The organism is Pedobacter terrae, from assembly GCF_036946585.1.
Classification (GTDB): Bacteria; Bacteroidota; Bacteroidia; order Sphingobacteriales; family Sphingobacteriaceae; genus Pedobacter; species Pedobacter terrae_C.
The window spans coordinates 1-57671 of sequence record NZ_JAQIIV010000013.1 but is presented as its reverse complement, the minus strand read 5'-3'; the positions used below and the strand labels follow the sequence as shown (position 1 = coordinate 57671).

Sequence of the window (57671 nt, the reverse complement as noted above, 5' to 3'; positions counted from 1 at the left end):
ATATGAAAAGTTTTAACAACTTCAATATTTTCTAATGTTTGCAAGCTATTGCGAAAAGCCATTTTCTGCTCGCTGGTAGTATCGGCTTTTAGCCAGAATAAAACGTGGTGTGCTATCATTTTTCAATTTTTGCCAAATATAATGAAAGCATCAAAGATACCGGGGCTTATCCGAAAACACTTTTGGCTTTATCTACTGCTTTTATCAAATCTATTCCTTTGCCCAAAACACCTTTAAAAAGATCGCCTTCAATTTTTAGACGATCAATGGCATTAAAGATATTAAAGTCTTTCATTTTTAAACCTGGTTTTACTTCATCCCAATGTAAGGGCATTGATACCGTTGCACCAATTTTTGGACGTAAAGAATAAGGACCTGCTATGGTTGCTCCCGGCCTGTTCTGCAGAAAATCGAGATACATTTTACCCTTTCTGGCGCTGATTATCCGCTCCAAAGAGGTGTATTTTGGTATTTGTTTATGCACCAGGTTAACCACCATTTTGGCGAATAGCTGGCTTTGATCATAACTGTATTTAGCATTTAATGGGATATAAATATGCATTCCGGTTGAACCTGATGTTTTACAGTAACTGGGTACGCCAATAGCATCCAATACTTTTTTGGTTTCCAACGCCGTTTCCACCACCTGATCGAAAGATTGTTTATCGGGGTCCAGATCAATTACGCAATAATCAGGATGATCCGGACTTTGAATCCTGCTAAACCAGGGATTCATTTCTATACAGCCTAAACTGGCCATCCAGAGCAAGGATGCTTCATCTGTTCCAACCAGGTATTCCTTTTTTTCACCCTCGCCATTTTCATAAGGGAAAGTCTCTGCCCAATCTGGTGCTTTCCCCTTAACATCTTTCTGGTAAAAACTTTTGCCATGTATGCCGCCAGGAAAACGGTTAAGTGACTGTGGGCGATCTTTCAGATAAGGTAAAATATATTCAGCAACCTGATAATAGTAATTAAACATATCTCTTTTCGTCACCTTATCTTCAGGCCAATATATTTTGCTTAGGTTGGTAAATTTAAGTTCATGTCCTTTAACTTTCCTTACCTGAGTTTCATCTTTCGGATTTAACAATGTTTTTGGAACTTTACCTTCTGGTGCTTTAATTGCTTTTGCATGTGGATTTTTGGTCTCAGTATCTGCCACAGCTTTCTCTGTAGATACTTCCACTTCCCTAACCACATCCTTTGCTTTTTTATCTTCACGCATGCCCTGAAAAGATGGATGACGGAAAACGCCATCATCAGTTACTTCAGTAAATGAAACCTCGCATACCAATTCGGGTTTTAACCAGGTGGCTTTTGCCTTTGGCGGATTGGGCCTGAAGCGTGAAGGCTTATTTACATCGGGTATACTTTCGAAAGGGCTCTGATCTGCAATAATTGGCTTAAACTGTTCCATCATCGATTTTTGGAGCTTATCTGAAAATCCGGTACCTACCTTGCCTACATACTGCAGTTTTCCGTTTTCATAAACGCCCAAAAGTAAAGAACTGAAAGATTTGGTGGTATCAGCATTTTTAGTAAATCCTGCAATAACCACTTCCTGCCGTTTATGTACTTTAATTTTAAGCCATTCTTTAGATCTGTAGTTTGTACTATAAGTGCTATTTGTTTTTTTGGCGATAATCCCTTCCAAACCCATCCTTTCTGCTGCGTCAAAAAAGTCAACGCCACTCGCTTTAAAAACTTTCCCTAAACGTACCCGATCATCTTTGGTAGGTAAAACCTCATTCAATATGGCTTGGCGCTGATAAAGAGGTAGCTCCATTAGGTTTTTACCTTCATACCATAGGATATCGAACACATAAAAAACGAGTTCTCCATCGGCTTCGCTTCTCCAATTCTGAAGTGAACCAAAATTAGATATCCCTTTATCATTTAACACCAAAATTTCGCCATCAAAAACGGCATTTATCTTCCAGTCCGAAAGCAGATCGTAAATGGGATAAAATTTTTCATTAAAGGATTTATTATTTCGTGATAGCAGATCAACCTTTCCCTTATTTAGAAATGCGAGGGCACGGTAGCCATCCCATTTTACCTCATACTGCCAATCAGGATCATCAAAAGGTTCGTTAACCAGTGTGGCTAACATGGGTTTTATGCCCGTGGGAATACCCGTTTTCGGCGCTTTCTTTAGTATACTTTTAACATCTACCGTTGCTTCATCACCCACGGGTTTGGTTTCTTTCTTTGCTTTTTGCTTCGGGCTTTTTTTTTCGGTTTTTAAATCTTGTTCTTTTCCAGCTTTCCAAACCTTATCAGATGTTGTTTCCATCTTTTCAATCGTTTTACCGGAAAGCACAGATTTATCTTCTTTGGTAATGTCTTTCGTAGAAGCGTAATCGTCTTTGTGTTTGATCAACAGCCAGCCGTTCTCGCCCATTCCATGTGTTTTAACCAGTGCAAACTCGCCTTGAAGCTTTTCTCCGTTCAGCCTGATTTTTAAAGAGCCATCTTTCAACTGGCTTAACAAATGTTTTTCTTGTGCTTTTTTGCCTTTAATGGCTTCTATTGGCTCATAAGTACCTTCATCCCATACAATAACGGTTCCGCCACCATATTCGCCCTTTGGTATAATCCCTTCAAAATCCTTATAATCGTATGGATGATCTTCTACCATCATGGCCAGCCGCTTAATTTTAGGATCGGTTGATGGACCCTTTGGCACTGCCCAGCTTTTTAGCACACCTTCCATTTCGAGTCTGAAATCGTAATGCAACCTCGAGGCATCGTGTTTTTGGATCACAAAATGTAACTTATTCTGATCGATGCTTTTGCCCGATTTTGGTTCGTTAGTTTTCGAGAAATCACGTTTGGAAACATACTTTTTCAGACTCATAAAATTAATATCTTATTTTTTTAAATAATCTTCAACCGCGCTGGAAGAGGTTCCAACGGTTTCAACCGCAGCCTTTAGTTTATCTTTGCTCACACCGAATTTGTCAGACCAATAATCCAGCTCATAAGCTTCGTTAACATTAATCCTTGCCCGATCAGGGTTACCTGTTTTTTGTTTATCATCCATAACTATTTTTGATTAGATAGTTATAAAACAGCCCCATAACAAAAAAGGTTTTGACATCCATTTTTTCAAACAGATATTAAAACCTAAAAAAAATAAACATTAAAAATTTAATCTACCAGCACAGCAATCCTTTCTGGTTCTGTGTCTTCTATATAGGAAAGCCTATTATTGGTTGCATTATAAATAATCCTCATCCACACCAGAAAATAGGGAAAACTGATAATGGCTAAAGATAGCGGGTGTGACTTTGCAAACACCGGAAATAGCAATAAGGGGAAATTACAGGTAATTATCAATAAAATGGGTAACAATACCTTTTTCATCAAATCGTTCTTTTCTTTTACATACCATACCCCTACTCCAATAACAGCTATAATAAAAGTACAGTCTTCTGCTCCTGTGCTAAATAATATGGGAAAAATCATCACGGACGACAGCATCATTAACTGGAATCGGCTTTTTTTGAAACGAGATATATTTATGAAAGGCAAAATAAACAATAAGGAACCCAGGCTAAGGAATAGAAAATTAGATATTCTTTTCTCATTTAAGATTTCCCTGAAAAAACCCATGATGGAAATATCAATTCCCCCTCCTAATACATTGACCATATTCTTACTTGTTAAAGAGTTTTTCCAATCTTGATAACTGTGGATCACATAATCAGGGGAAGCGAAAAGCATAGGAATTAAAAATATGACCGCCGACCATACAACCAACCATAATATAAAAGATGATTTGTTTTTGGAAAAAAAGAAAAAAACCAAGCCTACAATGCCATATAATTTAATGAAGGTACCCAGTATGATGCAAAGTGCAGACCATACTCCCTTATCTTTATTTAATAAGGTATAACTTAATATCATCAATGCGCCTGCACCAGCATTAAACTGTTGGTTAAGCATTGATTCTATTAAACAGGGAATAGCAATATAACCAATTGCTATTTTTTGATCTTCGTTTAAGGGCAAGGTTTGTATAGCCTTAAAGAGAAAGAAGCAATTAAACAGGTTCCATAACAGTAGCCCTACCCAGTTATGAAAAATTGCAAAAGGGGCTATCAGCACACTAAAAATAGGACCATAATGATTGGAATCATCATGATAAGCCGGATAATTTGCATATAGCGAACGCTCATTAAGCAAGTTTCTAAATGTATTTTCAAAAATCAGGTAATTGTTGTAACGATTGGTTATCCAGGAATCGATTACAAATATGAGGGTGATTAAAACCCAAAGCAATAACACAAAGCGGTTGTTTTGATAAAACTTACGATCTGAAGAAATGACCTGATCGTTGGCTGGAAAATCATTTAACATTGTAAAAAATATATTACAATACAATTATATAAATGTAAATCGATAAAACCTAATGATTTATATATGAAAAATATTCTCTGGAGTGATCAGGTGAGTTCCGAAATGAGTTATCCATGTTTAAACCCAATTTATAGCTAATTTTTCTTATACCGGACCTTAACAAATCGAGATTTTCGACCATTTCTGCTAACGAAAATTATATTTTTTGAGATTTTACTGACAAATCATCAAAACCAAAATCGAAGATCGTCTGTTTAGTCTATTACTAACCAAAATTTATAAAAATGGAATATCAACTAAATTCGATGAATGCCAGAAAAGAATTTATCGAAATCGCAGACGAACAAGATCGCAATTATTGGGCCGCAAGATTGGGCATTAGCACTGAAAAACTTAAATCAGCTGTAAAAGCTTTGCAAAGTATGGAATTCTCAAAACTGAAAGAACACTTCATGATGGAGAAAATTAAATCCGGAAATACCTATCAACGTTTTATAAACCAATAATCAATAAAGGTATGGAATGTAAAAGTGAAAGCGAAAATGCAGTAATGGTTGTTCAAACAATTACTGACTACACCCATTTAATTGATCTTCCCCCTGTTAAAAGTGTTTTAGATCAGAAAGTAAAAGCTAACAATTTGAGCCATCCAAAAGCTGGCATCAGAACTTTATCAGCGTTCTTCCATAAGAATGGTTTAGCTGGTTTACTTTAAGTTGTTAAAGAAAGACTGGTATAAACTGTTTATTGCGGCACGACTAAAGTCGGGCAAACCGTCTGTATAAGTTGCGTTTATTCCATTGGTAATAATTACGAAGCCGAATTTTTCTTTAGGATTAAAAAACATGGTACTGTGTAAGCCGTATGCTGAACCAGTATGGCCCTTCAGTTTAACTCCTGGTATAAGCCGATCTGCAGTACTGATCGCTAAGCCATATCCTTCATCGGTGGTGATGGCCGTTTGCATGATCTTTGCACTTTTCCTGGTTATTATTTTCACACCATTTGATGTTCCATAATTCATATGCATCATCATGTATTTGGCTAAATCATAAGCAGAAATTTTCATTCCGCCTGTTGGCGAAAAAATTGGCGTAGAATAACCCATCACATAATTCGCAATTTCTGTTCGCCTTGGTGCATAAGCATTTGACGAAATTGTATAAGTCTTAGTATCTGGATGGTATTCGTACAGGCGTACAAAACGTGTACTATCTAAAGAATCGATGCAATAACCTCCATAAAGACCTAATGGTTTTAATACATGGTTTTTAATGTAGTTATCAAAACGCTCACCCGATATCTTTTCAATAATGGCACCAATCAGATTAAAATTAAGGTTACAATAATCGAATTTGCTTCCTGGCGCATAATCATTATAACATTTGGCCCAGTTTGGATTTTTATCAGGATTAATCACATCGAAACTTAAATATCCTTGTGAATCGTTTAAACTGGAAGTATGGGATAATGCCATTTTTAAGGTAATTTTCTGATCGGGAAATTTCGGATTTCTGATTTTGAACCCCACCAGGTCGCCAAAATCATCATCAAGCGAAATTTTACCAGCCTCTACCATCTGCATGATGGCTGTTGCCGAAAAAGATTTGGAAATAGAAGCGATCCTGAAAATATCCTGGTTGGTTAAAGGCAGTTGATGCTCTAAATCCTTTAAACCGAATGAATGGTTATAAATGATCCGGCCATCTTTTACTACGGCTACTGAAGCGCCAACAGCATTGTATTTTTCCATTACAGATTTAAAATCTGCTTCAGCTTTTTCTTGCTGAGCTTTAGATGGTGTAACTAAGCCAAAGATTAAAAAAAATGCGTAAAAGTATTTCAGTTTCATAGTCTTATCAGATAAGAATGCGCGTAGATTATAGTATGGAGAAATCCTATACATTCCAAAAAATTATTTATCGTCGTTTACTTCCAGCCAGTGTCCGTCTGGATCTTTAAAATAGACCTGTTTTACGCCATCAACACGAAGCGTAATGCCTTTTTCTTTCCCCGCCCAATCTTCAAAGCTGATGTTATTGGCGTTTAGTTTTTTTACAAAATCATCAATTGATGGGACACTGAAACACAAGTGGCCATTTTTATCAAAAGTTTCAGTTCCCCTGGCACCCTGGATGAGGTGAAGCTGTCCGGCAGGTCCTAAAGTAAACCAGGTATGCCGATTATCTTTAAAAGGTTCGGGAATCATTTTAAGGTTGAATACACTTTCATAAAAAGTAGTTGATTTTCTCAGATCTGACACATAAACAGCAATATGATTTAAAATAGCAGGTTTGTTCTCTGTTATATTTTGTGCCATGGTTTTTTGAAAAATAATAGAAAATAGAATAGCAAAGGTGAAGATGACTTGTTTCATGTTTAAATATCAAACTTAAATGCGAATATTGGTAATTAAAGTACTTCCGTCATGGCTTATTTACAAATGAAAAGGTTTTATCAGTGTCAGTTGGTAACAGCAGACACCACGGATAGTGGTAATTAAAGTACTTCCGTCATGGCTTATTTACAAATGAGATCTCTCCCCACCTGTATGGATGGGCACTGCGTTCGAAAGAACGATACTTCCATACCATTCAACTTCTTTAATAGCTGTCTATCAATATTGATTTTTATACCATAAATTATCCTCAGCACGACACGCTTTAATGCAAAAGGTCTTAGCGAGACGCTAAGACCAGTAAAAGTAAAAAGATTCTACGCTGTGCTCAGAATGACCATATTAATTCGCTAAGCTGTCAAATTCTTCTTGACTCAATTCAATTTTTTCTGCTTCTAAGTTTTCTTTTAAATGTTCTACAGATTTTGTTCCGGGGATTAAAAGGATATTTGATGATCTTTTTAATAACCAGGCCAATGCAATCTGAGCAGTTGTTGCTTTATGTTTTTCAGCAATCGCTTTGATCTTATCTGCTAATTTATGCGGACCAGAAGCCAATGGAAACCATGGAATAAAGGCCAGCCCCTGGTCTGCTGTAAAGTCTAAAACACTTTCCCACTGTCTATTGCCAAGGTTATATAAATTTTGAACAGAAACTACCGGAAGAATGTCCTGTACTTGTTTAATCTGATCGATAGTTACTTCTGATAAACCTACATTTTTTATTTTACCTTCTTTTACGGCTTCTGCCACAGGCGCCAGGGTTTTTACGACATCAACATTAGGATCAATGCGGTGCAGCTGCCATAAATCAATTGAATCGACTTTTAAACGCTGTAAACTGCCTTCAATATCCAACCTGATTTTTTTAGGATTTCCATTAGGTACCCATTTGTTTGGACCTGGACGATCAAATCCGCCTTTGGTAGCAATAAAAACATCTTTTTGAAAAGGCGATAAAGCATCAGCAATAAGTGATTCGTTAAACTCTGGCCCGTAAGCCTCTGCAGTATCAATAAAATTAACGCCATTTGCTACTGCTTCGCGCAAAACGGTTATTGCATTCTCCCGATCTTCTACTTCGCCAAAAACGCCGTCGCCAGTTAACTGCATGGCGCCGTAACCTAAACGATTAACTTCTAATTCGCCAAATTTGAATGTTGTTTTTCCCATTTTATTTTAGATATGATGATAAATTCTATGATTAAATAACCACAGGGGGATCGCATTGTTTGCCAAGCCAATTTTATGATAAATAAATGAGGAACTCATTTATTCGGCTAGAAATGTAGGTGTCAGATGGTAATATCCACCCCCACAACGATGTCTTAGCGGGATGTTAAGACTAGAAGGGTATAGCTATGTGCATAACTGTCCGCACAGGCGGGCACTTCGGTCGAAACGATACTTCGATACCATTCAACTTCTTCACCATCTGTTCATTAATATTGATTTTTATACCAAAAATTATCCTCAGCATGACACGCTTTAATGAAAAAGGTCTTAGCGAGACGCTAAGACCAGTAAAGATTATAAGGATAATTTAACTTACAGTATTTATGACTATTTATAGTATTGCCTATTTCCAGCCACCACCAAGTGCCTGGTAAATATCTACTACCGCATTTAATTGTTGTTTTTTGGTTTCAATCAATTCCAATTTTGATTGCAAAGCATCACGCTGTGTCATCAATACCTCAAAATAATCAGCCCGGGCAGCTTTGAACAAATCGTTCGAAATATCAATAGATTGTGTAAGCGCGGTAACCTGTTTAGATTTGAGATCATAGCTTTTTTGCAGGTTGCTGATTTTCGATAGCTGGTTGGCCACTTCTATATAACCATTTAAAATAGCTTTTTCATAATCAAAAACAGCCTGTAATTGTTTTGCATTTGCAGAAGAATACTCAGCCTTAATGGCATTTCTATTAATCAGTGGTCCGGCCAAATCTCCTGCCAAAGAGTAGATCAGGGACTCTGGTGTCCTTAACAAATAAGATGGATTAAAAGCCTGATAACCTATTGCTGCCGAAATTCCCAATGACGGATAAAACTGTGCCTTAGCAACTTTAACATCCAATTTAGCCGCCTCAAGCTCGTACTCAGCCTGTTTAATATCAGGACGATTGGCCAACAATTGTGCTGGTAAACCCGTATGTACGGTTACCGGTACCAGATCGGTAAAGCTGGATTTATCCCTGATAATAGGTTGAGGGAAACGGCCCAACAGAAAATTAATCTTATTCTCGTTTTCAATAATATCTTGTTGAATATCAAATTCCAGACTCTTAGAGCTTAATACTTCTGCTTCAAATTTGCGTACGGCAAGTTCGTTAACCCTTGTAGCCTGCTTTTGAATTTTCATCAACTCTAACGCATTGCTTTGGAGTTCGATGTTTTTTCTTACCGTTTCCAATTGATTATCTGAGGCCAATAACTCATAATATGAATTTGCAACTTCAGCAATTAAATTCGTGATCACAAAATTCTTACCTTCAACTGTTGACAGGTAATGATTAATGGCTGCTTTTTTTGAATTGCGCAACTTATGCCAGATATCTGCTTCCCAATTGGCTTGTAAACCGAAACGATAATCAGGCAACACTTCAGGCACACCTTTACCTGGAGTAATGTCAGTAGAAGCATCACCTGCGCCGGAGCTGGTATAACGACCAACTTTATCCAATCCTGCCCCTACTCCATAGGTTACGTTTGGTAAAAGTTCCCCTTTTCTGGCCTTTATTTCATTTTTGGCTATTTCAATATCCTGAAGGGTAATGTTCAGCTCCTGGTTATTTTTAAGCGCAGTATCAATCAGGCTGATCAGATTAGGATCAGTAAAAAAGTTACGCCACTGTATACTGGCAGAACTTACCGTATCCTGCGGGCCATTAAAGCTCACAGGTGTATTTTTATTTTCGGCACGTTGGGCTACTTCTGGCAGCTTACAGGCGGTATATGCGGCGCATATTAATACCAGTCCAAGGCCTTTATATAAATTATTCTTAAACATTATTCTCAATTTCTTCAGTTAATGGATGTTCTTCCTCAATTTTGATCAGCTTGTATTTTGCTGCAATTGATCCGAATATATAATATAAGCCAGGGATTACAATTACCCCGAAAATGGTACCGAAAAGCATACCGCCAGCCGCAGCCGAACCAATAGTACGGTTACCGATTTTACCTGGGCCGGTTGCGATCATTAAAGGAATCAAACCGGCAATAAAGGCAAAAGAGGTCATTAAAATCGGACGGAAACGCACGCTTGCTCCCTCCATTGCCGCCTTAAGTACTGATAATCCCTGACTTTGGCGCTGCGTGGCAAATTCTACAATTAATACCGCATTTTTACCGAGTAAACCAATGAGCATAACCATGGCCACCTGCGAATAGATATTGTTCTCTAATCCTAATAATTTCAGGAAAAGGAATGCACCAAAAATACCTGCAGGTAAGGATAGAATTACTGATAAAGGCAAAATGAAACTTTCATATTGTGCAGCCAATACCAGGTATACGAAACCCAAACAGATCAGGAAGATATAAATGGCACCATTGCCCCTTGATACCTGATCTTTTGAGATACCTGCCCAGTCGATACCGAAACCTCTTGGCAATGTTTTCTGTGCCACTTCATTAATGGCTTGAATGGCTTGACCTGAACTATAACCTGGCGCCGCCTGTCCGCTGATTTCAGAAGCATTGTACATATTGTGACGTGTGATCTCCGAAAGACCATAAACCCTTCTCATTTTTATAAATGCCGAGAAAGGCACCATTTCGTCACGACTGTTTTTGACTGAAAGTTTCAAAATATCTTCTGGTAAAGCACGATATTGAGGTAGGGCCTGTACGATTACCCGATACTGGCGATCGTATTTGATAAAGCTGGTTTCATAATCGCTACCCACAAAAGTAGACAAGGTATTCATTGCATTATCAATGCTTACGCCCTTTTGTTGAGCAATATCATTATCAACATCTAACATATACTGCGGAAAACTGGCACTGTAGAAAGTAAATACAGATGATAACTCTTTACGTTTATTTAACTCGCGCACAAAATCATTACCAACGGTTTCCATTTTTTTGTAATCGCCACTACCGGCTTTATCCAATAAACGGAGTTCGAAACCACCCGCTGCACCATAACCGGGCACCGCTGGTGGCTGAAAAAATTCGATCGTTGCACCTGGTATCGATTTTGATTTTTCTTCCAATTCTTCAATGATTTCCTGTGCCGAGTGTTTACGTTCGTTCCAATCTTTAAGGTTAATTAAACAGGTACCCGAGTTGGATCCTGTACCTTCACTAAGAATTTCATATCCGGCTAAAGATGAAACCGATTTAACGCCATCAATATCTTCGCACATTTTCTGCAATTTCTCTGCAATCTGATCTGTACGCTCTAATGTAGATCCCGGAGGGGTTTGAATGATGGCATACACCATTCCCTGGTCTTCGTTAGGGATAAAACCTGAAGGCACACTCGCACTTAATGCCCAAATACCTAAACAAAAAACCACCAACACGCCAAAGGTTAATAATCTACGGCTTACCACCCGGCTCAGTACCAATTCGTATTTGCCTGATAATTTACCGAAACTGCGATTAAAACCATCCAGAAAACGATCGATTAATGTTTTCTTTTTAGGCGCACCATGATTGTTTTTAAGCATAATGGCACACAAGGCAGGTGTAAGTGTTAAAGCCACAATACCTGAAAGGATAATTGCCGTTGCCATGGTGATGGAGAATTGACGGTAAAAAATACCCACCGGACCAGACATAAATGCTACCGGAATAAATACCGACGCCATCAAGAAGGTAATGGCAATAATGGCACCGCCGATCTCTTTCATGGCTTGCTGTGTAGCTTTTAATACTGATAGATTCCTATCCAGCTCCATCTTCGCATGCACCGCCTCAATTACCACAATCGCATCATCCACAACTACACCAATGGCCAACACCAATGCAAATAGGGTAATTAAGTTGAGCGTGATGCCAAAAAACTGCATAAACACGAACGTTCCGATTAAGGATACGGGTACAGCGATGGCTGGAATAAGCGTTGAACGCCAATCGCCCAGAAACAGGAATACCACTAAACCCACCAAAATAAAGGCCTCTACCAGGGTATGGATTACCTTTTCAATAGAGGCATCAAGGAATTTGGAAACGTCGTAACTAATCTCATAATCTAAACCTTTTGGAAAAGATGCGGCCTTAATTTCAGCCATTTTGGCCTTAACATCTTTAATCACCTGGCTGGCGTTACTGCCGTAAGATTGCTTTAAAACGATAGCAGCAGATGCTTTTCCGTTTAAAGTGGAATATAAATTGTAAGCTGAAGCACTAAAATCCACATCTGCTACATCTTTTAAGTGGAGCAACTGACCATCAGGTGTGGCCCTCACCACAATGTTTTCATAACCCTCTTTGGTATTGAAGCGCCCAGAATATTTTAGCACATATTCGAAAGCCTGCGAGCGTTTACCAGAACTCTCCCCTGTTTTACCGGGCGAGGCTTCTAAACTTTGCTCTTCAAGGCCTTTCATTACTTCATCAACCGAAATTTTATAAGCCTGCATACGGTCAGGTTTTAACCAGATCCGCATGGCATAATCCCTGTCGCCCAAAATATCAGCAAAACCTACTCCATCAACCCTTTTTAGCTCTGAAAGCAGGTTGATATCGGCATAGTTGTACAGGAAGTTCTGGTTCATTTTAGGGTCTTTGCTATACAGGTTGATATACATCAACATGTTAGGCTCTTCACGGGTGATTTTTACCCCTTCGCGGATAACCAAGGGCGGAAGTTTATTGGTCACAGCAGCTACACGGTTCTGTACGTTAAGTGAAGCCTGGTTGGGATCGGTACCCAGGTTAAACACCACCTGTACAGATGCTTCACCATCATTACCGGCATTAGACGCAATGTATTTCATGCCGGGTACACCATTAAGTGCACGTTCAAGCGGAATCACTACAGATTTAATCAGCAGCTCGTTATTTGCTCCGGGATAATCAGCAGTGATATTTACCTTGGGAGGAGATATGGTTGGAAATTGTGTAACAGGCAGATAGCTTATGGCCAACACCCCCAAAAACACAATAACCAGTGATATTACGATAGAAAGGACTGGCCTTTGTATGAATTTACTAAACATAAATGAAGTATAGAGGGGTTTAGATTATTCTGTTTTCAATCTCAATTGTTTCAACACTTCCTGAGGTTGCTGGAATTTAAAGGCAATTTTATCATCATCTTTAACTTTCTGTACACCTTCAAGCAAAATCTTATCATCAACGCTAATACCATCGCCTACGATGTATAAGTCAGGAAGATCTCCGGCAATGGTAATGGCCCTGGAGTGTACCTTGTTGTTTTTATCAACTACAAAAACATAGGTTTTGTCCTGTATATCATAAGTGGCCTTTTGGGGGATAATAATCGCATTTTTTAGGGGCACAACCATATGTACCTTACCCGTTTCACCATTCCTAAGGAGGTTATCGCTATTATTGAACCTTGCCCTGAAAGCAATATTTCCGGTTTCGTTATCAAATTCGCTTTCAATAACTTCTACCTTCCCTTTCGATTTAAGAAATTCGCCGTTTGCCAGTAACAAGCTTACTTCTTGCTGGCTTTTTGCTTTGGCAGCACTCTGATAGTTTAAATATTCAGGTTCTGATACGTTGAAATAGGCAAAAACCTGACTGTTATCTGAAAGGCTGGTTAATAACGCACCTTCATCAACCAAACTTCCCAATTTTAAAGGAATACGATCGATGGTACCATCAAACGGTGCTCTGATTTCGGTGTTGGATAGGTGGAATTTAGCCAAAGAGGTTTCGGCATTTGCCGATTGCAGTTTAGCTTTAGCCATGGCCAGTTCATTTTTAGAAACGATATTTTTATCTGAAAGTAATTTGGTGTTTTCCAATTCAATTTGAGCCGATTTAGTTTCAGCTTGTGCCTTTAACAATTCAGATTGTGCCGCTTTAGGCATAATTTTAAACAACAACTGGCCTGCTTTTACATGCTGACCTTCATCTACATAAATATTTTGGAGATAACCCTTTTCCTGGGCCCTAACTTCGATGTTGCGAACAGATTTGATCTGCGAAACATATTCTTTGGTAAAGGAAGTATCCATTCTTAAAGGCGTGGTTACCGCATAAGTTTCTACTTCTTGCTTTTCTTCTTTCTTCGAGGTGCAACTTGTTGCGTAAAGCAAAGTAAACAAGCCTAAGCACATGAGAACTCTTTTCATTTTTTGGAGTGGTTTTTAATCTGATTTATTTTCTCTAATTAGTTTCCCTCGTTAACCATTTAATTATGAAAAGTTCTCTACAACCGGTTTATAGATACTTTTTGATTTCAATAAATTATGGTTACGCAACGATTTAATTCGAAAGCGAAATAAATACAGTTTTATGAAGTTATAATGAAGTTAAACTTCAGGTTTGGGCAAAAAAATGGCATTTGGGAATAAAAAGACAGGATTTTAAACTGTATATTAAATCAGTTTATTGACCGTAAATACCTTGTTTTCAATCATCAAGATTTCTTCAGATAAATTTTTTAATGATAGATGCCCTTGTATATTATAGCATTGAGCAGAAAAGTTAGCTAGTTAAGGCCTAACTACGTGATGCTTAACCCGATAAACTATTGCCGGGGATGACAATATATACTTAACATTTACACAACAATGTACTTATATTAAAGCACTATTTTAGCCAACACAAAATCAGCCATTTTTTGTTTAGTAATCAGATTAAAGTGGTAAAATATGGAAAACGAAATACAATCTGAAAGAGACATACAATGCGAATTCCTCAATATTTTCAAGTTTATATGGGCAGCTTGTGGTATAGCCCCATTAGGTGAAACAACTGGCGATCCGGAACCAGAAAGTATAAATTCTTTATCAAATTAAGATGAATAAAGGTTTCGGCTACTATTATTTGCCAAAGAACTTAATTGATATTTTTTTTCGGCCGGGCACTTACCTCAATTAATACCTTTATTTCTTTTTCTTGGGTTTGGCAGCGGGCAGTTCGGCTACCGTAATATCCACCAGTTTTTTTAACCAATCTCGGTCTTCCAACTGCTCTTCAATTACAAACTGATTTTTTGCTCCCGGATATGGAGGTGCTTCTACCACATCCCTGATATATGCCCTTCCAGATGATGTTGGTTTAACAAACAATTTGTTGTCGCATACAAGAGCAAATAACTTATCATCAAAATACAAGCCGTATTCACCAAACATCTTTTTATAGGTCACCTGACCGGAATAATTAAACTGATCGATTATAAAATCTACAAATTTCTGATCTGATGCCATTTTGAATTGATTGAAATTAAACTCCATTGTAAAATTAGAATATTCTTTTCATTCTGATTTGCTTTGCTTCCCTTAATCGCTAAATTTGCCGCCAAACAAACAGTTGCTATTTATTGCAAGCTAATGTGCTAATTTAAAAAGAATAAAATGGAAGAAAACGATTTTGTTTCGATCTGGCTGGAAGAAACCGGAAATCCTGCAATTGAGAAACTAACACAGTTAAACCTTGATGTTGCCCATAAAACCACAGCAATACTTAATCTAAATGGTTCGACGGAAAACGACCTGGCTTCCATATTGGATATTAATCCGGATGAAATCAAAAGATGGTTAATCGGCGGGCATGTTTTCAGTGTCAAAACCATTAACGAAATCAATACTGCCTTAACTGGAATTGCTATGAGCAACCAGCAATAATTAAATCCATACTTTAAGTATAGTGTTTTCCGGTTTGATATAGGGCAACCAATTATTTAAAATTTTCTTATTTTTCTACTGTGGTTTCACTAAAGTTAATTTCCCTAAGCTTACTTACATTTTTTTTCTCCAATGCCCTACTGGCATAGGCAGGTTTATTTTTACCCCAAACAACATTGCTGTTCTGCAGGCTGATGTATCCGGTATTTTCAAAATAAAATCCCGCAACCGCACTTTTAACCAGCCCTTCAACATTGCTGGGCCTGCGATCATATACTCCACCTGCTTCATTTGTTGTTTTATCGAGATGAACACTCACCTGATCAAAATAGATGTCAGAAATTTTATCCGGACTTTCGCCGCTGACGTAAACACCGCTTTCTCCGGTACACCTGATATTACTAAAATAAATATTTTTAACCGCACCCACCTTGCCTTTGGTCTCCCCCTTTGGTAAACGCCAGCCAGCGTCTTTATTATTACTCGTGGCTCTTGGATAAGCAGTTATATAAATCGGCTCTGCCTTGCCCCACCACACATCCGAGAAAAGTTTCGATTCGATAAATAGGTTAGAGAAAATAACATGCTCAACAGTACCCTCATCGCGATTTTGAATCCCAATACCGCGGTTGCTCTTTCTGATATTGCAATTATTGATGAGTACATTACTGATCCGGTCCATATTTTCAGAACCAATTTTAATGGCACACGAGCTAGAGGTCATGGTACAGTTACTGACCACGATATTTTCACAGGCTCCATATTCTTCGAACTCACGTCTGTTTTTTAAGCAGATACAATCATCACCCGATTCAATAAAACAATTGGTAATTCGCACATTTTTACTGTGATCCAGGTCAATACCATCACTATTGCGGATTTTTATACTGTTCAGCAAGGTGATATTGGATATGGAAACATCATTACAGCCCACCAAATGAACTGTCCAGTACGCGGAATTTTGAAGCGTTACCCCGTCTATGTTCAATTTATTACAGCCAATTAGCGTAAGCAAATGCGGCCTAGGATCTATAATATTAAACGGTTTTAAAACATACGAATCGCTCAACTCCTCTCCCATAAAAGAAATCCCATTTCCATCAATTATTCCTGTTCCGGTAATACTCACCTGCTCAAGCTTTTCTCCACCTATCCAAATGGTTCCCTCACCCTTATTTTCCCTAAAAGCACTTCGCGTATATAGTTTTTCATCAGGACTGGCTAATAGTTTAGCCCCACCTTCTACCTTTAAATCAACAAACGATTTCAAATTAAAAGGACCTGCTAAAAACACATTTCCAGCCGGCACAATAACCTGTCCACCACCCGCCGCCGAACAGGCATTGATGGCCTTTTGAATGGCAGCAGCATCGTTGGTTTTACCGTCGCCCACTGCGCCGTAGTTTTTAATATTAAACAATTTATTTTGGGCCATCCCGCTGAAAGAAATCAGCAGTACAAAAAAGAGTAAAGGTCTAATTTTCATTTTTAAATCGCTATCAGTTTGGTTTATTTAACTTATCCCAATGGTCAAAAAACGGTTTAAAAATCATAAAAAATCCCAATGTTGATGGTCTAATTCAATTATTTAATTACGTAAACGTTTTCGGGAAACAGCAAATAAAAAATGTATTTTTTTAGCTTCCGCAACCGGTAGATTCCCGTTTGGTAAGTACCGATTTCAGAATAATATTCTGTTCATCGTCCAGTTGTTTTTTGTTGAGAATTTTGAAGAGGCATTTAGCTGCTTCGCGGCCAATTTCAAATGCAGGTTGTGATATTGTTGTAAGTGATGGACTCAAAAGTTTTGCTGTACTGAGGTTAGAAAAACTAAGTATTTTAACATCATCCGGAATCTTTAAACCCATTTCCCTACAGGCGCAATATGTTGGAATAATAAATTCTTCGATAGAGGAAAAAAGTGCATCTGGTTTATACTTTTTAAGTAATTCTGTTATCTGCCGCCGGTTAAGTTCTTCATCGTCAATATAGTTAATAACAAGTTGATCTGAAACGGCAATCCCATGCACTTTCAATGCATCAAGATAACCAGCAAACCTTGCCTTACCTGCCGGAAGGTTTTCGAGTCCAAATAAATATGCGATTTTAGTGCAGCCACACTCAATTAAATGTTCAGTAGCCTGAAAAGCAACTTCGTAATCATCAGTAGTTACTTTAACCGCATCCAGGTTTTCGTATACCCGATCGAAAAAGACCAAGGGAATTTTTTTGACCAGATTGGCATAATATTCACTATTGTATTCACTACTTGATACGGAAGTGAGAATACCATCTACCCGCCCGTTTAACAAGCTGTTGGTAAATGCTTTCTCTGCCTCTATGTCTTCGTGGGTTTGATAAATCAGTACATGGTAACCATATTGCCGGGCAATTTCTTCGATTCCCATGATAGACAAAGAGAAAAAATTATTCGCCACGCGGGGTATAACTACTGCTATTGTTTTGGTTTTGTTGCTGCGCAGGTTACTTGCAGCGGGATTTGGGGTATAGTTCAGTTCTTTCGCCAAGGACCATACCCTGTTTTTGGTTTTTAAACTGATTTCATAGCTATCGTTGAGTGCCTTAGAAACGGTTGCGATTGAAATATTTAACTCTTGAGCCAACCGCTTAATATTAACTGCTTCCCCCATGTTCTTCATTTTGTTTTGTTAGTTTTTAAGGTCTGCGTAGCCTTTGCCAATGAAAATTGACAGGACAGCATCTACCTTTTTTCACCAGCAGCACTTTGCAAAACAGCAGCCTCAACAGTTATACGATATAAGCATTGAATTGGATGTTCTAAATAAGTTAGCCGATTGCTGCCCAATATCATTTCTTGTTGAAACAAATAGCTAACAGCGAACGAAAATATAAAAATATCATAACATCACCTTTCATTTTTTTCTTTGGCCTTTTTTTAATGCCCGCACAATCACAACAATATTATCAAAAAGAACAAAATATATAACTAATTAAATTTAAGCATTTTAACTCATATTTTTCACTAAGTAATAAAATTTTACGTAATCGTTTAAGTAAATAAAGTTGGCCAATCATAAAATTTTAAGCTTTCAAAAACTCAACTTTAACCCAACAACCAACAAATTTTCATAGAAATCAATTTCTAGCCTTATGAGAAACCAAAGTCATTCTTCAAAGGATAACCAAAATCCTTTGCAAAATCTTGATCAATGGGAAGAGGATATATTAACCCGATATCCAAATCCCAAAAGTATCAATGCTGACAAAAAAGAAGAGCAGTTCAGAAATTATGAAGAAACAGAAAAGGATAGTGTAAAGGAATTTTACAGGCTTAACCACACTTATCAAACCTACGATTTTGTGAAGCAGAAAAAAGCCGATTACCTTAGGTTCAATAAACAAGAGATGCCCATCTGGAGTGCGTTCGATTTTTTAAATAAGTTGGTGGATGACTCTGATCCTGATACTGATTTAGACCAAATGCAGCACCTATTGCAAACATCTGAAGCCATTAGAAACGACGGTCACCCTGATTGGATGGTTTTGGTTGGCTTAATCCACGATATGGGTAAGGTGCTTTGTTTATTCGGTGAACCGCAATGGGCTGTTGTTGGTGATACTTTCCCGGTTGGTTGTGCTTATTCTGATAAAATTGTTTATCCGGAATTTTTCAGTCAGAATCCTGATTACAAAAATGATGTTTACCAAACTAAACTGGGGGTTTATACCCAAAATTGTGGTTTGGATCATGTAGATATGTCATGGGGCCATGATGAATATGTGTACCACATGATGAAACCCTACCTACCAGAACCAGGTTTATACATGCTCCGTTACCACTCTTTTTATTCGCAACATAGGGAACATGCATACGATCACCTGATGAATGAAAAAGACCATGAAATGTTTAAGTGGGTTGACCTTTTTAACCCATATGATTTATATTCTAAAAACCCCAATCAAAAAAGCTGGGCAGAACTGGAACCCTATTACAAAGCACTGGTGACTAAGTATTTACCTGACACCATTAAGTTTTAAATTCTATCTCCAAACATTGATAACCAAATAACAATTTATGAATCTAATTTTACAAAAATCATGAGATTTAAAAGTACACGCTTAAAGTATAGCGGCCTGTTTATGCTGCTTTTACTCATCAGCCAGGTGTTCAATAATGCCTACGCGCAAACTGAACGAAAAATTACCGGAACCTTGTTAGATAATACCAACCAACCCATTATAGGGGCTTCGGTTTCAGTAAAGGGAACAACAAAGGTTACCTCCAACGGGTGCCGGTGGGTCGTTTAGCATCTCTGCTAAAACAGGAGATAAAATATTATTCAGTTTTTTAGGTTATCAAACCAAAGAGCTTACTGTAGGCGCCTCATCTACTTATTCTGTTACGATCGTTGAATCTACAGCTTCATTAACTGACGTTGTGGTAGTAGGTTACGGCAAAAGCTCAAGAAAGGCGTTAACCAGTTCCATCTCTACAGTTAAAGGCGATGATTTGAATAAAGGAGCCATTAGTGATGTTGGCCAGATGTTACAAGGTAAAGTACCAGGTTTAAATATTACCAGAAGTGGTGACCCAAACCGTAACGCAGCTATTATTATGCGTGGTGCATCTACCCTACGTGATGGTGCACAATCGCCACTTTTTGTAATTGATGGTGTGGTAGGTGCCGATATTTCGATTCTGGCACCAGATGACATTGCTTCAATTGATGTTTTAAAAGATGCAGCAGCATCAGCAATTTATGGTAACAGGGCGGCGAATGGGGTAATTATGGTTACTACCAAAAAAGGTGTTGCGGGCCAGGCCCAAATTAGTTATAATGGCTACTTCGGCGTAGAAAATGTATCTAACCGTTATGATATGATGGATGCTGAGGAGTTGAAAGCGTTCCTTGCAAAAAACAATTATGCCCTTACCCCAGCAAATGATAAAGGTGCCAATACTAACTGGCAAGATGAGGTTCAGCGCAGCAATGCCTTATCATACAACCACAATGTATCGCTCAGCGGTGGAACTGAAAAAACGACTTATAACGCCAGTTTAAATTATTTTAAGCAGGATGGTATCATCAAAACGAGTGATTTGAATAGATTTATCGGTCGTATTGGTATTGAACAAAAAGCTTTAAATGATAAGTTAAAGATTGGATTAAACATCAGCAACTCGATCAGTAACGCTAATCTGGTTCCTTATCGTAATACTGTGCTATCACAAATGCTTACTTACTTACCAACCTCACCAGTTAAAAATCCGGACGGATCATATTTTGATAACTTAATTCAAAGTAATTACTATAATCCGGTTTCGATGCTAGAGAATGGTAAGGAGAACTTGAAGAGTAAAAATATTTTAGGAAATTTGACTGTAAACCTAAAATTACCGTTTGGTTTCTCTTATGATGTTTCAGCATCATATCAAAATACTCAAGATAACTATGCTGCGTTTTACAACAGTGTTTACACTTCCAGATATAATAATGTTAGGAATACACCAGAGCCACCTGCAACGCCTGGTTTTGTAAGCTTAGTAGGTAAGGATGGTTTAGCGGTAAGAAATGCTTACCAAAACACCAATAAAATTATCGAGACCTACTTAACGTGGAATAAAAAATTTGGCGATCATGATATCAACGCCGTAGTGGGTTACTCTTACCAACAATCGTTAAATAACGACGGTTTCCAAACCAGTTCTACCAACTTCCCAATCAATCAGGTAAGTTATAACAACTTAAGTTTAGGAAATCCGTATGCAGTAACTGATTTCAGGGTAGATTATAATCCTGGCAGAACATATCAGGAAATTTTAATGATTTCCGACTTTGCAAGGGTAAATTACAACTACAAAAACAAATACCTTGTACAAGGATCAATCAGAAGAGATGGATCAAACGTATTTGGTATAAATGAAACATGGGGTTATTACCCATCTGTTGGCGCAGCATGGAACATTGATCAGGAAAATTTCTTCAAAAATTTAGGTGTAATCAAAACCCTAAAGTTAAGAGCCAGTTATGGCATTGCTGGTAACTCTCTTGGATTTGCTCCGTTAACTACCAAATTAATCTATGGTCAGGTTGGACAATTTTATTACAATGGTTCGCCAAGAGAAGGTGCCTATGGTGCCATTCAAAATGAAAATCCTGATTTAAGATGGGAGAAAACAGCTACAACCAATGTGGGTGTCGACTTTGGATTGCTTAATGGCAGATTAACAGGATCTGTGGATCTATATGATAAAAAAACAACCGATTTGATTTTATCATTCGACGTTAATAATAATTTATACCCGGCAGGCAGCTATACGGCAAATGTAGGTGAATTAAGCAATAAGGGTATTGAATTAGTTTTAAATGGTACACCAGTAATTACTGATAATTTTAGCTGGACTACAGGTTTTAACCTGGCGCATAATAAAAATAAAATCATCACCCTTTCTAACGATAGCAGATTTAACATTGAAGACCGGTTGACTATTTCTCCTGATGGAGCCGGACAAAGTGGTGCTACCTTGCAAATTCTCAGACCGGGCCAGGCAATCGGAACTTTCTACACGTTTAAATATGCCGGAAAAAATGCGAATGGGGTTTCACAGTATTATGATGCCGCTGGTAATCTTACAACCACCCCAGCTAACAAAACAGACTATTACATTCTTGGAGATGCACAGCCAAAAGCATTGATAGGTTGGTCAAATAATATTCGCTATAAAAATTTTGATTTAAGCGTGTTCATGAGAGCTACTTTAGGTCTTAAAATTATGAATGTTACCCGTGCAGACTTATTCCGCCCTAGCACGGCACAATTTACCAATATACCGGTAGAGGTTGAAAATGAATCAACGGCTGATTTTAACGCGCCTAAATACTCAAGCAGGTTTTTAGAAAATGGTAGTTATTTACGTTTAGATAATGCTACACTTGGCTATACTTTCAAAAAAGGACTTATTCCCGGTGTAAATTCTCTTCGATTATATACTACAGCAAACAACCTGTTTGTAATTACCGGTTACAAAGGAATAGACCCAGAGATTAACCAGGGCGGTACTGCTCCAGGTGTAGATACCAATAACTTTTATCCTAAAACCAGAACATTTTTATTCGGGTTAAACGTGTCATTTAATTAAAAATTAAGAAGATGAAAAATCTGATCAAATATATTGCAGGAACAGCTTTGTCGCTAGGCGTATTAACTTCCTGCCATAAACTGGATTTGAAAGTGGAAACACAATTGACTCCGGAAACATTTCCACAAACCGAGCAGCATTATATTCAACTTACCGGCCAGGTTTATGTTCAGTTGCGTCAAAACTGGAGTACGGATTATTTTTTCATGCAATCGTTAAGTACTGATGAAGCCATTATGCCTGCGCGTGGTGGGAACTGGTATGATGGTGGCGTATTTGAAAACCATCATAAGCACTCCTGGACTAAAGATAACGGACACGTGGGAAGTGGATGGAACTGGCTTTCAGCAACGATAAGTAAAGCCAACCAAAGTTTGTATTTACTTAAAGATGCTGCAGAAACGCCTGCAAAAACAACTGCAGTTGCCGAACTAAGGGCTACAAGAGCATTGGCATTTTTTATGATGATGGACTTATGGGGAAATATTCCTGTGGTAACTACTTTTGGCCAAACCACTCCACCAGAAACCAAAACCAGAGCAGAAGTATTTAATTTTATTGAAGCTGAACTTAAAGAGGTATTGCCCAGCTTAAGCAGCGCTACCGGAACCGCAACATATGGCCGTCCAAATAAATATACCGCCTATGCTATTCTGGCTAAAATGTACCTTAATGCAGAAGTTTATACTGGCACTCAACGTTATAATGATGCCGTAGCCATGTGCGATGCCATTATTGGGGCCTCGGGTTCTCCTTATAGTTTAGAAAGCGATTACAAAAAAATGTTCTTCATTGATAACGGACCTCAAATCAAAGAATTCATTTTCGCTATTCCTTTCGATCCAGGTTTCAGCAGTGGTTCTATGATTTATGCCCGTTATTCGTTACCTCGTTCTTTACAACAAAAATATAGCTTAAAGTTTACGCCAAGTGCACCAATGAGCACCTTACCTGAGTACTATGCTAATTTTAACGATCCTAATGACAAAAGAAATGCACAATGGATTAAAGGATTGCAAACTTATTACGATGGCAGGCCAGTTACGGTGTCCACCACAAAAAAAGGTTATGATCAGTTTTACACCGGGTCGGATGGTTCAGCTGCAATTACTTATCAGGTTGATATCACGCCAACAGTTACGCTTAGAGATGCTGCAAGACCTTTCGACGTAGGAAACGATGAAATTGCCTGGAACATGGGATACAGGAACAATAAATTTTATTGTGACAGTACCTCATCCAGCAGAAATCAAAACAATGATGTACCTGTTTTCAGATATTCTGATATCCTGTTAATGAAAGCTGAAGCGATCCTGCGTGGTGCTACGCCTACCCAAGGCCAAACGGCATTATCATTAGTGAATCAATTAAGAGCGGTGCGTACAACTTCACCAGCGTGGACATCTGTTACGCTAGAAGATTTATATAAAGAGCGTTGCAGAGAGTTCTCATGGGAATGCTGGCACCGTAATGATATGATCCGCTTTGGCAAGTATGAAGGCACATGGGGCTTTAAAACGGATGCACAGACATTTCACAGACTTATGCCGATTCCGGCTTCGGCGCTGATTCTTAATCCAAAATTGAAACAAAACCCTGGCTATAATTAATTTTAGCTTTATTTGAATTTCTCCAGACTGGTGGTCTGGAGAAATTTTTATTTCAACGCTTCATTGTCTTTATTTGCAACTATATTCAAAATGATGATCAAACGACTACTTTTCCCTATTCTGATTCTATCTATCAATACGCTTTATGCCCAAATCATTACTAAAAACCAAACTGAAGCTGTCGCAGCCAGTAAAACTCTAGTCAAAGATCCTGGAGCATTGCAGTTTTTAGCGTTAGGTGATTGGGGCCGAAATGGCGCTGATCACCAGAAACCAGTTGCCAAGCAAATGGGCATTACGGCGGCTGATGTTAAAGCACAGTTTATCATATCTACCGGCGATAACTTCTACCCAAGCGGCGTAATCAGCCCACAAGATCCATCATTTAAGTACTCTTTTGAGGATATCTACACCGACTTTTCTTTACAGTGGGATTGGTATGTGGTTTTAGGGAACCATGATTACAAATCCAATCCTGATGCACAGGTAGCCTATTCGAAAATTAGCAGAAGATGGAAAATGCCTGCCCGTTATTATTCAAAAAAGTTTACCATTAACGGCGATGTAAATCATCAGGTATTGATCGCATTTATTGATACCAATCCGCTGATCCCTGAATTTTATAAAAACGCGGAATACGGACCAAACGTTAAGGGACAAGATACTACCGGACAGAAAAAGTGGTTGGTAAAAACCCTTGCTGATCAAGATCCTTCGATTAAGTGGAAAATTGTAGTGGGTCACCATCCTATGTTTACTGGCGGTAGCCGTACCGATGGTTATGATACCAAAGCAATCAGAAGCACATTAAAACCGATACTTGATAAATATGGTGTTGATGTTTATTTAACTGGCCATGAACACAGTTTACAATACCTTAAGCCAGAAGGTAAAACGCATCATTTCATTTCCGGAGGTGCATCAGAAAAAACACCTGTTAAGCTAATACCAGAAGCACAGATGGTGGCATCAGAGTATGGCTTCATGCTATTTTCGGTAAACAAAGACCAGTTACGCGTACAGGTAATTAACGAGGAAGGTTATGTTATTTATCATACTTTAATCAAGAAGTAATCCTGTAATGACGGCTATCGAAACAAAAAATATTGACGAAAAGGTAGAAAAGCCCAAAAGATTAATTTCGCTGGATGCTTTGCGCGGTTTCGACATGTTCTGGATTGTAAGTGGCGAAGGAATCTTCCATGGCCTTGCCACTGGGATCATGAATAAGCATGCTTTGAAAAGGAACCCCATTGACTGGACCATCTCCACAAATGATAGCTTATCTTTCTTTGAGAAATTTTTTATTGGAATTAGCAATCAACTGCATCATTCCCCATGGAATGGTTTTACTTTTTATGACCTGATTTTTCCTTTGTTCATATTTATCTCTGGAGTATCCATGCCTTACTCCTACCAGAAATACTTTGCGGAAAGAAAAAAAAACTGGCATTCATCACTAAAAATATATTTTCCGCTAATCAAGCGAACCATCATACTGATCATTTTAGGCTTCGTCGTAAACGGACTATTAAAATGGAACGGATATGAAAATACCCGTTTTGCCAGCGTACTGGGTCGAATCGCTTTAGCCACTTTTTTCGCGGCCATCATTTATTTAAATTGTTCATTTCGAGGAATGATTTTTTGGTTCGCGACTATCCTTATTGGATATTATCTGTTGATGGCGTTTGTGCCTGTCCCTCATTTCGGACCCGGAGTTTTTAGCCCAGAAGGAAATCTCTCGGCTTATTTCGACAGAATGTTTTTGCCCGGCAAACTTCATCGAACCATTTACGATCCTGAAGGACTATTAAGCACAATCCCCGCGATTTGCTCAGCAATGCTCGGCATTTTTACGGGAGCTTTTGTTAAATCGACCAGGTTTAACTTCACATCAAATCAGAAAGTTACGGCTTTGCTCAGCAGCGGATTGCTGTGCATTGGACTTGGTTTGTTGTGGAGCATCATCTTCCCGATCAATAAAACCATGTGGACCAGCTCATTCGTTTTATTTGCCGGAGGCTGGAGTATCATATTATTCTCCCTATTCTATTACGTTATTGATATACGCTCCTATTCCGGATGGAGTATTCCATTTGTATGGTTTGGTACAAACAGTATTTTGATTTACGTTTGCGCACACGGACTTTTCAACTTCGAATCATCATCTAATTTTTTATTTGGTGGTTTCATAAACTTTGTCCCTCCCCTATGGCATGAAGCTGCTTTGTGGACGGGGGTATTATTGATTCAACTGTTTTTATTAAAGTTCTTCTACGATAAAAAGTGGTTCTTAAAAATTTGATATGAAATTAAAATTATACTTTTCAGTTGCACTTTTTTCCCTGTTTGTTAACAAGGCACTTGCTCAGGATTTTTTAAATACTTCAAACCAACTCATAGAAAGGGTATTACCAAAACATGCAGCATTGTTCTCAACAGAAAGCCTACCTGCTGTTAATGGAAAAGATGTGTTCGAGATCGAATCAAAGAACAACAAAATCATTCTTCGAGGAAACAATGGTGTTGCTTTGGCTTCGGCTTTTTATCACTACCTAACGGAATATGCGCATTGCCAAATTACCTGGAACGGCACTAACTTAAATTTACCTGCTACGCTTCCGGTGGTAAAAACAAAAATAAGAAAGGAAACACCGTATGAATATCGATATTATCTTAATTACTGTACGTTTAATTATAGCATGAGCTGGTGGGATTGGGCGCGTTGGGAAAAAGAAATAGATTGGATGGCTTTACATGGCATTAATATGCCACTTGCCATTACCGGCGAAGAATATACCTGGTACCTTCTGTACAAAGAAATGGGCTTTTCGGATGATGAACTAAAAGGTTTTTTCACCGGACCGGCTTATTTCTCCTGGTTTTGGATGGGTAATATTGATGGCTGGGGTGGTCCGCTTCCGGTAAGCTGGATGAAAAGCCATTTTGAATTACAAAAGAAAATTTTGAACCGTGAACGGGCATTGGGCATGAAACCAGTACTCCCGGCGTTTACGGGACATGTACCTGCGGCATTTAAAAATAAATTTCCGAATGCTAAACTGAAAGCCACCAACTGGACCAACGGCTTTGCCGATACCTATATACTTGATTCGGAGGATCCCATGTTCGCAGAGATTGGAAAGAAGTTTTTACAAAAGCAGACTGAAATGCTGGGTACGGATCACCTGTATTCTGCTGACACATTCAATGAAAACGAACCGCCATCTTCGGCCCCTGAATTTTTAAGTAAATTAAGTGCCAGGATTTATGATGGCATGTCGCAAGCTGATCCTAAAGCGGTTTGGGTGATGCAAGGCTGGTTGTTTTACAGCGATAGAAAATTTTGGAAAGAGGCACAAACAGAAGCTTTGTTAAAGGCTGTTCCAAATGATAAAATGATTTTGTTGGATTTAGCTACAGAAATTGAACCGGTTTGGAAACGCACCGAAGGTTTTTATGGAAAGCCATGGATTTGGAATATGCTGAACAACTTTGGCGGAAATACCAATTTATTTGGAAGAATGGATGTGGTCGCCACAGCTCCTGCACAAGCATTAAAAGACCCTAAAAGTGGCAAAATGAACGGTATCGGTTTGACTATGGAAGGCATAGAACAAAATCCGGTCATGTACGAGTTGATGATGGAAAATGTTTGGCGTTCTACACCAATTGACCTGGAAACATGGTTACCCCAATATGTTTTTAACCGCTATGGCAAAAAAAATGAAAATGCATTAGAAGCCTGGAAAATACTTAGAAAAACCGTTTATAGTGTACCCGCAGATAAATATGTGCGAGATGGGGCCGAATCTATTATACAGGGCCGGCCGACACTCGATTCGATGACCCGCTGGGCACGAACCACCCTAAATTATAACGAACGCGATTTATTGCCCGCCTGGGATGAACTGATTAATGCAGCAGCAGATTGCAAGCAAAGTGATGGTTACCAATATGACCTTGTTGATGTGACCCGACAGGTACTAGCCAATTACGCACTTCCTCTACAAAGAAAAGTGGTGGACGCCTATCGAAGTAAAAACCTGAAAGGTTTCCAAACAGAGCGTAAAAAGTTTATCACTTTGATTGAAGACATGGACAGATTGTTGGCTACGCGAAAAGATTTCATGCTCGGTCCCTGGATAAATGATGCCCGTACACAAGGAACCAACGAACAGGAAAAAGCTTTGTACGAAATGAATGCAAAGGATTTGATCACTTTGTGGGGTGATGCAAAAAACCCTTTAAACGAGTATGCATGCAGACAATGGAGCGGATTGATGAATGATTTTTATAAACCACGATGGGAAATGTTTTTTAGCCGATTGGAAAAGTCTATTTCGGATAAAACTGAACTCAACATCACTAAGTTTAACGATGAAGTAAGCAAATGGGAGTGGAAATGGGTAAATCAAAGAAAAGATTATGCCTTAAATCCCGTTGGAAGCCCTGTTAAAACAGCATTGGAACTGTATAAAAAATATCGCAAAACAACGGGGATTGCGCATCAATAGTCACCTTTTTAAGAGCCTAATAGCAGCAATTTCAAAACAATACTTGCTTGATGTTAGGCTCTAAATAAGATCAAGATCATCAGCAGCGCGCTGAGTACAAGGATAAAAATGATCATGCTCACTGGAAAGGTACTTTTATCCGGCTCATCAACGGTTTTATCTGATGCATCTGCTTTTTTCTTCCCAAGATTCATTGTTAGTGCCATATTAGTTAGATTTGACTGTATTTGTATCAAAAAGATTAATACCGACAAATTTATTTTTTGGCTCCCTAAGGAATGAACATAAAATTACCCCTAATTAGGGAGTAATCTAACCATATTTATGGTTCAGCTCAACAAACATTTAACAAATAAACAATAACGCGCTAACTTTAAGGAAACATAACTTGCCTAACTTACCTAAACACTTGTTTACCAGCAATAAAACCGGTAAATAACTATGTTTAATAAAGCGTTACGTTATGAAACAGCAGGTTCGAACGATCCCAGGAAAGCTGGTAGATTTTGATTACAGTAGATACCGGTTACCCACATTTGTGATGCAGTTTAAACCTTCGGTGTACCAGGATGGTGATTGTTTTTACGCTGTACTATCTTTTGAGGAGGAACAGGATGTTTCGGGCCTTGGTACTTCGCCCGAAGATGCATTGATTGATTGGAATGATAAAGTATGCGAAATGCTTGCCTTGTCAGGCCAATTACGTACATCATTAAGTGTCAAAAATAAATAAACCTCAGCAAAAACTGATCTTTTCATCATCTCCCAAAATTTATCTGATGAAGTTCACTACTGACCTGGTATTTTATCAGGACCATCATAATCGACCCAAGTTATTGAACAATTGCTATTTCGAAATTAAAAGGCCATGCGATTGTTCGATGCTCCAGCTCCATCACTTCTATTTACTATTAAAAAGAGGAAATAAAGTTTCGATAATCGACCTTCCTGCAAAGATTTTTAATGCAGTGTTTCTCGCATTTTGCTATCATAACAAAAAACTGGTTGGCATTTCGGCCATCAAAAGACCTACTTTATCTTACCTGCAAGAGGTGCATAAAAAAGCGGGGATTACGAGCGAAACAGAAAAACCCTTTTTAGAAATCGGTTATTCGTTTACGCTTGAGTCGGTTCGTAAAAAAGGAATTAGCAGCGCCTTAAAAGGGATGTTGCTAAAAAAAATCAGTGATCATCATGGTATCCTATTTTCGACCACTGCTACAGCTAGCAGTCAGCGATTTCTTATCGCCAATGGCTTCCAGGCAAAAGGGTATCCTTATCAAGGTATCTTTGATAATCATATCATTTACTTTGAACGCATTCAGTAATGTTGGTTATTGCAAGGCCATTCAGGATTTGATATAGGGTTATCAATTTTCCCAATCTGATTAAGGTTACAAATGTTTACTCTTTTATGATCATGACATAACAGCTAAATTGGGTATGGCAGCAATCAAGCTTGCGGCCAAAACCATTGCTTTACTCATCTTGTTTTATTGGATATCAACCCAAAGAATTGGATACAGCGAGTTAAATTCTTTGCAGATGAATTAAAGTTTTGCTAACCATTTTTTGCTTTTCTGATCATGGTATCTATCAAAGGATCGGACTGGCAAATTGAAAATCATTAACCTTAAATCTATGAAAGGACTATCTCCTTGGGCCATTAATGCAATGGACCGGTTCAGAGACCAATATACTGAACATCATCAAATAAACATTCAAAACTTAAGCTTTAAGATCATAGATACAGGCGATTCATTATGGGTAAAGCTTGAAAAGAAAAATTGTAAACCTATATTTTTCCGTACCTGCTTTTCTCCGGGAGGAAATTTTGAAAATCTAAAAATCAGGCAGTCAGCAGATCAGATTCATTTTACAGCATCATCAGCGGTAGGCGATTTTAAAATTGACATTGCTATTGAGGATGCAGGGTTGCCCATCTTAAAATACAACAGTTCATTAAAGCTTCGCGAAGCGATAACAATTCCTTTCTGGCCAAGGGACATCCTCACCATTGGCCATCTTTCAAGCCCACAAAAAGATATGGGTGATATCAGGCATAGTCAGGTGGGAAACCGCTCCGGACTTCTATATATGGACTTTCCTGAACGTTCTTTGAGGATGTTATATTTCCAGAACCTTACCAGTTTATCTCCCTACGCAGAGCAGACGGGCACCTCTCTTAGAGAAGTAGTCGGCGGTGAAGTGCCAGAAGTAGGACTTGCGCTTCCCCCCACCCCAATACAGGAACTCGCCAAAGGAATTGAAATTAAGCTTAGCGATGCATTGGTATGCTTTAAAGAATACAAAAAAAGTACAGACAATATCAGCAGAGATTATCTGGATATGCTTGCCGCCATTTATACCAGAATTGAAAAACCTGAAACAAGCTATAAAAACTGGCCTGAAATACTGGAGAAAGGCATGAAAGACCTGATTGAAAGCCCGGGCTGCTGGTCGCAGCTTGACGGCCACCGCTATTTCAACGCCTATGTTAGCGATTACGAAACACCGCCTGAAATTATGGTTCAACTTGCGGTCCTCTTACCACTTCAGGATTACGTAGACTGGAGTGGCAAAAGCCTTGAAGTGATAAAAATTATAAAGGAAGGCCTGCCATCATTTTATGATCAAAAATTAAAGACCCTGGTCCGTTGGCATCCTGCTGCTGAGTCGAAGTTAAAAGGAGAGGAAGAACAAAAAATGCCCATGGTGATGGACTCCTGGTACCTTCATCATCCCATGCTCAACCTATCCAGATTGGCCCTAAAAGGTGACAAGGTAGCCGAAAGCTTATTTCTTGATTCGCTGGGTTTCGTGATTAAGGTTGCAAAAAGATTCCATTACGATTGGCCCGTTTTTTATAAAATGGATACGCTTGAAATTATCAAAGCGGAGACCAAGCCCGGCGAGGGCGGAGAAAAAGATGTTCCGGGACTCTATGCGCACGTCATGTTACAGGCATATGAACTAACCGAAAACAACAAATACCTTTTAGAAGCAGAGCGGGCTGCCAATAAACTGGCCAAAATCGGATTTAAACTGATGTATCAGGCCAATAATACCGCATTCTCAGCAGGAGCGCTATTAAGGCTGTACAAAATAACAGGCAAACAAAAATACCTCGAACTCAGTTACACCTGCCTGGCTTCAATCTTTCAAAATGTGCAGCTATGGGACTGCAATTATGGATTTGGAAAACACTTCCCGACCTTTTTTTCACTCTTTCCACTCACCGATGCACCTTACACCGCTGTTTACGAAGAGCAGGAAGTCTTTTGTGCATTTCATGATTACCTTAGCCATGCCCAAGGTATTGACATACCTGATAGTGTTAGATTGTTGTGTGCCGAATATATCCGTTTTTTGATTAACCGGGCCCCATATTATTATCCACCAATGCTTCCTGCCGAAATGCTTTCTGATGAAGTAAAGATGGGCGAAGTAGACCGGAATCTTTGGATTGCATTAGAAGACCTGCACGACGGAACAGAACCTAGCGGCACTGTTGGACAGGAAGTATACGGAGCTGGTAATGCCTTTGGTATATTGCCCCGTCAATATATCAGGCTAGAAAATGAATCCTTTTTAATATTCTGTGATGTGCCTATGCATGGCATCAGAAAAAGCAGTGGTAAAATTACATTTGCACTACAGGGCCACCATAGCACTCAGGCGAGAGTAAGGATTACCACCGAGGGAACACAGAAAATAGACACAAAGCTAAAATTTACGATCTCTCCCGGAAAAATGGAAACGGCAAAAAATGGATTGGGAGATTTAGAATGTTTTGTAGCAGCAGATGAGCGCATCACCATTTCGTGGAAAAAGAGCAACTAGGCATGGTTTAGCCACTATGCTAGCCAGCATTTGATTAAGGTATTACACTTCAGCAGTTTAAATACAATGCTAAAACTGAAAAAATTTCAGGAATTGCACTGAAAGATTTTCATAAAAAATGAAATTTTTTCAGAAAAAATATCCCCGGAACATCCTGATTGGCCTTGGCACAGCGCTTGATATACAGTAAGCGAAGCCTTTGGAAAAAGGTCAAAGTGATAAATTAATTGATTTATAGTCCATTTATTATTAAAACATTAAAAGGAGAAAAAGCTATGACATTGGTTAAATTCAATCCAGAAAAAAAGAACAGTTCATTATTGCCAGGCTTTAATGATATCTTCGAATCCGTATTAGGCGATACTTTTTTTAACGATCGTCGCTTAAGCAGCGTACCAGCAGTCAACATTTCTGAAACGAATGAAGAGTACCACATTGAGTTGGCTGCACCCGGATTAAAGAAAGATGATTTTAAGGTATCCATCGAAAAGGATATGCTGACCATTTCTACTGCGCAGCATACTGAAAATAATAATGAAGGTAAAACCTATAACAGAAGGGAATATAGTTACTCGGCATTTACCAGAGCCTTTACCCTTCCAGAGAGTGCTGATGTTGAAAGGATCCAGGCCGCTTATACAGATGGTATACTCCATCTTAACATTCCAAAAAAGGAGGAAGCAAAAGCAGTCTCTAGACAGATCGAAATACAATAGTTTCTCAAGTGCCGCTCCATGCGGCACTTTTCATTTGAGCAAGTACCAATATCCATTTGAAGAAATAACAGTTTAACTATGGAAACCCTTTTCACGATTAATATCAGCCTTCAAGGCCCGGCTGGAAAAATTACCTATGGCAGATTTTCTATCGGCAGAGATAAAAAAGAAGCTACCGAGATTTTCTCTCAATTAAAAGGGAGCACGGAAGAGGCGACGGGATGTTCATTAAAAGTAGAATTTTTGGAAGAAATCATGGAACTGCCTATTCCTATTGGCACGCTAAATTGTAACCTGGATGAGTTAAAAGAAAACATTGCGATTATTTCGAAAGAAATATTCCGTATTGCCCATTTGGAGAATGGAAATATTGATGCTGAATAATTTATATTTTTGGAAAAAGGGGATCGTGTCCTATCCCCCCTTTTAATACATATTCAAAGCTTGATTTAAACAATCACTTTACCTGATCCTAAATCTTGCCCTCAAATTTCTTAATTGCATCAGTGTTAACAGGAGTAAAAAAATTAACCAGATTGCCATCAGGATCACGGAATAGTAGAGAGCGGTTTCCCCATGGCATTGTTTCCGGCTTTTGTACTGAAAAACTGGCTAAAAATTCCGATTGTTCCCGGTAAATTTGATCAACATCATTTGTAATAAATTCAATTATTGCGGTACGGTTTTGAGCTGCTGTGGCTATTGCTGCGCCTCCAAAAAACTCTAATGTTCGTGTACTGCCAATAGCAAGTGTTGCATTCGCCATTTGTAGTTCTGCGAAGTCTTCTGTATAACGAACACCCTTTAATTTTGTGATTTGCTCATAAAATTCTAGTAATTTACTTACATCATCGGTAATGATTCTGATTGAAACGAGATTCATAATTTGTCTTTTAATTTATTTTAGACAAATTTCAGGAGGCCTAATGACAGCTATTTGTCAGGGGTATAATTTTTTTGCTTTTGCTCAAGGTAAGAAGCAAGTGTAATGTTATGCGGAGAAAATGTTTCTTCAATCATCGCCAATGATTGGATGCGATCTAGCCTGAACATCCTAAAATCATTCCTTAACCGGCAAAAAGCAATCACCAACCAACTTTCTTCCAAACTGTAATAAAAGGCAAATGGTTCTATTTCTCTTTCGGTCAAATTTTGAACATTGGCACTTTCATACCTAATTTTTAAAACTTTAAAACCGGTTAGCGCTGCCTGAATTTGCGTAAGTGAGTCGCTGAAATTTTTTGCCACAAATGCCGGACTTATTGCAATACGCGTTGACAGGAGTGTTGCTTTTTCTTTTGTATCTGCACGTAGAACCGCTTTGATCTTATCAAGGGCTGTATTGTATTCTTTGATTAAAGAGGTATCTCTTGTTTTATGAATAAGATGCTCAATGGTGATGAAGGTATTTGCTTCACGCTCGGTAAACATCACCGGCGGTAGCCTGTAACCATCCATTAGCCTGTATCCCTTTCCTTCTTCCGTGTAAACAGGGATGCCTGCAAGCTCCAATGTTTTCAAATCCCTGTAAATGGTGCGTACACTTACTGAAAATTTAGTGGCTAGTTCACTCGCTATTACCAGTTTTTTTCCTTGTAAGCTCGTCAAAATTGCGGTTAACCTCGCTATTCGGGTAGCATCATAAAATTTCATCTTTAAAGCCTGATTCGCTAATTTAATAAAATTGCAGAATTATACTTTCTTTAACGCTACAAATAGATTAATCTTTTCATAATACGGAAATCATGAACTTCCGCCCGGCCGGTCGGACGAGTGTTTCAGGGTCTTCCATGTAGGATAGCTCGCTACGGGAAACTACTTCGGTAGAGATGATAACAATTAAGATGTCAAGGCTACACTCTTAGCAGCAGAACGTTTTTCTATTTTACCTTTATTTCTTTTCCCCCACCAGATCAAAAACCCGGATATAGGTAGCGAGGCGCTGATCAGTGAAGCAAAAAAAGCCAGAAGTTGCGACCAAAGGCCATACAACCTTCCAGTATGGAGCTCAAGATTAGAATTTCTCCATTTCATTCCAAGTGTTTTTTTATCATGCGGCAGCTCATTAATAAAATCCCCGGTCCTGCCATCGTAAAAGTAATAGCTAACTCCTCTCCAGGCATCGTGGTTACTTGCTATCTGCACAAAAGACATCGAAACTTTAGTTTTTTTAGTCGGAATACCCATTCCTATGCTCGTCCAATCGTTTCCAAGTTTTTTAAGCTGGTGGTGATGAATGAGGTCGATTTTGTTCAAGGTGGTATCCCTTGCATCTATTTTCGGAAGCGTTTTGGCAAATGCGGCTTTCCCATGATCGCCAAGAATCCTGAAAATTCCCGTTTCCCACCATTTGAAAGACCATACCAATCCGGTCACAGCAATCAGCATCGCTATAGGAAGTACATAAAAGCCCAAACTATTATGGAGGTCGTAATTTACCCTTTTCCATTTGGCATTCCATTTAACAGTGATACTCTTTTTAAATTGCTTGTAATTTTTTGGTAGCCATAAAATAAATCCGGTAATAAGCATCAGTAGATAAGCAAGTATGCAAACGCCAACCAGTGGGCTGCCAATGGGTTTTACCAGAAGAAGTTGCCTGTGTAACTGTTCTACCACGTTGAAAAACTCATAACGCATATCCAGTACGCCTAAAACCTTACCGGTATACTGGTTTACGTAAACTTCATCAAGGTATTCGAACTGGCTAAAATACCAAAGGTTTATTTTCTTCCGCTCGTTCACCTTAAAACCGGAGAAAACATAACTTTTATGATCTGCGCTAATCTTAACATTATTAAGTTCCTTATCTTTTCCTAATGCATTTTGGGCATAAGTGAGCAATTCAGAAACCGGCCTTGCCGGCCCGGTTTTTTGGACATAAACGATATCTTTATGAATGTTATTGAAAATTTCCTCATCAAACACATAAATGCATCCGGTAACCGAAACAATAACCACTACAAGCCCTGTAACCAGCCCTATCCATAAACGGAGCCAGCCCGCTATCTTTTTGAACCTGTGCTTCGTCATTAAAACGAATAACCAACAGTGAACATGTAATTTTCAGGTTGACCGGGGAACAGGCGCAAATAATCATAACCGCCCACCCAATATTTTTTATTACCGATGTTATTGGCATTGAGCTGCAGCTGTAGTTTACCGATATTATAAAATAAAGCAGCATTAAAAAGTGTGAAAGATGGAATGGTAATCTGATTCTCTGGCGAGAATTTTGGATCGTAGATCAGGTTACGCCTGTCGGTATAGTTGATACCCAGGCCGATACCCAATCCTTTAGCTAAGCCTTCAATGAATGTATATTTGCTCCATAAGTTGGCTGTATTCTTTGGTGCATTGGGTTTCTGGATACCTGTTTCTCCAACTGTTCCACTCTCCAGTATTTTGGCCCTGTTGTAAGAATAAGAAGCAATCACGTTCCAATTGGGCATAATTTTGCCAATCACATCCAGTTCAAAACCCCTCGATTGCTCATCTCCAATCTGCCTTAAGACATCGACTACACCAGGTGTGGCATATAATGCACCGGTTTGTTTAATCTGGTAAACTGCGGCACTTACACTCAACTGATCCCTGAACCAGCTGGTTTTGGCACCAAATTCTACCATATTGCTTTTCAGCGGATCAAATGGGCCGCCGGCATTAGGATTTGCGATGTTTGCAGAAGTTTGCGGGTTATAACCTTCTACATAACTTCCATACAGATTGATATTGGAATTGATGCTGTAAACAGCTCCTAGGCGTGGCAACCATGCACGTGAATTGGCTTTAGCTTCAGCCTGGGTTTTATACCCTGCAAAATCTGTGTAATACTCATAACGGATTCCGGCTAATACCTGTAAACCACCGATTTTGAACTGATCTTGTACATAACCCGAATTCAGGTAATAATAAGTGGGAGCGACTATAGATTGGGCAAAGAAAAGTTTGCTATCATCCTGCATTCTTTGTGAAGAAAGCGGATCGTTTAAATTAAAATGCGGAACATTTGGTACCGGATTCCCTGCTGCATCCAACAGGTATTTTGACTTGTTAGCAGGTAAATAATTAGCAATCGCGCCATTATTTGCAGCATTACGATAACCACCAGCGGTTAACTGCGAACCACCAACAGGTGTTTTTTCACTACCAAAATCATAACCTGCTACGATTTTATGCTCCACTATTCCTGTTTTCGGTGTATAATTAATGTATCCTGAAAAATTATCGATAAACCGTTTCCGCTTTCTGATCTGCACGATCATCCCGGCAAGGTGATTTATAGCTGCACCGTTGGCATCTACGCCATAAGCATTCGAGGTACGGTGTTCATTTAAATCCTCTGAATAGCCTGTTTTTAAATAAGAAGCATTCAGGCTAAGGTTATCGGTAACCTTATGTGTAACGGAGATCGTCGCATTATAGGTTAACTCATTTAGATAATCATTGGTGGTATTTAATGAAAGCGACTGTGGAGTAGAATTTAAGTCGAAACTACCGAAAATGGGCTGCCCCCTATCCAGTCTGCTTTTAGAATCAATATAAACCAGGTCAAAGTTAATTCTTGTTTTTTCGGATGGGACGAAGGTAAGCGATGGCGCAATGACAAAGTTACGATCAAACATCAGGTCTCTGAAAGTTTCTGCATTTTCGTAGCCAAGGTTCAGCCGGTACAGTAAAGTACTGTCTTTCGTTGCAGGTCCGGTGAAATCTGCAAGGCCTCTGAAAGTATTAAAACTGCCCATGGTCAGGCTCACCGATCTACGGGTTTCATCAAGCGGTTTTTTGGTTACGCGGTTTACTACTCCACCCGGACTTGCATTGCCAAAGAGTGCAGATGATGGGCCTTTTAAGACTTCAACCCTTTCCAGATAATTGGCCAGCGACTGTTTCCAAAAACCCGTACTGGTTCTTAAACCGTTTAACAGTTGGGTATTGGTTTGTCCATTTACGCGAAATCCCCTTATGGTTAAATCATCGTAAAAGCTAAACTGGTTTACACCGCTAAAGTTCTTCACCACTTCGCCTACGCGCATCAAGCCCTGATCTGCAATAAGCTCTTTGCTCGCGTAAGAAACCGACTGTGGGATATCTTTAAGTTCATTTTCTATTTTGGCAATAAAGGTTGCCTTTGTTTTATAGGTTTTCTCTTTACGTCCGGTAATTTCCACCTGCTGAAGATCATCGGTAGATTCCTGCATAACAATGTTTTCCTCAACAACCGTCCCATTTAGATCCAGGTTTTTTACCACTTCTTTAAAGCCAATAAAATTAAAATGCACAACAGCTTTGGTCTGAATCAATTGTAATTTGTAGATCCCGCGGTTATTAGTAGTGGTGGTAGTATTTGTGCCATGAATACTTACAGTTACTCCAGAAATGGCAATACCGTGATTATTTTTTACGGTGCCCTGTAATGTTTTTTGTTGCGCAAAGCCGTTAAGACATATTAATCCTATCAGACTGATCAACATTAATGATTTGGTAAAGTTTATTTTCATTTGAAGGACTATAAATTATTTAGACTTAATAAATATAAGCGCAAAAATAATCTATTAATTCGGATATGAACATTATTTAGATTAATTCTAAACAAAAAAAGTAATGAACTTGTTAGATAATAGTTAGTGCGGATTTAGTTGCGTGGTGCATGGTACAAAGATCTCTCCCCGTCTGTACGGGCGGGCACTTCGCGTTGCTCCGGTCGAAACGATTTTACATTGTGTCTTCCAATTGTATAAGTTAGTAGCTAGAAATCTACCCAGAAACCGTCACCCCTGAACTTCCGCCCGGCCGGTCGGACGGGTGTTTCATGATCTTTCTTGCAGGATGGATTTATCTACTACGCGCTGCTTCGCAAAGATGATAAATTAAGCCTGAACAATTACAGCATAATTGTACATTTATCATTTTTAAACCTCTTTTTATCAACCACTTTTTTTAGCGGGCATATTGGTGAATGATAAAATCTTTTTCTAGCTTTATATCATCTGATGAACTGCCCACCATTAAATGATAAGTTCCGGCTTCGACTTCCCATTGCATCTTTTGGTTATAAATTTCAAGATCTGATTGCTTTATACTGAAACTGATGGTTTTTTGTTCCCCGCCCTGCAAAGCCACCCTTTTAAACTTAATGAGCTGTTTAATCGGCATCACCACCGACGAATTTTTATGTTGCAGATAAAGTTGCACCACTTCCTCGCCATCTCTTGCCCCTGTATTTTTTAAATCAAATTTAACGTTCACCAATTTTTGCGCTGGATGATGCTCAATATGAAGATTGTGATAGGCAAAGGAAGTATAGCTTAACCCATATCCAAAAGCATATAAAGGTTTAGCATCCATTTCTATATAATCATGTTTCTCGGGATAGCGTGCATTGTAATAAACCGGTAACTGGCCAACAGATTTGGGAACCGAAATCGTTAATCTTCCTGCAGGATTATAATCGCCAAAGAGTACATCGGCAATCGCATTACCACCTTCCTGTCCCGGGTACCAGGCATCCAGAATGGCCGGAACATTTTCAGCAGCCCAGTTTAAGTTTAAAGGTCTTCCTTTTATCAATACCAGTACAACTGGTTTCCCTGTTTTCATTACTGCCTTCAGTAACTTCATCTGATCGCCCATTAAATCAAGCGTTGCGCGGTCATAGCCTTCACCACTTTCCATATCGCTAACTGCATTTGCGTTAACTTTGGCAGCACCAGTTTCAATGTACTCTGTTTTAAAATCCCTGGCGCTTGAGCCGCCTAATACCATCACAACAGCTTCAGATTTTTTGGCTGCCGCTACCGCATCATCAATCTCACTCGAGAGCGTATCGCGGATGGCACAACCTTTTGCATAATTGATTTTAGTTGTTTCACCCAGTTTATTTTTAATCCCCTGTAAAACCGTAATCACATTACCCGGCGCCTGTGGTGCAGTATAATCACCCAACTGGTTGTAAACATTATCGGCATTTGGACCTATAACTGCAATACTGGATAGTTTTTTACTCAAAGGAAGCAGCTGGTTCTGATTTTTCAATAAGATCACTGATTCACGGGCGACCTCACGTGCAAGACTAATTTTTTCGGCATTTCTCACTTTTTGCCTCGCTAAATGTGGATCGACATATGGATTTTCGAATAAACCCATTTGAAATTTTATACGAAGCACTTTACTCACAGCGGTGTCCAATACCTTTACATTAACTTTGCCTTGCTTGATGGCGTCAAGTAAAGCTTTTCCATAACCTACTCCACTCAAATCGGCGTCCAAACCAGCATTAATGGCCAATGCAGCTGCGTCGGCTGCTGTTTCGGCAACATGGTGGTTTGATTTTAATCCCGAAATGCTGTTCAAATCAGAAACGACAAAGCCTTTAAAACCCCAATTTTTAACCAATACATCCTTTAGCAACATTTCATTTGATGAGCAGGGAATGCCATCAATAGAATTGTATGAAGTCATTACTGATAAAACGCCTGCCTTAACCGCAGCCTTAAACTGTGGGAGGTAAAACTGATGTAAAGTGCGAAGTCCGATGTTAATACTGCTCCCGTTATGGCCACCCTCTGGTGCACCATAGGCAGCAAGGTGTTTTAATGTGGCTACAACGTTTACGCCGCTATTAATTTGTTTTCCCTGCATTCCCCTCACCATGGCTTCACCCATTCTGCTGATCAGTACATGGTCTTCACCATAGGTTTCTTCTACCCTCGACCACCTGGGTTCGCGTGCCAGGTCTAACACTGGTCCATAGCCAACATGTCCGCCCTGCACTCGGGTTTCCTCGGCAATTGCTTTAGCCATCCGCTCAATCAATTCAGGATTAAAAGTACTGCTCTGCCCTATTGAAGTTGGAAAAACGGTAGTACCGATAGCCATATGTCCATGCGGTGCTTCTTCAGAAAGTAATACCGGGATCCCCAAACGCGTATTTTCTATCGCATATTTTTGAATGGCATTCGTCGCTTTTGCAGCGAGTTCAGGATTCAGTCCGTTTGTCAGCGTCTTTTTGGTCCAGGGATCGGCGCGAAGTGTAGCCCATAACATGCCGGTACACGACTCTTTTAACGATTTTTTAAAGGCGTCACTCACTTCCACCTCGTTACCTTTTTTGCTGTACATGGGCCAGCCCAATGGCATGGAAATCTGCCCGACTTTTTCCTCCACCGTCATCCGTGAAAGCAAATCTTTGATCCGGCTTTCTATAGGTGCTTTTGCATTTTTATATAAAGGATGTTTGCTTTTGATTTGTGCGAAAACCGGGGTGTATAGCGTTGAAAATGCCAGACTCAGGCTTAAGGCCATTTGTACTTTTTTATTCATATCTATTTAAATTAGGCCCAGGCCTTCCTTAAAAAACGTAACCAGTTACCGTGCATCAGGTTTTCGACATCTGCATGGGTGTATCCCCTTTTTCTAAATAAGTCAGGTACTTTCTGTAAATCGGCAATGGTTTCCAGATCGTAAGGGCATTGTTCTTTGCCAAAGGCGCCATCCAGATCTGAACCTATGCCTACGTGTAATGCATTGCCCGCAAGCTGACAGATATGGTCAATATGATCGATCATCACCTCCAGGTTGCAGTTCATCGCCTTTGGTTGCGAAATGCCACGTTGCCAATTGGGGACCATCATCCAGGCATCGAGTGCTGCACCAATTACTGCACCGCGATCAATGAGTGCTTTAATCTGCTCATCGCTATATTGGCGGTTATCGTTTACCAAACTACGGCAGTTGTTGTGCGAAGCCCAGATATGTCCGTTAAACCGGCCTAAGGCATCCCAGAAACTATCATCGCATAAATGCGTAGCATCTAAAATTACGTTTAACCGTTCCATTTCCTTTAACAATTGATGCCCCAATGCAGTCATTTTACCTGTAGCATCCGTTCCCTGTGCATACCTGCCAGGGCCATAATGTGCAGGGCCCACTGCACGTAAACCGTTTTGCCATGCCCGTTCCAGATACTGAGGCGTAATAAATGAATCTGCTCCTTCCAAACTGAGGATATAACCTATTGGCTTTTCGCTTGCAGGCTGATCATTTTGCCATAAAGTAATTTGTTTTTCCAGCGTTTCGAGATTATGAACCTGGAACATTTCACCGGCATCTTCCATGGCTTTATACCAGGCTAACTGTCCCTGAGTTTGCGCCCAGGCTTGTTGCGCAGAATGCCAGCCAGGCAAATGATTATCGGGTGCCACATATCTCGCAATCTGTGTAGCCACTACCAAACCAATATCTCCCTTACGCAACTCTGGCAGCGATACGGTAGCCAGGGCCCGATCCGGTTTATCGGTCAATCCCTGCTCACGCTGATTAATGGCTGAAACCTCTCGTGTTAAATCGCGGTTCCATTCCAAAGCATTCATGCTTAAATCCAAATGGGCATCTATCGTAAACATGTTTATTTTATTAAATGGAAATTTTTCTTTTTCGGGAAATGACCTCCCAGTACTCCAGAGATTGATCTACCTTTAGGCAAATGGCTTTCTCATGAAGGGCAACAGTCGGACAAACATGATAAGGTAATCCGTAGAGCATATCGCCAGGCAAATAGGTTTCAGGTGTATTGTTGCGCAATACCAAATGTTCTTCACTCTGGCTTTGAACTTCTAGAAACGGTGCATTGATAAAAAACACCCGGTTTTTAAGCTCCTTTTCAGCCGCCACGGCTTTATGACCAAGGTCGGTACAGATCCAGCCATCATCGGGAAGGGAAACCACCCTACTGGCTACCAAAGCGGCAGGATAAAATGGTTGCTCAGCATAAGCATCCTGATAACCCTTGTCCCACAGGATAAAAGTACCTGGACTACATTCAAAATCAGTTTGTGATGCGTATATAGGAAATGTGGGTGTACCGCCTGCAACAATATTAATGTCGTTCCCCAAATATGCTTCAAGTTTCTCGCGCAAATCAGACAGCTGTTTAATCACAACTGCCGATTTCTCTTTTCTTACCTCTATGGCTCCATCATGAATATGGCCATCATAGGCATGTAAACCTTTAACCTTTAAACTGATAAAACGCTGGAGGCTTTCTATTAATGCGAAAGCCTGTTCTGGCAATATGCCGGTTCTGTTCATGCCTACATTCAAATCGATGTAAACATCCACTTCAGTCTGCTCTTCTATGGCCATTGCCGAAAGCTGTTCGGCTATTTTGAGGTGATCCACCAGACAGCTAAAAACCGTATCAGGATATTTACTTTTGAGTTTGAAAAATCGGTTGATATTTTCAGCCACGGGTTGATAAGCCAGCAAAACATCTGGTGCCTTGTCCATTGCCAGCATTTCTGCCTCGGCAATGGTAGCACATTTAAATTTTTTGATGCCTGCTGATATTAGCAGCCTGGTAATTTCCCTGCACTTATAGGTTTTTACATGAGGCCGTAACCTTTCTACACAATCAATCATACTTTTCAGTAGATTGATATTCGCCTTTAAACGTTCCTCATAAAAGATAAGGGATGGCGTTTCTATATGCGCTTCATCAGGTAACAGGTACCAGGCTTGCTCTTGCTTCATCTTAAAACAGTTCAAATAATGCCTCAATCTCAACCGGGATATTATCAGGCAATGAGCCAAAACCAACTGCACTGCGTACACCAATGCCGTTTTCTTCACCCCATACCTTAGCAAAAAGTTCGCTACATCCGTTGATAATGAAAGGGTGTTTTTCAAACTCAGGGGTACAGTTTACCATGCCCAATACTTTAATTACGCGTTTAACTTTGTTTAAACTGCCTAAATTAGCTTTAATGGTAGATAACATGGTTAAACCTACCTGCAACGCGGCAAGTTTGCCTTCTTCCTGGTTGAGATCTGATCCGATACGGCCAATGATAAGTGATTTATCATCCTGTACTGGTCCGTGACCGCTCAGATAAAGATATTTTCCATCAACCAGGCAAGGTTTATACACGCCGAGTGGTGCTGGTGCAGGTGGCAGGTTCAGTTTTAGTTGTGAGAAGCGTTCGTCGGGAGTTAAATTTTCCATTTTATATATGTGTTATAATTATGCGATGATTATATGAAGCAAAAGTATTCCAAGCAGACCAACAATGCCAACTATTGACTCCATTAATGCCCATGATTTAAAAGTATCTTTCAAACTTAAGCCAAAATATTCCTTAAACATCCAGAATCCGGCATCGTTAACGTGTGAAAACATAAGGCTTCCCGCACCTACTGCCAATACCATGAGGTTTGGGTTGGTATGTGTTTGTTGCATCAACGGTACAATAATACCTGCTGTGGTTAAGCCTGCAACCGTGGCAGACCCCACACAAAAGCGAATGACAGCCGCAATTAACCAGGCCAGAAATAATGGCTCCAGCGCAACATGCTGCAAATAAGCTGCAATCTGATTACTTACACCACTCTCGGTTAACACCTGTTTTAAGGCACCGGATCCGGCAATAATCAATAAAATTAATGCAATATCTTTTACCGCATCAGTATAAATTCCCATAATTGTGGTAATCTTTTTTCCCTGTGACAAACCTAATAACCAGGTAGCTGCGATCAATACGATCAACATTACCACAGACGGGTGGCCGGCAAATAAAATATATGGTAAAATGGCTGAATCCGGGTTCAGTAAGAGTGGAAAGAAAGATGCAGCAGCCAGTAATATCACCGGAAGTAATGCGGTGAAAAAGCTTGTAAAGCCACTGGGCAGATCCTGGTCAGCGCGTTCAACAGCATTAAAAGAAGCAATGGGTACTGCGGTAATATTTTTTAAAGTCCGCGAAAAAATGGGACCACCGATCACGATTGCCGGAATAGAAACGGCCAGACCATATAACAAAGTTAAACCCATATCTGCCTTAAACTGTACCACCAAAGCTGCCGGCGATGGATGCGGGGGTAGAAAACCATGCGTAACCGATAATGCCGCCAGCATGGGCAAGCCGATATACAAAGCAGGTAATTTATAACGGTACACCACCGAAAAGATCAGTGGTACCATCAATACAAAACCAATACCATAGTAAAGCGGGATACCGATCAAAAATCCGGTAAGTACCATAGCCCATTGAATATACTTCTGTCCGAACACCTGCATACTTACCTGAGCAATCTTCTGTGCAGCACCACTTTCGGCCACCAGTTTACCCAACATGGCACCTGCGGTGATGATGACCGCCAAGGAACCCAGTACGTCGCCCATCCCTTTTTCAATACTGGCCGGGATTTTTGCCGGAGGCAGACCCAGCGCCAGACCGGCAACAAATGATACCAGTAAAAATGAGATAAAAGCATTGATCTTAAATACCGAGATCAGTACGATTAATAGTGCGATGCAAAGCAGAACAATGAGTATAGTCATTTAATTTACAATAATTTCATCCAACATTAGCCAGGCTTTTGTTCCGGCACCATAAAAACCATCTGGAATGACTCCAATATTACTGGCTTTGATGCGTACATACCGGGCCTTAGTCGGCATAATTTTATGCAGGGCCGTATTAATGCCTTCTACATTAAAAACGGTTTGCCTCGATACCTCCTTGTAAATCTGCTGATCAGTTGAGACCTCTAATAAAAGCAATTTTGGCGGATGCATTTTCTGCCACTGATAATTCAGGGTATTAATGCTTATCTCACGTATGGTTTTTTTTTCGCCTAAATCAACCACGGCTTCAAAATCTTCTCCGCTAAGCCCAAGCCATTCGCCATTATTGTATAAGTATGAACCCTGAATACCATTGCTTAAGCGTTGAGCATCGATATTATAATTGCCCTGTCCGCTATGGATAAGCGTTACTTTTTTACCTATTGCCATACTTTTAACGATCTCCTGTTCAAACATTTTGCCTACAGGTTTACCAGATATAAAAAGCTGGGCTTTTAAGGTTGCAGATTGCGTAATGCGAATCGGGCTGGAATACTTCACACTACTCAAACCCGGTTTTTCACCATTTAACGTATAACGGATTTCGGCATTTGGCAAATCAGCCCGCAATGCAAAAGCTCTTGCGTCATTCACGCTTTCGCCTGTGATGTCGTAAAAAGCGGTCGAATAAGTAAGGTGTTTCAAAAAACGCTTATTTGCCAGCAAACGTGCAAGAAAATCAGTATAATGTTTATTTCCTTTAAGCGACCATGCGGTTTCTGCAAGGGCAATTACCCGCGGAAAGATCATGTACTCCGCTTTAGCTGCATCGCTCAGGTATTCACTCCAAACGTTTGCCTGAATACCTTTAATATATTGTTGTTCTTCTGCATTCAGTTCAGCTGGCATAGGTTCATACTCATACACCTTTTTTAGTGGCAAGTAGCCGCCCGCAGCGGTTTGCTCCGTTTTATTGAGCGATTGATAGTAGTCCAAATAGAGAAACTTTTCAGGTGTCATAATCACATCATGTTTCTGTTTGGCTGCAGCAATGCCGCCTTCCAAACCCCGCCAGCTCATTACGGTTGCATCGGGCGCCAGGCCACCTTCTAAAATCTCATCCCAGCCAATAATCTTTTTACCCTTTGCATTCAGGTAGCGCTCCATCCGGGCAATAAAATACGACTGTAGTTCGTGCTCGTCTTTCAGGTGTTCTGCTTTAATTCTTTTCTGGCATTTGGGGCAGTCGTGCCAGCGGGTTTTCGGACATTCATCGCCTCCAATGTGAATATAGGCTGAAGGAAACAATGGAATCACCTCATCCAGCACACCTTCAAGAAATCGAAAGGTATCTTCATTGCCTGCACAGAAGACATCATCAAAAACACCCCAATAGGTTGCAGTTTGGTAAGGTCCGCCAGTACAACCCAGGTTAGGATAAGCCGCCAATACCGCTTGTGCATGTCCAGGCATTTCAATTTCCGGAATTGTGGTAATCTGGCGGGCACTGGCATAAGCCACAATGTCTTTTACTTCTTCCTGCGTGTAGTAACCACCATATCTTTTACCATCAAAACGGTGCGGATCAGTTCTTTTGTGCCCGATAAGTGTTTCATTCCGGTATGCAGAAATGCTTTGCAAAAGCGGATATTTTTTAACCTCTATCCGCCAACCCTGATCGTCGGTTAAATGCCAGTGAAAAGTGTTGATTTTGTAAAAAGCCAGTACATCAAGCCATTTTTTTATCGATTGAACGCTAAATAAATGTCGGGCTACATCCAGGTGCGTACCCCGGTAAGCAAAACGCGGCTCATCTTGAATGTGGTACGCTGGCACCATAATTTCTTCGCCGTTCTTCCTGATGAGTTGCACGAGCGACTGTAAACCATAAAACAGTCCTTTTTCATCAATAGCTTTAATGGTCATGTTTTGTCGAGAAACATCAAGAATGTAGCCTTCGGATTTTAAATTCAGTCGGGCATCAACAATCAGATTGATCCCTTTGGGCGCTGGCTTATGGCTTCGCAACAGTGTAAAACCAGATAAATCTTTAAGGTACTGATCAAAGAATGTAGTGCTTAAATGGTCAGAACTTGAAATATGCAATCTGGTCGTCTTTTGTATCATGAAACTTCCCGAATGTTTTATTTCAACGACAGGCCTGGGAATAATGCCTGATCCGATATAACCCTGTGCGAATACCTCAACTGCCATCAGCTGAACCAACAGTGCAGAAAGTAAAGCGAACCATTTTACGCGATCAAATCGTAACTGATCCGGGAGAAACTTTTTCATAAAACCTTTTACTAACACCTAAGGTAAGGTTAAAACTTTATTTTCTCCTTCTACAATTACATTTTGCTGTTCTACAACGGCTTTATACTCATAAGCACCTTTAGGTAATTTTACCACGCTGCTGAAAGTTCCATCAGGCTTAATATTTACCCAAGGACTCATTTTCCATGCCCCTGCGTAAAGTGTTTCTACCTGGCCCAGGTATGGGCGATAGTAAAACCTTGCCCGTTGAGGTTTAATTTTAGCATAATTAAGTGCCTTACCATTTAGCTTGGCAACAGCAGCAGCTAATTCAAAATCACCGCTCTGAACCATAGCCGCCTCGGCAAATACCGGCTCCACATGTTCAAGTTTAATGACCACAGGATTTGGCCAGCGGTGATCGTCGTAAATACGCTGTGCCTTGACTACTGAAAGTTCCAGCCCATTTGCAGTCTGTTTAAATTTCGATGATACATCCAGATCAGGCTTGTATTCAATAATCTGGCTGTTTTGCCCAAGCACGCTGATTTTCGTATTTGCGGTGGCCCTCGCAGATTTTAAAAGAAAAGTCCTGCGCTCCCCCTCTTTCCAGGTTTTGGCATCCATCACCATAGCAAACAAAGTTCCCGGTGCTTTTTGGGTAAAGTAGATATTTTGTTCTTTACTTACCACCCAGCTGCGCACACTGTCCATGGCCTCATGGTTAATAAAATACCAGGCCCCTATTTCACGTAAACGGTCTTCCTGTTCATTTGGCAATGTGCCATTTGCCTTTGGTCCAACATTGAGCAACAATGAACCGCCTTTCGAACGGGCCTCGATCAATAATTCGATTAATTGTGAACCAGACTTATAACGCTCATTTGTAGGCTGGTACTGCCAGGCTGTGCCAATCGTTATCGGCGATAACCAAGGCTGCGTAATTTTAGCTCCCGGTAAAGTTTGTTCAGGGGTTAAAATTGCACCACGGGTAATCAAAATGTTTGGCTGCATTTTCCATGCGGTTTCTTTAACGGTTTCTTTCGGGTCGCCATCAATAAACAATACATCGATCTTACCATAATTCTGCATCAGTTCTTCCGTTTGTTTACGGTTATATGCTGCATATTCCTTTTTGGTCGCTTCATCCAGGTTGGTGATATTTCTGCTGATGGGAATTTTGTGTTTATAAAGAAAATTGAAGTCTTCCGGAGAAAAATAAAAGCCTACATCCAGTCCTGCCTCCCTTGTAGCTTTTACAAACTCTTTCAGCAGGTCTTTTTTATATGGGGTATTGGTAATTTTAAAGTCTGTAGTTTTGGTATCCCAGAAACAAAATCCGGCGTGGTGCTTAGTGGTAAACACAATGTATTTCATGCCAGCCAGTTTGGCCAGTTCGGCGATTTCTTTAGGATTAAAAGCGGACGGATCGAATGTTTTAGGTAGCTCACTAAAATAACGGCCGGTGTAATCAGCAGAAGCGCCAACCAAAGAGTGGCTGATCACTACACCCAGCTGTGCATCCACATTAAAATGAATAAATAAACCCGCCCCGGTGTTGCGTAACCATTCCTCGCGTTCTGAATTGTTTAAATTATAATTACTTGAAGTTTCATCTTCCACTACATCATTGCGCTGGGCGGAAACTGTACCTGTAAAAAGCAAGCAAACCAATAGTATTCGGTATATCATTATTCGGATCATTTAAATCATCCGGCAAAGTTTTGAACACCTTGCCGGACGTCATTAATATATTATAATTTATCCCACCAGATGCGGGTCATGAAATCATCAGCTCCCTGACGGGCGATAGCCGCATCAAGCGATGCGCGGTTTAAATTCTGTTCGGAAAGTGGATATAACATTCTTCTGAAAATCCTTCCTCCAGTAGCATTGCCTACATAATTAACAGGTACCAAAGCCGGATAACCTGTTCTTCGGTAACTGGCAAATGCTTCCTGCGCATCAGGAAATGCTGCTAACCAATATTCGGTATAAATCTGCTGCATTTTGGCTTCAAACGTTCCAGTCGTATTGAAAGGATGGTATTTAATATAGGTATTGATCTGCAAATCGCTGATGATACCATCGGCGGGAGCGATGATTGCCCATTGCTTCATGGCGCTACGGATCCCCGATTCGTAAAGTGTAGCCGCAGTACTGCCAGTGTACCAGCCACGTAAAACGGCTTCAGCCAAAAGAAAATTGGTTTCAGCTGTCGTGTAAATGAGCTTTGCTCCACCCTGGGCCAGCACTGTTTTCTGATTGGGTTCTGAATAGGTTACAAAATCTGCCGGTTTTGCACTTAACGTAGCAGGCATTCCTTTCTGGACCGCCATGGAAGTATCGGCAGCTCCATTTACATACACCGCAGATAGAATCCCTAAACGCGGATCCTTATTGTTTTTCATGTAGGTGATGAAAGTATTCTGGTATTTTCCGCCCTCGGGATTGCTGTTGCCATCAGCCTTGATATAATCGCTATTATATAAACTTAAGGCAATGGGATTTTTATTGATATCCTGACCAGCACTCATGTAAGTGATTTTAGCAATGTCGGCATCATCTGTAATTATCCCGCCGGTTATTGCCTTTTTCACCCAGGTTTCAGCTAATGTGGCATCAACCTTAGTTAAACGCATGCCCAGACGGAGCATTAAGGAGTAAGCAAATTTTTTCCATTTAACGGTATTACCGGCATAAATCAAATCAGCCTGACCAAAGGTTGCTTTAGCAGCATTTAAACTTAATGCAGATTCTTCCAGTTCCTTAAGCATATCTAAATAGATGCTTCGCTGTGCATCGTAGGCGGGTTTATAGTTCGAATTGGTGTAACCCTGGGCAGCTTCGGTATATGGAATATCGCCGTATAAATCGGTAATGCGACTAAAGCAGTAAGCTCTCCAGATTCTTGCCGAGGCTAGTAAATTCACCTGTTCAGGATCATTTTTCACTGCATTGATCACCAGTGCCAACTCATTAATTTCCTGATAATAAGCGTTGCTAAATTGTGCCATGGACTGTTGATTTTGACTCGAAACATATTTCGATCCGAAACCTGCCACATCATTAAAACTAGTGGTATACTGCATGGTACCCAATAAAAGGTTAAGGTTATTTTTGGCACCATCGTATTGCGCTTTAGTGAAAACATAAGCAGGCTGAATGGTGGTTGAAGATTCCGGATCAGTATTAATCTCCTTAAAATCTTTTGTACATGAAGCTAAAAGTGTGCTGATTAAGGCAACGCAAACAGCTGATTTATATTTATTTATTGACTTTTTCATCTTTCAAGAGTTAAAATTTAACCATTAGGTTTAAACCGAAAGTACGTGTACGTGGCAATCCGATTGATTCGAAACCCTGGGCATTACCGTTTGTAAAACTCGATTCCGGGTCGAAATTATCGGTCTTTTTATAAAAGGTTAAGATATTACGGGCAACAAACGAGATACTGGCCGACTGTATTTTAAGGAAATCAAGTTTCTTAACCGGAATATTATACGATAAGATGGCTTGACGCAATTTGATAAAGCCGCCATCGTGCACAAATAATTCTGAGTAATTACGCATATCGTTATAATAAGCACGCAGATCACTTACAGGAATTAAAGCTGAGTATGGATTTCCTGCCTGGTCTACGCCCGAAATGGTCAATCCATTTTCACGTCCGGGTAAGGTACTCTTTAATAATCCCAAACGGGTAGCATAAACTTCTTTAATAGAAAATACCTTATTTCCGAATTTACCATCGATCAGGAAATTCAGGTTAAAATTACCAAACCTAAAATCCTGGCTTAAACCCATCGTTAGTGGCGCAACACCATCACCAAGTTCTTGCAAACCTGTGGCTACCGGGCGTTTGGTTGTCGAATTATAAACAATCTGACCTGCTTCGTTCCTTAGCATGCGCGTTCCCACAATGGTTCCATAAGAACTGCCAACAGTTTGGTTAATGTAGCCCCAGTTGCCTACTGAACGTGCCATCTCAAAAGTTGTGGTTCCATCTACCAGTTTCAATACTTCACTTTTGTTGTATGCCACATTATAACTGATATTCCAGCCAAATTTATTGCCCTGAACCGGCGCGCCTGTTAAAAGGAACTCTATCCCTTTGTTGCTCAATTCACCCACGTTTAATACCGCATTGTTATACCCTGAAGTGGATGAAATGGCTGCGTTTAGGATATCGTTTGTTGTTTTGCGACTGTAAGCCGTAAAATCTAATCCCAAACGTCCCTTAAACATTTTTAGTTCTACACCGGTCTCGTAAGTGGTAGAGGTATAAGGTTTCAGATTTGGGTTGGTAATGTCATTCGTAGTCACATTTTGAAGCGGCTGACCGGAACTCGGTATATTACTATAACTTAAATTAATTTTATAAGGATCGGCAGCACCGCCACCCACTTCAGCCCATGATGCACGGACTCTTAAAATATCAATGGATGATGGCAGCTTAAAGGCATCAGATACGACAAAACTACCGCCAACACTTTGGTATAATATGCTGTTATTATCTGGACTTAAGGTAGAAAACCAGTCGTTACGTGCAGTATAGGTTAAAAATAGTATGCTTTTGTAGTCTACATCGGCAGATCCGAATACTGAATTGGTCCTGATTCTTTGATAGGTAGGAATCGTGCTCGAAGTGGCCAGGTTTTTATAGCTGTAAAAGAATGGAATGGTAAAAGTATTTCCATCCATGTTTAACTGCTTGTTTTCAAACCGGCGGCTGTTAGCTCCTCCCAAAATCGAAATGCCAATTTTATCGGCGATGCGGTTTTTGTAATTTCCGGTAAGGAGTGAATTTGTTTCAGAAACATCTGATTTGATGCCCGAATATTGTCCTTTAGGAATATAAATATCTCCCGTAGGCAAAATATTGACGTAGTTATAGTTGTAGAAATCACGACTGATTACCCCTTTTAATTGAAAATTCTTCACAATATCATAAGTAATAGAACCCTGACCGATGAACCTGTTTTTTACATCATTTTGCTGGTATTTATTGATCACAAAATAACCGTTTGTGGCAATACCCGCATCATTCCATGGTGTTTGGTTGCCGGCGGCATCATAACCCGGGGCTAGCCAACGTACATCAACCGTATTGGCCACTTCGTAAGGTGTCCAGTTTGGATTACCCAATGCATCACCAGCCAGCGTTCTTCCAAAACCTTTCTCCAGGTTGTATTGCGCCAAACCTTCTACCTTTATCTTGTCAGTAATTTTTGCGTTAATGTTTAAATTAGCGGTCTGTCTTTTAAACTTAGTACTTGAAATAATTCCTTTACTATCCAGATCGGACAAGGATAAACGGTAAATTATACCATCTGTACCACCCGAAAATGCAATGGTATTGGTAAAGTTTGTTCCCGTAGAATAAAAGTTTTTAATATTATCTTTCACCGCGCTGTATGGATGCGTCAATCCATCTGCGGCCACATAATCAGAGCCATCTATCTTCGCCCCGAAGGATAAACGACCAGTGGCTATCGCATCATTCTTTGTCATAGGCTTAACGCCACCCAGCCCCTGTCCGTATTCATACTGATAATCATTATCATTAATGGCATTCTCGATCGTAAAGGTAGTGTTATACTCCACTCCAATACCTTTTTGTTTAACGCCCTTTTTAGTCGTAATTAAAATTACACCATTACTGGCTCGCGAACCATACAGTGCGGCAGCAGTACCACCCTTTAAAACGGTAATACTTTCAATATCATCAGGATTGATACTTGAAATCCCATCGCCCCTGTCCACATTGTTGGCCAGCCCGTTGGTAGTTGCAGCACCACCGGGCACACTGTTATCAATGGGCATTCCATTCACTACATAAAGCGGCTGGTTATTGCCATTAAATGAGCCATTACCCCGGATGATTACGCGGCTGGAACCACCGGGACCGGTAGATAAGCCTGTTGCATTAACCCCTGCAATTTTACCTGTCAAAGCGTTAGCTACGTTATTTTCGCGGGCCTGGGTAAATTCAGATCCTTTTACTTCGGTAACCGCGTAGCCCAAGGCTTTGCTATCACGTTTGATACCAAGGGCAGTTACCACTACATCGTTTAAGCTGCTGGCGCTTTCTTTTAGTTTTACGCTTAACGGTGTTTTAAAATCATTGACAGGAAGTTCAAGTGTTTCATAACCTACAGATGCAATGCTTAAAATGATGGGTTTTCCAACCAGTTCGTTTGGAATGGTAATGCTAAATTGTCCCTGTGCATCGGTTGAAGCACCAGTTTTGGTCCCTTTGATGTATACCGTAGCACCAATTAACGGCAGGTTATCACTTGCTGAAAAAATGGTTCCCTTAATTACATCAGCCGCATTTGCCATTCTCGCATTAACAATGACATATTGCGACTCGCTGATCTTATTAAAATCCAATGCAGAACCATCTAAAGCAAATGTTAAAGCTGTTTTAGCATCACCAAATGCCATCAGCTGTGTTTCAGTCAGGCTGCTATTTTTATTTTCCAGAATGCCTGCTTTATAAGCTATTTTAATATCAAACCTGGTTTTTATCAGTTGTAAGGCGATTTTAAGCGATAGTTTATCATCATTAAGGCTTTGCGCTTTTATGCCATTTACATGTGCCACATTGCGGGCCAGGAGCTGGGCGGAACAAAATAATGTGCACGCACAGAGCATCAAAGTAAGACAGCTGTGTCCAGCTACCCTACTAAGGTAGAGTATTCTCATAATCCTGTTTAGTTTAGTTGTTGTTGGTTAATGGTTGTTGGTTAATTATAGCTAAGATTAGATTCAAGCGCTTAAATCTTTTCCAAACTATTTGGTTATGATTATTTTCTTATTGTTTGTTTTAATATTCAGGTGTAAGGTGGTAGATAAAATCTGCAGTAGTTCTTTAACGCTTTCAACATTAATTTCACCTTCAACGCTGAGATCGATGAGCTTTTTATCACTTAACAGCACTTCATAGCCCAGGTCATCTTGTAATACACTGATCATCTCTTCCAGACTGGCATCTTGAAATACAAGTTGACGGTTGATCCATGCGGTTAAATGTTTTGGATTAATCATTTTCTGATGAACCAGATTACTTTCCTCTGCATGCTTCACCAAATCACCGGGCTTCATTACAAATTGCATCCGCTTTTTATTTACATCATCATAATCCACCCTGACTTTACCGGTTAATAAACCTATACTGGTTTTTTCATGCCTGCTTTTTACATTGAAGGTGGTTCCTAATACTTCAATGTTCATATCTCCGCAATGCACTATAAATTTTTCAGCCGGCTGGATGTGATTCGTATCGATGTTAAGGTGCTTCACTTTAAATAAAGCTTCACCATCAATCCACACTTCCCTTGGTCCTTCATTAAAATTGGCAGCGTAACTGATTTTCGAATTTCCATTGAGCGTAACTTCCGATCCATCTGGCAGGGTGATGGTTTTGATCATGCCATAATCAGTTTCAACCGCATCTTTATTCCACAGCGTGAAATAAAGTACAACCGATAAAATGACCACAGCGAAAACTGCTGCAACCCTGAATAACGGTGAAAAAGAAAATTGTTTGATTTTTGGCTCCTTTGCTGCTATACTGCCTGAAATTTTTTCGAAAAGCAATTGCTGTGCATCCTCATTACTGAAAACTTTTTGCTGGCGGTAAGCGGAAATGGTATCGAAAGCCGCAATGGCGACTTTACTTTTATGTGGATGTGCCGTTATAAATTTTTCCCAAGCCAATACATCAGAATCATTTTGCTCTATAACAAATGCCAGAAAAGCATCATCGTTCAGCAAATCTTCAAAAGTGTAATGTGTATATTTAGAAAAATCCATATCAGCAAATTATATAATCCCTATATACATGGACCTGCGTGAATTATCCCTTCATTTTCGAAAAAAATTTAATTTATTTCCAAAAGTGCTCTTTTTGACCCGATAATAGCCAACATCATCATTAAATCAACCAGCTTAACCCGCTCCTGAAGTTTACCTATGGCCTTATAAAGCAGTTTGTAGGTAGAAGTAACATTCAGGTTCATAATATCCGCAGCCTCTTCATAACTTAAACCCTCATAAAACCTCAAGTAGATAATTTCCTGCTGCCTGGCAGAAAGGGTTTGGATAACATCTTTTAACTTACGCTGAAGTGCTCTTTTGGACTCATCTTCCATAAAAACGGTATCGAATGATACTTCGAAATTAAAGGGATAATCTTCAGGGGAATCTATCTTTACAAAACGTTGCTGAGATTCCATTTTCCTAAACAATAAGTTCCGCAATGATTTATAGAGGTAGTTTTTTACCGAAATAGGGTTACCTAACTGTTCGCGTTTGGCCCATAAATTTACAAATAAATCGTGTACTGCATCCTCAATCAGGCTCACATCCCTGGTAAATTTGTACCCGTAATTATTAAGCGCCTTAAAATGAATATTGTACAATTGCCTGTAGGCATTCCAATCCCCGATTTTAAAGGAATTCCATTCAGACGCACTGGTTTCATGAAGTTGAACCTTTTTTAATGGCATAGGGATAATTCGTTTTACTAACTTAGTAAAATTAAGCTACGAAAGGAATTTATTGAGAAATTCTGGATGAAATTTTATCGTTTTTTAGGGGGAAATATGATTGAAAACAAAAAAGCCTTTAGATCGTAAGATTTAAAGGCTTTTTGTTTTGTGTCGGGATGGCAGGATTCGAACCTACGACCTCCACATCCCAAATGTGGCGCGATACCGGGCTACGCTACATCCCGAACATTGGTATCGATCTTTTTTTTTAATCCTGTTGTAAAGTGGATTGAACTTTCTAGTCGGGATGGCAGGATTCGAACCTACGACCTCCACATCCCAAATGTGGCGCGATACCGGGCTACGCTACATCCCGAACTTTGGTATCGATCTTTTTTTTACCTTATTTCTAAGGGATGGCAAAGATATGGATTTTATTGGGTTTTTCCATTTATTTACCATTTTTTTTTATTTCAGCGGTGAGGGCGGGATTCGAACCCGCGGTACCGTTACCAGTACGACAGTTTAGCAAACTGTTCCTTTCGGCCTCTCAGGCACCTCACCTTCTAACCTCCTTTTTTCGCCCTACCGGCGTTGTTTTGAGGTCTGCAAATATAGTAAAACAAGTTATCGAACAAAAAAAAATTATAAATTTTGTTGATAATCTATGCGTACATGATAGATACTCATCAGCATTGTCTTGAATATCAATTTGATAGTCTCTATATCTTTTAACGTCAAATCGCAGTCATCTAATTGATTTTGCTCTAATTTGTAGTTAATGATGCGTTCAACAATATCATTTATGTTCTGCGCATCGGGATTTTTCAGACTTCTTGAGGCCGCTTCGACAGAATCTGCAAGCATCAACACCCCGGTTTCTTTGCTAAAAGGGATAGGTCCCGGGTAGCGGAAGATGTTTTCGTCAACAAATTTTTCAGGCGTATTTTTCAAAAACGATTGATAAAAATAATCCACCCTGGTATTTCCGTGGTGTGTTCTGATAAAATCGATAATGGCTTCAGGAATCTGGTTCTTTCTTAAAATTTCAATTCCCTTATGCACATGCTGAATGATAATCTGTGCACTTTGCTCATAAGGCAACTTATCATGCGGGCTTACAGCGGTATTCTGGTTTTCAATAAAATACTGTGGATTGTCTACCTTACCAATATCATGGTACAAGGCGCCTGCCCTAACCAGTACGGAATTACCA

General features: G+C 39.7%; 46 protein-coding genes and 3 tRNA genes (1 of these 49 running past the window's edge). 16 read left to right on the top strand and 33 right to left on the bottom strand.

Annotated features, from left to right (window positions below; genetic code table 11):
• The 4 genes from PGN18_RS16165 to PGN18_RS16150 all read right to left on the bottom strand — a co-directional run.
• Window positions 1-119 carry the 5' portion of a Dabb family protein gene (locus PGN18_RS16165; RefSeq protein WP_335320636.1) on the bottom strand. Its footprint begins 178 nt before the window's first position, so only the first 119 of its 297 coding nucleotides appear in the window; its start codon is at window positions 117-119; the stop codon falls past the left edge of the window.
• A gap of 47 nt (window positions 120-166) precedes the next feature.
• On the bottom strand, window positions 167-2863 hold the full coding sequence (ligD, locus tag PGN18_RS16160; RefSeq protein ID WP_335320635.1) for a DNA ligase D: 2697 nt from the start codon (window positions 2861-2863) through the stop codon (window positions 167-169).
• 12 nt (window positions 2864-2875) lie between these two features.
• Complete coding sequence (locus PGN18_RS16155; protein WP_335320634.1) at window positions 2876-3049, bottom strand: DUF3606 domain-containing protein; 174 nt, start codon at window positions 3047-3049, stop codon at window positions 2876-2878.
• A 107-nt stretch (window positions 3050-3156) separates the two neighbouring features.
• Window positions 3157-4368, bottom strand: a complete 1212-nt coding sequence (locus PGN18_RS16150) for a glycosyltransferase family 87 protein (protein ID WP_335320633.1) — start codon at window positions 4366-4368, stop codon at window positions 3157-3159.
• A 284-nt stretch (window positions 4369-4652) separates the two neighbouring features.
• Here PGN18_RS16150 and PGN18_RS16145 point away from each other — a divergent pair, with 284 nt between their 5' ends.
• On the top strand, window positions 4653-4874 hold the full coding sequence (locus PGN18_RS16145) for a DUF1877 family protein (protein ID WP_335320632.1): 222 nt from the start codon (window positions 4653-4655) through the stop codon (window positions 4872-4874).
• An 11-nt stretch (window positions 4875-4885) separates the two neighbouring features.
• On the top strand, window positions 4886-5083 hold the full coding sequence (locus PGN18_RS16140) for a hypothetical protein (protein ID WP_335320630.1): 198 nt from the start codon (window positions 4886-4888) through the stop codon (window positions 5081-5083).
• Here the strand turns inward: PGN18_RS16140 and PGN18_RS16135 are convergent.
• From PGN18_RS16135 to PGN18_RS16110, 6 genes are all read right to left on the bottom strand, one after another.
• Window positions 5075-6220: a serine hydrolase domain-containing protein gene (locus PGN18_RS16135; protein WP_335320629.1), complete on the bottom strand. Its 1146-nt coding sequence runs from the start codon at window positions 6218-6220 to the stop codon at window positions 5075-5077. The two genes, PGN18_RS16140 and PGN18_RS16135, sit on opposite strands and share 9 nt — an antisense overlap.
• A 63-nt stretch (window positions 6221-6283) precedes the next feature.
• Window positions 6284-6745 carry a VOC family protein gene (locus tag PGN18_RS16130; RefSeq protein ID WP_335320627.1) on the bottom strand — a complete coding sequence of 154 codons (462 nt, stop codon included), beginning with the start codon at window positions 6743-6745 and terminating at the stop codon, window positions 6284-6286.
• Window positions 6746-7108: 363 nt separating this feature from the next.
• The gene (locus tag PGN18_RS16125; RefSeq protein WP_335320625.1) at window positions 7109-7939 is read right to left on the bottom strand and encodes an aldo/keto reductase; all 831 of its coding nucleotides are present in this window, start codon (window positions 7937-7939) and stop codon (window positions 7109-7111) included.
• A gap of 406 nt (window positions 7940-8345) precedes the next feature.
• Window positions 8346-9779 (bottom strand): TolC family protein, encoded by a 1434-nt coding sequence (locus PGN18_RS16120; RefSeq protein ID WP_335320624.1) that lies wholly within the window; start codon window positions 9777-9779, stop codon window positions 8346-8348.
• Window positions 9772-12942 carry an efflux RND transporter permease subunit gene (locus PGN18_RS16115; protein WP_335320623.1) on the bottom strand — a complete coding sequence of 1057 codons (3171 nt, stop codon included), beginning with the start codon at window positions 12940-12942 and terminating at the stop codon, window positions 9772-9774. The genes PGN18_RS16120 and PGN18_RS16115 overlap by 8 nt, the downstream gene beginning before the upstream one ends.
• A gap of 24 nt (window positions 12943-12966) precedes the next feature.
• Window positions 12967-14049: an efflux RND transporter periplasmic adaptor subunit gene (locus tag PGN18_RS16110; protein WP_335320622.1), complete on the bottom strand. Its 1083-nt coding sequence runs from the start codon at window positions 14047-14049 to the stop codon at window positions 12967-12969.
• Between the two features lie 522 nt (window positions 14050-14571).
• Between PGN18_RS16110 and PGN18_RS16105 the strand changes: the two genes are divergently transcribed.
• A complete protein-coding gene (locus PGN18_RS16105; RefSeq protein WP_335320621.1) occupies window positions 14572-14718 on the top strand; it encodes a hypothetical protein in 147 nt (48 codons plus the stop codon).
• An 87-nt stretch (window positions 14719-14805) separates the two neighbouring features.
• Here PGN18_RS16105 and PGN18_RS16100 read toward each other — a convergent pair whose 3' ends face one another.
• A complete protein-coding gene (locus tag PGN18_RS16100; RefSeq protein WP_335320619.1) occupies window positions 14806-15129 on the bottom strand; it encodes a TfoX/Sxy family protein in 324 nt (107 codons plus the stop codon).
• A gap of 147 nt (window positions 15130-15276) precedes the next feature.
• Here PGN18_RS16100 and PGN18_RS16095 point away from each other — a divergent pair, with 147 nt between their 5' ends.
• The gene (locus tag PGN18_RS16095; RefSeq protein WP_335320618.1) at window positions 15277-15546 is read left to right on the top strand and encodes a hypothetical protein; all 270 of its coding nucleotides are present in this window, start codon (window positions 15277-15279) and stop codon (window positions 15544-15546) included.
• Between the two features lie 67 nt (window positions 15547-15613).
• Here PGN18_RS16095 and PGN18_RS16090 read toward each other — a convergent pair whose 3' ends face one another.
• Together PGN18_RS16090 and PGN18_RS16085 are read right to left on the bottom strand one after the other, a co-directional pair.
• Window positions 15614-17032, bottom strand: a complete 1419-nt coding sequence (locus PGN18_RS16090) for a glycoside hydrolase family 28 protein (protein ID WP_335320617.1) — start codon at window positions 17030-17032, stop codon at window positions 15614-15616.
• A gap of 151 nt (window positions 17033-17183) precedes the next feature.
• Entirely contained in the window at window positions 17184-18206 is a 1023-nt protein-coding gene (locus tag PGN18_RS16085) for a LacI family DNA-binding transcriptional regulator (protein WP_335320616.1), read from the bottom strand.
• A gap of 472 nt (window positions 18207-18678) precedes the next feature.
• Here PGN18_RS16085 and PGN18_RS16080 point away from each other — a divergent pair, with 472 nt between their 5' ends.
• The 7 genes from PGN18_RS16080 (at window position 18679) to PGN18_RS16050 (ending at window position 28799) form a co-directional block, all read left to right on the top strand.
• Window positions 18679-19566 carry an inositol oxygenase family protein gene (locus PGN18_RS16080; protein WP_335320615.1) on the top strand — a complete coding sequence of 296 codons (888 nt, stop codon included), beginning with the start codon at window positions 18679-18681 and terminating at the stop codon, window positions 19564-19566.
• A gap of 60 nt (window positions 19567-19626) precedes the next feature.
• Complete coding sequence (locus PGN18_RS16075) at window positions 19627-19836, top strand: hypothetical protein (protein ID WP_335320614.1); 210 nt, start codon at window positions 19627-19629, stop codon at window positions 19834-19836.
• Window position 19837: 1 nt separating this feature from the next.
• Complete coding sequence (locus PGN18_RS16070; RefSeq protein ID WP_335320697.1) at window positions 19838-22669, top strand: SusC/RagA family TonB-linked outer membrane protein; 2832 nt, start codon at window positions 19838-19840, stop codon at window positions 22667-22669.
• Window positions 22670-22680: 11 nt separating this feature from the next.
• The gene (locus tag PGN18_RS16065; protein ID WP_335320613.1) at window positions 22681-24279 is read left to right on the top strand and encodes a RagB/SusD family nutrient uptake outer membrane protein; all 1599 of its coding nucleotides are present in this window, start codon (window positions 22681-22683) and stop codon (window positions 24277-24279) included.
• Window positions 24280-24369: 90 nt separating this feature from the next.
• The gene (locus tag PGN18_RS16060; protein ID WP_335320612.1) at window positions 24370-25353 is read left to right on the top strand and encodes a purple acid phosphatase family protein; all 984 of its coding nucleotides are present in this window, start codon (window positions 24370-24372) and stop codon (window positions 25351-25353) included.
• 7 nt (window positions 25354-25360) lie between these two features.
• Window positions 25361-26587, top strand: coding sequence for an acyltransferase family protein (locus tag PGN18_RS16055; protein WP_335320611.1), 1227 nt, complete (start codon window positions 25361-25363; stop codon window positions 26585-26587).
• Window position 26588: 1 nt separating this feature from the next.
• On the top strand, window positions 26589-28799 hold the full coding sequence (locus PGN18_RS16050) for an alpha-N-acetylglucosaminidase (protein WP_335320610.1): 2211 nt from the start codon (window positions 26589-26591) through the stop codon (window positions 28797-28799).
• Window positions 28800-28852: 53 nt separating this feature from the next.
• Here PGN18_RS16050 and PGN18_RS16045 read toward each other — a convergent pair whose 3' ends face one another.
• Window positions 28853-29005 carry a hypothetical protein gene (locus tag PGN18_RS16045; protein WP_335320609.1) on the bottom strand — a complete coding sequence of 51 codons (153 nt, stop codon included), beginning with the start codon at window positions 29003-29005 and terminating at the stop codon, window positions 28853-28855.
• Between the two features lie 257 nt (window positions 29006-29262).
• On the opposite strand from PGN18_RS16045, the gene PGN18_RS16040 reads away from it, so the two are divergent.
• The 5 genes from PGN18_RS16040 (at window position 29263) to PGN18_RS16020 (ending at window position 33742) form a co-directional block, all read left to right on the top strand.
• Window positions 29263-29532: a hypothetical protein gene (locus PGN18_RS16040; RefSeq protein WP_335320607.1), complete on the top strand. Its 270-nt coding sequence runs from the start codon at window positions 29263-29265 to the stop codon at window positions 29530-29532.
• A gap of 46 nt (window positions 29533-29578) precedes the next feature.
• Window positions 29579-30127 carry a hypothetical protein gene (locus PGN18_RS16035; protein WP_335320605.1) on the top strand — a complete coding sequence of 183 codons (549 nt, stop codon included), beginning with the start codon at window positions 29579-29581 and terminating at the stop codon, window positions 30125-30127.
• Window positions 30128-30440: 313 nt separating this feature from the next.
• Window positions 30441-32642 (top strand): hypothetical protein, encoded by a 2202-nt coding sequence (locus tag PGN18_RS16030; RefSeq protein ID WP_335320604.1) that lies wholly within the window; start codon window positions 30441-30443, stop codon window positions 32640-32642.
• A gap of 275 nt (window positions 32643-32917) precedes the next feature.
• Window positions 32918-33358 (top strand): Hsp20/alpha crystallin family protein, encoded by a 441-nt coding sequence (locus tag PGN18_RS16025; RefSeq protein ID WP_335320603.1) that lies wholly within the window; start codon window positions 32918-32920, stop codon window positions 33356-33358.
• Window positions 33359-33436: 78 nt separating this feature from the next.
• Window positions 33437-33742 carry a hypothetical protein gene (locus PGN18_RS16020; protein ID WP_335320601.1) on the top strand — a complete coding sequence of 102 codons (306 nt, stop codon included), beginning with the start codon at window positions 33437-33439 and terminating at the stop codon, window positions 33740-33742.
• An 88-nt stretch (window positions 33743-33830) separates the two neighbouring features.
• Here the strand turns inward: PGN18_RS16020 and PGN18_RS16015 are convergent, their stop codons facing one another.
• The 19 genes from PGN18_RS16015 to PGN18_RS15925 form a co-directional block, all read right to left on the bottom strand.
• Window positions 33831-34241 carry a VOC family protein gene (locus PGN18_RS16015; RefSeq protein ID WP_335320600.1) on the bottom strand — a complete coding sequence of 137 codons (411 nt, stop codon included), beginning with the start codon at window positions 34239-34241 and terminating at the stop codon, window positions 33831-33833.
• Window positions 34242-34291: 50 nt separating this feature from the next.
• Complete coding sequence (locus PGN18_RS16010; protein WP_335320599.1) at window positions 34292-35011, bottom strand: helix-turn-helix transcriptional regulator; 720 nt, start codon at window positions 35009-35011, stop codon at window positions 34292-34294.
• A 186-nt stretch (window positions 35012-35197) separates the two neighbouring features.
• On the bottom strand, window positions 35198-36391 hold the full coding sequence (locus PGN18_RS16005; RefSeq protein ID WP_335320598.1) for a PepSY-associated TM helix domain-containing protein: 1194 nt from the start codon (window positions 36389-36391) through the stop codon (window positions 35198-35200).
• A complete protein-coding gene (locus tag PGN18_RS16000; protein ID WP_335320597.1) occupies window positions 36391-38859 on the bottom strand; it encodes a TonB-dependent receptor in 2469 nt (822 codons plus the stop codon). The genes PGN18_RS16005 and PGN18_RS16000 overlap by 1 nt, the downstream gene beginning before the upstream one ends.
• A 439-nt stretch (window positions 38860-39298) precedes the next feature.
• The gene (locus tag PGN18_RS15995) at window positions 39299-41680 is read right to left on the bottom strand and encodes a glycoside hydrolase family 3 N-terminal domain-containing protein (protein WP_335320596.1); all 2382 of its coding nucleotides are present in this window, start codon (window positions 41678-41680) and stop codon (window positions 39299-39301) included.
• 11 nt (window positions 41681-41691) lie between these two features.
• Complete coding sequence (locus PGN18_RS15990; protein WP_335320595.1) at window positions 41692-42762, bottom strand: dipeptidase; 1071 nt, start codon at window positions 42760-42762, stop codon at window positions 41692-41694.
• A gap of 10 nt (window positions 42763-42772) precedes the next feature.
• Window positions 42773-43888: a D-TA family PLP-dependent enzyme gene (locus PGN18_RS15985; RefSeq protein WP_335320594.1), complete on the bottom strand. Its 1116-nt coding sequence runs from the start codon at window positions 43886-43888 to the stop codon at window positions 42773-42775.
• A gap of 1 nt (window position 43889) precedes the next feature.
• On the bottom strand, window positions 43890-44360 hold the full coding sequence (locus PGN18_RS15980; RefSeq protein WP_335320593.1) for a RidA family protein: 471 nt from the start codon (window positions 44358-44360) through the stop codon (window positions 43890-43892).
• 18 nt (window positions 44361-44378) lie between these two features.
• Window positions 44379-45695 carry a gluconate:H+ symporter gene (locus PGN18_RS15975; RefSeq protein WP_335320592.1) on the bottom strand — a complete coding sequence of 439 codons (1317 nt, stop codon included), beginning with the start codon at window positions 45693-45695 and terminating at the stop codon, window positions 44379-44381.
• On the bottom strand, window positions 45696-47996 hold the full coding sequence (locus tag PGN18_RS15970) for a glycoside hydrolase family 20 protein (protein ID WP_335320591.1): 2301 nt from the start codon (window positions 47994-47996) through the stop codon (window positions 45696-45698).
• Window positions 47997-48014: 18 nt separating this feature from the next.
• Entirely contained in the window at window positions 48015-49649 is a 1635-nt protein-coding gene (locus PGN18_RS15965) for an alpha-L-fucosidase (RefSeq protein WP_335320589.1), read from the bottom strand.
• 62 nt (window positions 49650-49711) lie between these two features.
• Complete coding sequence (locus PGN18_RS15960) at window positions 49712-51244, bottom strand: SusD/RagB family nutrient-binding outer membrane lipoprotein (RefSeq protein WP_335320587.1); 1533 nt, start codon at window positions 51242-51244, stop codon at window positions 49712-49714.
• Between the two features lie 10 nt (window positions 51245-51254).
• A complete protein-coding gene (locus PGN18_RS15955) occupies window positions 51255-54668 on the bottom strand; it encodes a SusC/RagA family TonB-linked outer membrane protein (RefSeq protein ID WP_335320586.1) in 3414 nt (1137 codons plus the stop codon).
• 87 nt (window positions 54669-54755) lie between these two features.
• On the bottom strand, window positions 54756-55778 hold the full coding sequence (locus tag PGN18_RS15950) for a FecR family protein (RefSeq protein ID WP_335320585.1): 1023 nt from the start codon (window positions 55776-55778) through the stop codon (window positions 54756-54758).
• A 68-nt stretch (window positions 55779-55846) separates the two neighbouring features.
• Window positions 55847-56473, bottom strand: coding sequence for an RNA polymerase sigma factor (locus PGN18_RS15945; protein WP_335320584.1), 627 nt, complete (start codon window positions 56471-56473; stop codon window positions 55847-55849).
• A gap of 153 nt (window positions 56474-56626) precedes the next feature.
• A tRNA-Pro gene (locus PGN18_RS15940) sits at window positions 56627-56700 on the bottom strand.
• Window positions 56701-56757: 57 nt separating this feature from the next.
• A tRNA-Pro gene (locus tag PGN18_RS15935) sits at window positions 56758-56831 on the bottom strand.
• A 101-nt stretch (window positions 56832-56932) separates the two neighbouring features.
• Window positions 56933-57019 (bottom strand) — tRNA-Ser (locus tag PGN18_RS15930).
• Between the two features lie 81 nt (window positions 57020-57100).
• On the bottom strand, window positions 57101-57671 hold a 571-nt coding region (locus PGN18_RS15925), incomplete at its 5' end, for an HDIG domain-containing metalloprotein (protein ID WP_335320583.1).

Bases quoted from the DNA above. Each gene is read 5' to 3' on its own strand.
- ligD (WP_335320635.1), bottom strand. From the start codon at position 2,863: ATGAGTCTGAAAAAGTATGTTTCCAAACGTGATTTCTCGAAAACTAAC.
- PGN18_RS16155 (WP_335320634.1), bottom strand. From the start codon at position 3,049: ATGGATGATAAACAAAAAACAGGTAACCCTGATCGGGCAAGGATTAAT.
- PGN18_RS16150 (WP_335320633.1), bottom strand. From the start codon at position 4,368: ATGTTAAATGATTTTCCAGCCAACGATCAGGTCATTTCTTCAGATCGT.
- PGN18_RS16145 (WP_335320632.1), top strand. From the start codon at position 4,653: ATGGAATATCAACTAAATTCGATGAATGCCAGAAAAGAATTTATCGAA.
- PGN18_RS16140 (WP_335320630.1), top strand. From the start codon at position 4,886: ATGGAATGTAAAAGTGAAAGCGAAAATGCAGTAATGGTTGTTCAAACA.
- PGN18_RS16135 (WP_335320629.1), bottom strand. From the start codon at position 6,220: ATGAAACTGAAATACTTTTACGCATTTTTTTTAATCTTTGGCTTAGTT.
- PGN18_RS16130 (WP_335320627.1), bottom strand. From the start codon at position 6,745: ATGAAACAAGTCATCTTCACCTTTGCTATTCTATTTTCTATTATTTTT.
- PGN18_RS16125 (WP_335320625.1), bottom strand. From the start codon at position 7,939: ATGGGAAAAACAACATTCAAATTTGGCGAATTAGAAGTTAATCGTTTA.
- PGN18_RS16120 (WP_335320624.1), bottom strand. From the start codon at position 9,779: ATGTTTAAGAATAATTTATATAAAGGCCTTGGACTGGTATTAATATGC.
- PGN18_RS16115 (WP_335320623.1), bottom strand. From the start codon at position 12,942: ATGTTTAGTAAATTCATACAAAGGCCAGTCCTTTCTATCGTAATATCA.
- PGN18_RS16110 (WP_335320622.1), bottom strand. From the start codon at position 14,049: ATGAAAAGAGTTCTCATGTGCTTAGGCTTGTTTACTTTGCTTTACGCA.
- PGN18_RS16105 (WP_335320621.1), top strand. From the start codon at position 14,572: ATGGAAAACGAAATACAATCTGAAAGAGACATACAATGCGAATTCCTC.
- PGN18_RS16100 (WP_335320619.1), bottom strand. From the start codon at position 15,129: ATGGCATCAGATCAGAAATTTGTAGATTTTATAATCGATCAGTTTAAT.
- PGN18_RS16095 (WP_335320618.1), top strand. From the start codon at position 15,277: ATGGAAGAAAACGATTTTGTTTCGATCTGGCTGGAAGAAACCGGAAAT.
- PGN18_RS16090 (WP_335320617.1), bottom strand. From the start codon at position 17,032: ATGAAAATTAGACCTTTACTCTTTTTTGTACTGCTGATTTCTTTCAGC.
- PGN18_RS16085 (WP_335320616.1), bottom strand. From the start codon at position 18,206: ATGAAGAACATGGGGGAAGCAGTTAATATTAAGCGGTTGGCTCAAGAG.
- PGN18_RS16080 (WP_335320615.1), top strand. From the start codon at position 18,679: ATGAGAAACCAAAGTCATTCTTCAAAGGATAACCAAAATCCTTTGCAA.
- PGN18_RS16075 (WP_335320614.1), top strand. From the start codon at position 19,627: ATGAGATTTAAAAGTACACGCTTAAAGTATAGCGGCCTGTTTATGCTG.
- PGN18_RS16065 (WP_335320613.1), top strand. From the start codon at position 22,681: ATGAAAAATCTGATCAAATATATTGCAGGAACAGCTTTGTCGCTAGGC.
- PGN18_RS16060 (WP_335320612.1), top strand. From the start codon at position 24,370: ATGATGATCAAACGACTACTTTTCCCTATTCTGATTCTATCTATCAAT.
- PGN18_RS16055 (WP_335320611.1), top strand. From the start codon at position 25,361: ATGACGGCTATCGAAACAAAAAATATTGACGAAAAGGTAGAAAAGCCC.
- PGN18_RS16050 (WP_335320610.1), top strand. From the start codon at position 26,589: ATGAAATTAAAATTATACTTTTCAGTTGCACTTTTTTCCCTGTTTGTT.
- PGN18_RS16045 (WP_335320609.1), bottom strand. From the start codon at position 29,005: ATGGCACTAACAATGAATCTTGGGAAGAAAAAAGCAGATGCATCAGAT.
- PGN18_RS16040 (WP_335320607.1), top strand. From the start codon at position 29,263: ATGAAACAGCAGGTTCGAACGATCCCAGGAAAGCTGGTAGATTTTGAT.
- PGN18_RS16035 (WP_335320605.1), top strand. From the start codon at position 29,579: ATGAAGTTCACTACTGACCTGGTATTTTATCAGGACCATCATAATCGA.
- PGN18_RS16030 (WP_335320604.1), top strand. From the start codon at position 30,441: ATGAAAGGACTATCTCCTTGGGCCATTAATGCAATGGACCGGTTCAGA.
- PGN18_RS16025 (WP_335320603.1), top strand. From the start codon at position 32,918: ATGACATTGGTTAAATTCAATCCAGAAAAAAAGAACAGTTCATTATTG.
- PGN18_RS16020 (WP_335320601.1), top strand. From the start codon at position 33,437: ATGGAAACCCTTTTCACGATTAATATCAGCCTTCAAGGCCCGGCTGGA.
- PGN18_RS16015 (WP_335320600.1), bottom strand. From the start codon at position 34,241: ATGAATCTCGTTTCAATCAGAATCATTACCGATGATGTAAGTAAATTA.
- PGN18_RS16010 (WP_335320599.1), bottom strand. From the start codon at position 35,011: ATGAAATTTTATGATGCTACCCGAATAGCGAGGTTAACCGCAATTTTG.
- PGN18_RS16005 (WP_335320598.1), bottom strand. From the start codon at position 36,391: ATGACGAAGCACAGGTTCAAAAAGATAGCGGGCTGGCTCCGTTTATGG.
- PGN18_RS16000 (WP_335320597.1), bottom strand. From the start codon at position 38,859: ATGAAAATAAACTTTACCAAATCATTAATGTTGATCAGTCTGATAGGA.
- PGN18_RS15995 (WP_335320596.1), bottom strand. From the start codon at position 41,680: ATGAATAAAAAAGTACAAATGGCCTTAAGCCTGAGTCTGGCATTTTCA.
- PGN18_RS15990 (WP_335320595.1), bottom strand. From the start codon at position 42,762: ATGTTTACGATAGATGCCCATTTGGATTTAAGCATGAATGCTTTGGAA.
- PGN18_RS15985 (WP_335320594.1), bottom strand. From the start codon at position 43,888: ATGAAGCAAGAGCAAGCCTGGTACCTGTTACCTGATGAAGCGCATATA.
- PGN18_RS15980 (WP_335320593.1), bottom strand. From the start codon at position 44,360: ATGGAAAATTTAACTCCCGACGAACGCTTCTCACAACTAAAACTGAAC.
- PGN18_RS15975 (WP_335320592.1), bottom strand. From the start codon at position 45,695: ATGACTATACTCATTGTTCTGCTTTGCATCGCACTATTAATCGTACTG.
- PGN18_RS15970 (WP_335320591.1), bottom strand. From the start codon at position 47,996: ATGAAAAAGTTTCTCCCGGATCAGTTACGATTTGATCGCGTAAAATGG.
- PGN18_RS15965 (WP_335320589.1), bottom strand. From the start codon at position 49,649: ATGATATACCGAATACTATTGGTTTGCTTGCTTTTTACAGGTACAGTT.
- PGN18_RS15960 (WP_335320587.1), bottom strand. From the start codon at position 51,244: ATGAAAAAGTCAATAAATAAATATAAATCAGCTGTTTGCGTTGCCTTA.
- PGN18_RS15955 (WP_335320586.1), bottom strand. From the start codon at position 54,668: ATGAGAATACTCTACCTTAGTAGGGTAGCTGGACACAGCTGTCTTACT.
- PGN18_RS15950 (WP_335320585.1), bottom strand. From the start codon at position 55,778: ATGGATTTTTCTAAATATACACATTACACTTTTGAAGATTTGCTGAAC.
- PGN18_RS15945 (WP_335320584.1), bottom strand. From the start codon at position 56,473: ATGCCATTAAAAAAGGTTCAACTTCATGAAACCAGTGCGTCTGAATGG.